Source organism: Caulobacter sp. GW821-FHT11A05, from assembly GCF_058809015.1.
In genome coordinates this window covers 1-54,927 of the sequence record NZ_JBXASF010000001.1, presented here as the reverse complement: position 1 = coordinate 54,927, position 54,927 = coordinate 1, and the positions used below count along the sequence as shown (strand labels likewise).

The following is a 54,927-nucleotide window of genomic DNA, read 5'->3' as shown; positions in this document are numbered from 1 at the left end:
CTGTCGGCCTTCGAAGGCCGCGACGACGTTCCGGCCGCCCCCCACACCACCCCCACCGACTGGGTCCGCGACCTGGTCAGCGCCCAGCGCAACCATTTCGCCGAACTGGAGACCCTGGCCGAGGCCCTGCTACGAGAGATCAAGGCCGACCAGCGCGACTTCGCCCCCTCGCTGCGCGAGGGCCTGCTGCACCATTGCGGGGTCAAGGTGCGGGTCATGCCGGTTGAGGTGATGAGCGGTACGCTGCGCCGCTACGACCAGCACCGCAAACAGCTCCTGATCGCCGAGACGCTCGCCCCGGCCAGCCGCACCTTCGCCATGGCCTATCAGCTCAGCCTGCTGGTCCATGGCGAGGCGATCAGCGCCATCGCCGACCGCTTCACCCCGCCCGACCGCGCCACCCGCCAGCAGCTCAAGGTCTTCCTCGGCAACTACGTGGCCGGGGCGATGATGATGCCCTACGACAAGTTCCTCGCCGCCCTGGAGGAGACCGGCTACGACATCGAGCGGGTGCGCTCGCGGTTCGGCGTCAGCTTCGAACAGGCGGCCCAGCGGATGACCACCCTGGCCCGCTCCGGGGCCCGGGGCATCCCCTTCTTCATGCTCAGGGTCGACGCGGCCGGCAACATCTCCAAACGCTACGCCAGCGGCCCCTTCCCCTTCTCCCGGTTCGGCGGCACCTGCCCGCGCTGGAACGTCCACGACAGCTTCAAGACCCCGGGCCGCATCGTCACCCAGGTGATCGAGACCCCGGACGGCGAACGCTACTTCACCCTCTCGCGCACCGTGCGCCGCGTGGCCGGCCTGCTCGGCGGCCTGGAGGACGAACTGGCCATCGGCCTGGGCTGCGAGCTCAAGCACGCCGCCAAGCTGGTCTACGCCAAGGGCCTCGACATGGCCGCCCCGGCGGTGGTGGAAGTCGGCCCCGCCTGCCGCATCTGCGAACGCCGCCAGTGCCCGCAACGGGCGGCGGCGCCGGTGAACCGGACGCCGCTGGTGGAGGAGACGGTGAAGAGCGTGTCGTCGTTTCCGTTTTTGGCGTAGACACTTCGAAAGCTCAATCATCGAAGCGTCAGCGGGTAGTTCCCATTCTGACTCAATTCCACTGCTCAAGCTGGCTGCAATGCCCTTGGGTTCGAAGCTGACGACGCCCATCTATCGACTTCGAAGCCAAGACTTCCAACGAGAGGGCGAGGAATGAGCGACGACGAACAGGCTCCGCGCAAAGTCTATTGGGCTGGCAGGCAGTGGTGCGTGACTGACTTCGGCATAGAGACCAATGATCCGTTTGATTATTCGGTCGAGGCTGACGAATTGGGGCGCCTTACGGAAGGTGCCGGCAGGCCGATGGCCGAGAGCTTCCGACACGTCGCCGAAAAGACTTGGGTAGACATCGAGGATTTCGCAGCGGCCTTCGCGCTTGGGACCCAGGTACACGCTGGCAAGTTCCCTGCTCTTCCGGAGACAGCCCTGATAAATGCCATCTCGGATGCGCGGCAGGGCAGATGGGAGGCCAAGGCGTTCGATCAGGCCCAACGAGATGCAGGCCAAGATCCAGACATGGGCCTAGAGATCGGCGACTATCCGCAGTTCGAGGCGGTGACTCAGGAAGCACTCGAACGGCATTTGGCAACCGGTGCCTCATTCACATTCGTGGATGACCCCGCTCCGACGGAAACGTGGGCGGAGGATGACGAGATCGAATACCAATGAGGTTCGTCGCGCCCAAAGCAACGGTCCCGACCGGGGCAGCGGACCGACCAAGCCGACCGAAAACCTGACGGTCGATCCCGTTCAGCCCTGAGGCGACCGGCAATGTCAGGAAGAAAATGGCGCGCCCGGAACGATTCGAACGTCCGACCCTCAGATTCGTAGTCTGATGCTCTATCCAGCTGAGCTACGGGCGCGCACTTCGCAGGGGTCCCGTAGGGGTCCGGCGAGGGCGCGGAACCTAGTCGCGGCGGATTAGAAAGGCAAGCGGGTCAGACCGCTTTTTTCACCGGCCGTTTTTCCAGCAGCGGATGTCGCTTCCCGGCCAGGACGTGGCCTCATAGACGCCCCGCGCGATGGCCCGGGCCAGGACGTCGGCGGCCAGGGCGCCGATGCGGGCGACGGCCATGGGGGCGGGCTCGTCCAGGGGGCGCTGGGCGGTCGAGAGGGCGAAGACGATGTCGCCGTCGAAGGGGGCGTGGGCCGGGCGGATGGCGCGGGCGAGGCCGTCCTGGGCCATGATGGCGACGCGTTTGGCGTCGCCGGGAGACAGGATGGCGTTGGTGGCGATGACGGCGATGGTGGTGTTCTGGCGCAGGCCCGGGTTGGCTTTCGACAGGTTCCAGTCGTCGGCGGCGCTGGTCAGGCCGGCGGGGCCGAGGCCCCCGAACTCGCCGTCCAGTTCGAAGGGGGCGGCCCAGAAGGTGCGGTCGTCGCCGGCCGTCACCGAGCCGTAGGAATTGACCCCGGCGATGGCCCCGACGATGAGGCCGTCGTCGGTGACGATGCTGGCGCTGCCCGTGCCGCCCTTCCAGCCGCCGGCCTTGGCGCCGTAGCCGCAGCCGGCGGTGCCCAGCGCGATGTCGAGGCCGGCGGCCTGCGCCGCCTCGATGCCGAGGCGGCGGTAGGGCGGCTCCAGGCCCCAGGCCTTGTCGCCGTCGTTGGCCATGTCGAACAGGATGGCGGCCGGCACGATGGGGGCGCGGGGCACGTCCGCGTTCTGGGAGACCAGATAGCCCCGGCCGTTGGCGCCCAGCCAGGCGGCGACGCCGTCGGCGGCGGCAAGGCCGTACATCGAGCCGCCGGACAGCACGACGGCGTCGATGCTGGCCCCGATCAGGTTCTCAGGGTTGAGGGCGTCGGTCTCCCGCGTGCCGGGTCCGCCGCCGCGCACATCGACGGCGCAGACGGCGCGCTCGTCCGGCAGGATGACGGTGACGCCGGTGCGGACCCGCGCGTCATGCGCCTGCCCGACCTTCAGGCCGGGCACGTCTGTTAGGCAGTTGCGCGGTCCGGGGCGAGCAGGCATCGGAACTCCGGGGGCTGGAGGGGTTTAATCGCCCGCCGGACCGTTGTTGTCCATCGCGTCGCCGTTATGGTGTCGAGCCTGCTGCTGGAGAGCCCATGCGTCCCCTGATCGCCGCCGTTACGGCCCTGTCCCTGCTGCTGTCGGGCTGTTCGACCTTCGCGGCGAAGCCGGAACCTGTCGCCGCCTCTCCCAATCCCGGGAGTGGTCCGGTGATGGTCGCCGCCGCCAACCCGCTGGCGGTCGAGGCGGGGCTGGCGGTGCTCAAGCGCGGCGGCAGCGCCGTCGACGCGGCGGTGGCGGTGCAGGCGGTGCTGGGCCTGGTCGAGCCGCAATCGAGCGGCCTGGGCGGCGGCGCCTTCCTGATCCACTACGACGCCGAAACCAAGGCGGTCACCGCCTACGACGGACGCGAGACGGCGCCGGCCGGGGCCGATGCGAAGATGTTCCTCGGCGAAGACGGCAAGCCGATGAACTTCATCCAGGCGGTGCTCAGCGGCCGCTCGACCGGCGCGCCGGGCGCCATCGCCATGCTTTACTACGCTCAGAAGGAACATGGCGTCCTGCCGTGGAACAGCCTGTTCGGCGACGCCGAGCGGCTGGCGACCGACGGCTTCACGGTCAGCCCGCGGCTGGCCGGCATGATCACCTCCGTCTTCCCGATGTCGAAGACGGCCGACGCCACCCGCTATTTCACCAAGCCCGACGGCAAACGCTACGTGGCCGGCGATGTGCTGAAGAACCCGGACTACGCGACAAGCCTGCGCCGCATCGCCGCCGAGGGGCCGGACGGCCTGCTCAAGGGGCCGCTGGCTGAGGCCATCGCCGCCAAGGTGGCCGAGGGCCCGGCCCCCGGCAGCCTGAGCACCGCTGATCTCGCCGCCTACAAGCCGCTGAAGAAGAAGGCCCTGTGCGCCCCCTACCGGGCCTATCTGGTCTGCACCGCCCAGCCGGTCTCCAGCGGCGTCAGCCTGCTGCAGGCGCTGAAGCTGCTGGAGCGCACCGACATCGCCGACCGGGGGCCGGCCGACCCGGTCGCCTGGCTGCAGATCGCCCAGGCCGAGCGGCTGATGTACGCGGACCGCGACCGCTATGTCGGCGACCCGGACTTCGTCTCGGTGCCGGTCAAGGGCCTGTTGAACGGCGGCTACCTGGACGAGCGGGCGGCGCTGATCGGCGACCGGCTTGGTCCGCCGCCGGAGGCCGGGGTCCCGCCGGGGGCCAAACCGCGCGGGCCCGACAAGACCATCGAGCCCGGCGGCACCTCTCATGTCGTCATCGTCGACGCCAAGGGTGACGTCGTCTCGATGACCACCACGGTCGAGAGCATCTTCGGCTCGGGCCGCATGGCCGGCGGCTTCTTCCTCAACAACCAGCTGACCGACTTCGACTTCAGCCCGACCCTGGCCGACGGCGTTCCGGCCGCCAACGCCGTGGCCCCGGGCAAGCGGCCGCGCTCGTCGATGTCGCCGGTCATCGTGCTGGACAAGGACGGCCGCTTCCTCGCCGCCGTCGGCAGTCCGGGCGGCTCGTCCATCCTGGCCTATAATCTCAAGGTCCTGGTCGGGGTGCTGGACTGGAAGCTGACCATGCAGCAGGCCATCGAGCTGCCCAACCTGATCGCCCGGGGCCCGGGCGTCAGCGGCGAGGCCGACCGCTTCGCTCCCGGGGTGGTCGCCGCCCTGGCCGAGCGGGGCCTGGTCCTGCGGTCCAACGGCAGCGAGAACAGCGGCCTGCACGGGGTGATCGTCCGCGAGGGCGGTCGCCTGGAAGGCGGGGCCGACCCCCGCCGCGAGGGGGTCGCCAAGGGGTTCTAGAAGGAAACGGGGACACATTGAATTGCCGCTGGCGCGGGCGCCAAGGCTGGCTCCGGCGGGTGCGTGGCAATTCAATGTGTCCCCTCTTCTAGTGAACGTGGCCGCCACCGGTCGGGCCGCCGGGGATCACCGTGCTCTTGACCGCGACAAGGGTGAGCGGCCGCCCGTCCTTCCAGGCGGCGGTGATGGCCTTGGTGGCGGCCAGGTCGCGGGTCGGGTCGGCGCCCAGGGCCAGGAAGTCGGCCTCGCAGCCGACGTCCAGGCAGGAGAGGCGGCGGCCCGGGAAGATGGAGACCTTGGGGGTCTCGATCCACAGGCGCAGCAGGGTCGGCGTATCGAACACCTTCATCGCCGCCAGGTTTTCGACCTCGACGCGCGAGGTCTGCATGTAGTTGTCCGAGCCGATGGCCAGCTTGACCCCTGCGGCGCGCAGCAGCCGAAGGTTGGCGGTCTGCACCACCTTGACCTCAGCCTTGCGGGCCCGGGGCATGTTGAGGTTGTCGGTGATCACCGTGGTGGTCACCACCACCACGCCGGAGCGGGCGGCGTCGCGGGCGTCCTTAAGCGTCAGGCGGTAGGCGTCTGGGCTCTCGCCGGCCTCCCACATGTAGCCGGGCAGGTGGTTGATCTCGTCGACGCCGCTGGCCACCGCCAGGCGAAAGTCGGCGGCGGTCTCGATATGGACGCTGACCTTGAGGCCACGGCGATGGGCGGCCTTGATGATGGCCGGATAGAGTTTGGGATCGAGGCCGCGCAGGCCGTACTGGCCCTTGTCGGCCTTGCGCTGTTCGTGGAGCTCCGAGTGCAGCAGGTAGGTCTTCACGAAGTCCGCGCCCTGGGCCTGCAGGCGGGCGAGCGCCGGCTCGATGTCGGCGGCGGTGCGGACGGTGTGGAAGGCGTCGCCCTCGAAGGACTCGCCGGGCTTTTCAGGGCCGGTGAAGCGCGACAGGAAGCCGTAGAGGCGGATGGGGTGGCCCCCCTCGCCGGTCAGGCCGCCCATCGAGAAGCGGGCGTCGACGGTGTCCTGGCGGTTCATCAGGGCGCGGGTCTCACCGGTATAGGCGGCCCGGCTGTTGGGGTTCTTCACATAGAAGACGCCATTGGCCAGGTACTGGTCGCTGACCACCTTGGCCTGCTGGGGCGTGTCGATGTTGTGGTTGTGGGCCTCGCCGAAGGGCGGGACGACGAAGGCGCCGGCGAGATCCACCGTGCGGGCCTTGGGCGTGGGGCGCACGAAGACGCCGCCCCGCACATAGTGGTCGCCGGGCTTGAAGCCGTCCGGCGTCCACCACATCGCGCCGGTGAAGCGCAGGGTTTCCTGCCCGCCCCCCATCGTCTGGGCCGTCGCCGGACCGACAAGCGCCAGTCCGGCCGCCACGGCCATCGCCGTCCACATCGCCCGCTTCATCGCCCCGCGCTCCTGAATGCTTACTGGGGATAGGCGAGGGCGACGGTGACCGCCGTGCCCGCTTCCGGCACGGTGATCTTCACGGCATCGAAGGTCTTGCCGTCGGCGGCGCCCGAATGGCCCCAGCCTTCGGCCGGCTTGCCGTCCTTCATGGTCATCGTCCAGTTCGAGTCGGCGTCGTGCATGACCATGACGGCGTAGTCGCCGGGGGGCACGTCCTCGACATTCAGCACCATGGTTCCGGCGGTGGCCGGGCCGATGGCGCCCTTGGCGCCGACCGGCTTCATGAACTGGTCCTTGCTCTGCAGGGAGACCAGCATGGTGCCGCCCTCGGCCTTGACGCCGGTCAGGGTGACGGCGACGTCGGCCGCGAAGGCGGAACCGGCGCAAAGGGAGGCGCTCAGCGCGCCGGCGAGGATCAGGGTCTTGAAGGTCATGGCTTGCTCCCGTGGCGGGACCAACCCGCCTTCTGCAATGTACTTTGCATTTTAGAGTACATTGTCGTCAAGCGGTGTTTTGTGAATCTCCTGTCATGTGGGGACGGGCAGTTCCTCCCCCATCGGGGGAGGTGGCAGCGGCGAAGCCGCTGACGGAGGGGGTCCGCTCCCCATGTCAGCGGCATCTTTGGTAGGTTCAGCCGCCACCGATGGTGGGGACCCCCTCCACCATTGCTTCGCAATGGTCCCCCTCCCCCGATGGGGGAGGAACTAGCCCAGCGCCGCCTTCAGTTTCGCCGCCGTCTCCTCGATGGCGGCGACCACCGGCGGGGCGACGCTGGCCATGATGTAGAAGTCGTGGACGAAGGCCGGGTACTCGATGTGCTCGGCCTTGACCCCGGCCTTGGCGAGGCGCCCGGCGTAGACGCGGCCTTCGTCCTTCAGCGGATCGAAGCCGGCCGTAACCACCAGGGCGGCGGGCAGGCCGGAGAGGTCTTCGACATGGGCCGGCTCGGCGCGGCGGGCGTCGGCGTGGCCCTCGGCGGCGAAATGCTTGCCGAACCAGGCCATGACCTCGGCGGTCAGGACGTAGCCGGTGGCCAGGTCGGCGCGGCTCTGGGTTTCCTGGGCCATGGCGGTGGCCGGGTAGAGCAGCAGCTGGAAGGCCAGCTTGCGGGGATCGCCTCGCAGGTCGATGGCCATGCAGGCGGCCAGGTTGCCGCCGGCGCTGTCGCCGCCGACGCCGATGCGGGCCGGGTCGAAACCGATCTCGGCGGCGTGGTCGAAGGCCCATCTGGTTGCCGCCAGGGCGTCGTCGTGGGCGGCGGGGAAGGGATGCTCCGGGGCCAGGCGGTAGTCGACGGCCAGCACCCGCACGCCGGACGCCGCGCACAGCCGGCGCAGGAAGTCGTCGTGGGTCTCCAGGTTGCCGATCACGAAGCCGCCGCCGTGGAAGTAGACGAGGCCGCCGGTGGTCGCCGGGGCGCCCTTGGGCTCGTACAGCCGGGCGGTCAGCTTGCCGGCCCCGCCGTCGACCTGCAGATCGCGGACGGCCAGGTCCTTGGGGGCGCCGGCGTCGAGGCCGGCCCGCTGGGCGACGTAGCCCATGCGGATCATCTCCGGCGGCAGCTGGTCCAGCGGCGGCATCTCGATGGCGGCGGCGGCGTCGAGCATGGCGCGGAAGTGGGGGTCGAGCATTGAAGTCTCCGTTCAGATCCTTCTCCCGCTTGTCGGGAGAAGGTGGCCCCAGAAGGGGGTCGGATGAGGGCAGCGCCACCGCCGGACGAGTTGCGCCAGAACGCGGCCAATCCGAATGGCCGGTGCTGCCCTCATCCGTCGGCTACGCCGACACCTTCTCCCGACGAGCGGGAGAAGGGAAAGCTAGAGCGACACGACGCCGGGCGTCGAACCATCTCCATAAAGCGCGGAGACAAGGGCGGCGCGACGGTCCAGCGTGGCGCGCTGGTTCACATAGCCCTTGTCGGTGATCTCGCCGGCGTCGATGGACGGTGGCTCGGTCATGATCGTGAAGCGGCCGACGCGGCGGGACAGACCGCCGGCGGCGGCGTTGAAGGCCTTGAGCTTCTCCGTGAGGATCACCGTCAGCTTCTCGATCGGCGTGCCCGGCCCCTCGTCGGCCATCAGCGCCTGCATGCCGGCCATCGAGGGCCAGACCAGCACGGCGATGAACGGCTTGTCCTGGCCGGCGACGACGGCGTCGAGGATCCAGGGGCTGCAGGCGCCGACGATCTCGGGCCGCAGGGTGCCGACCGACACCCAGGTGCCGCTGTCGAGCTTGAAGTCCTCGGTGACGCGACCGTCAAAGACCAGGCCCTGGGCCGGGTCGTTCTCGTCCAGGAATTTGGCGGCGTCGCCGAGCTTGTAGAAGCCCTCCTCGTCGAAGGCGGCGGCGGTCTTCTCGGGGTCGCCGAGGTAGCCCTTGGTGACGGTCGGGCCCTTGACCCGGACCTCCAGCTTGGAGCCGTTGGGCACCAGCTTGATGGTGATGCCCGGCAGCGGCAGGCCGACCAGCCCGACCTGTTCGGTGGCCCAGTGGGTGACGGTGATGCCCTGCGTCTCTGTGGCGCCGTACATGGTGGTCAGCGGCATGCGCTGGCCGGTCTCGGCGATGGCCAGGGCCTGCAGTCGCTCGTTGACGTCGTTGCTGAGCGTCGCGCCGCCGTAGCCCATGTAGCGCATGTTCTTGAAGAACGACTTGCGCAGCACCGGGTCCTTCTCCATGGCGTCGGCCAGCATGCCGAAGGCGATGGGGGCCGAGCCGAAGACGACCGGCGAGACCTCGTAGAGGTTCAGAATCGTCGTCTCGAACATGCCCGGCAGCGGCTTGCCCTCGTCGAGGTAGACGGTGCCGCCGGCCCAGAGGGCGCCGTTGAAGCTGATGTTACCGGCGCTGATGTGGCTCCAGGGCATCCATTCCAGGCTCTCGGGGACGATGTCCGGATCGGGGTCCTCGGTGCGCAGGCCGTCCTGGCCGGCGATGACCCCGGCCATCATGCCGAAGGTCTGCGGCGCCGCCTTGGGCATGCCGGTCGAGCCGGAGGTGAACAGGTATTTGGCGACGGTGTCGTGGCCCAGGCTCTCGCGCGCCGCCTCGACGGCGGGGCCGACCGTCGTGTCGGTCAGCACCGACAGCGGGATAGCCCCCTCCCCCGTTCCGTCGGTGGTGACGAAGGTGAGGTCCTGGCCGAGGCCTTTGAGGGTCTCCAGGGCGCGGCCGTACATCTCGCCGGACTGGGCGAAGACCACCTTGGGCTTCACCACCGCCACGCAATGTTTGAGCTTGGCGTGGTCGGTGGAGATCAGGCTGTAGGCAGGGCTGATCGGCGAGACCGGCACCCCGGCGGTGTAGCAGCCGACCTTGATCAGGGCGTGCTCCAGGCTGTTGGAGGACAGCACCATCACCGAGTCCTCGGCCGTCAGGCCGGCGTCCAGCAGCCACTGGGCGATGCCCTCGGCCTGTCGAAGGGCCTCGCCGTAGGTCAGGGTCCGCCAGGGGCCGTGGCCGGGCTCGCGCTGCTTCATCCACGGGCGGTCGGGGTGTTTCTGCGCCTTCTCCTTGAGGAGATGGGCGATGGAGCGCGGGCCCTCGCCCGGGGCATGGTTGGAGCGGATCAGGATCGAGCCGTCGGGGCGGCGCTCGACCGAGACGTCCGGCCCCTTCATCGGCAGATCCTTGAACGGAATGCTCGACAAGACGGCCGGAGCCGCCACGCCATCGGCGGGGGTCATGGGCGGTTTCCTCAAGGTGTTTGTTATCGTTGTTCCCTTGAAGACTATGCCTGCCGCTAGGGGAGTCAAACGACCGTTCAGCGCCTGGCGGGCGCCGGCGGCGGCGCAAAGCTGAGGCGGCCGATCTCGCGGATCGCCGGGCCCCGCACATCGCCCTCGACCAGCTCGTAGCCGAGCAGGGCGAACACCCGGCCGCGCAGGAAGATCGGCCGGGCGTTGCCGTACCAGTCGACGCAGGAGGCCAGGCAGCCGTCATCGGCGATGCCCTCGTCGCTGGCCGCCAGCTGGCCCAGCGGCTGGAACCGCTCGTCCGCCCGGCGCAGGAACAGCATGGCGGCCGAGGTCTCGAACAGCTGGTGGAAGGCCGGCCGGGCCGCCCGGGCGATGGGCAGGCCCAGCACCCCAGCCGTGCCATCGGCGTTGTCGGGTCGGTAGAAGAAGCCGTGGCTGCGGCTCTCGGCCTCGGCGGCGCCGCCGAGGCGATAGCGGTCGCCGGCTCCGACGCGGTCACGCAGGCGGATGGTCGAGAACCAGACGGCGTCGGCGCCGCTGCCGACGACGACGGCGTTGGGACCCATGATCTCGATGCGGTCGACGCTGTGCGGCAGGGTGACGGGGACCACCGGCCCGCCGTCGAGCGGCGCGGCCAGAAGCAAGCCCTTGTCGTCCTCGCGCGCCTCCCAGTCGGCGCCCATGCCGTAGAGCATGTGATCGCCGACGAAGCGACTGTGCAGGGCCCAGCCGGCCCCGGGACTCGGCAGGGTGCGGTAGAGCTGCGGTGCGGCGACGGCGTGGCCATCGTCGAGCCGGTCCAGCGGCAGACTCAGCAGGGCGACGGCGCGGGGCTTGCCGCCCTGCTCGACGTTCCACATGGCGTCGCCATCGCCGTCGCGGGCGACGAGGACATGCAGCAGCCGGCCGTCGGCCGCCTCGCGGAAGGAGAACTGGTCGATGGGGGCGCCGGAGACCTCGATCGCCGAGGGCGCGCCGCCGTCGAGCGGCATGCGGTAGAGCATGTCCGGTCCCGTCTTACGCCGGTTCCAGCCCTCGTCGTGGACCCAGAGATAGACCCCGCCCTTGGCGACATAGAAGGTCCGGGCCGGCGGGCCCAGCACGGCCGTCGCCTGGCAGTCGAACCGCTCGGCGGCGAGGTCGCAGGTGGTGATGCTATGGACCATGCTGGCGGCGGCCTTGGAGGCCCGCACCTGCGGCGGGGCGTAGACCCGACGGCCGGAGGCGATGCGGCGGAACTCGCCCTGTTTGGCGCCCGGCGTCCATTGGCGCAGGGCCGGCAGGGCGGCCAGCGGGTCGTTCCCGCCCCTGCCGGCCGACATGGCCGAATAGAAGATCAGCCTATTGCCGACCAGGCGCGAGGCGTAGTTGCGGCTCGAATAGTAGTCGGACGAATGCAGGGCGTGGGAAGCGATGAAGCTGAGCTGCCCGTCCGGCGACAGGCGGAAGCGGTTGATCTCGGTTCCGCCGCGCGCGTAGCTGTAGCCGACCACGGCGATGCGGTCGCCGGCCACCAGCATCTCGTCGTACCAGGCGTCGGGCTCGGCGCCGGGCGGGAAGGCGTCGATACGGCCGACCGGGCGCATGCCGCCGCCGGCCGTCGAGACGGTGAACAGCCGGCCCCGACGCAGGATGATCAGCAGGTCGCCCCTGGCCTTGACGATGCCGCCCTCGTCGATGTCGGCTTCCTGGGTGTTGGTGATCTTGTCCGCCGGCTGCTGCGGGGCGGCCAGGGCCTCGCCGTTGCCGGAGACTTTGGCCGGGCTGGCGGGGGCGTCGGCGGCGGGCGCCGCTGCGGCGTCGGCCGGACCGGCGTCTTCGGAGAAGGTCATCGCCGAGTCGAGCTTCTCGTCCTCGTAGAGGGCCTCCTCGGCCTTCTTCTGCTCGACCAGGAAGGCGGCCAGGTCCTTGTCCGACCGGAAGGCCGCCATGGTCGCGCCGGCCTGGGCCGGGCGCGGCGACAGGAAGGCCGGGGCGGCGATGACGCCGACCGTCGCCGTCAGGCTGAGCAGGACCGCCAGGGTCCGTTTCGACGCACCGTCCATTGCCGCGCTCCCGTTGCTGCGGCCCATAGTGATCGTACAATTGTAAAAATCAAGGGGGCGTCAGCGGCCCTTCAGCCAATCGACCAGCAGCCGGGTCACCGCCTCGGGCTGCTCCTGCTGGGTCCAGTGGCCGCAGCCTTCGAGCACGGTGGCGCCGCGCAGGCCGGGCAGGTGCGGCTTCATGAGGGCGATCGGATCGACGCCCGGCAGCATTTTCAGCACCAGGTCGCGGGAGCCACCGATGAACAGCGACGGCTGCTCGATCTTGCGGTCCTTGAAGCCCTGCAGCCAGTCGAAGTCACGGCCCCAGTTTCGGTAGCGGCAGAGGGGACCGAAGAAGCCGGAACGCTCGAACTCGGCGGTGAAATAGTCGATGTCGGCCTCGGTCAGCCAGGCCGGGAAGGGGTCCGGGTCGGGCAGGCGGTCGAGCAGGCTGGCGCCATGCGGCTTGTCGGCCGGCCAGGTTCCGTCGGGAGCGTCGCCGCTGATGGCGTAGTAGAATTTCCGCAGGCCAGCGCGGGGGTCGGCCTCCAGCTCGACCTCGGCGACGCCGACGTCCTGGAAGTAGACCTGGTAGAAGAAGCGGCCCTTGTCGGTGAAGGCGACCTTGATGGCGTCGAGGAAGTTGAAGGCCGGCACCCCGGTGTAGGGCACCGACAGGCCGGCGACGGCGGTGACGCGGTCAGGACGGGTGAGCGCCGTGTTCCAGACGATTGGCGCCCCCCAGTCGTGGCCGATGAGGACGCCCGTGCCGTCGTCCGACAGGGCCTCGATGACGCCGGCGACGTCGGCGGTGATGTTCTCCAGGCTATAGTCGGCGACCTCTTTCGGCTTGTCGGAACCGCCATAGCCGCGCACGTCGATGGCGCAGGCGGTGAAGCCGGCCTGCGCGATCGGGCCGATCTGGTGGCGCCAGCTGTACCAGCTCTCCGGAAAGCCATGGACCATGACCACCAGCGGGCCGGAGCCCTGCACGGCGGCGCGCAGCTTGATGCCGTTGGTGTCGATGATGCGGAAGTCAGGCATGGGCGTTTCCTCGTTTTCCGCACAGGACCACGGTTGTCGTGGCGTCAGCAAAACAGTTCCTCCCCCTCTCGGGGGAGGTGGCAGTCGCGCAGCGACTGACGGAGGGGGTCCCCACCGGCGGTCGAGAGGCCTGTGGGCAAAGCCACCGTTCGCGGTGACCCCCTCAGTCAGCGGCTTCGCCGCTGCCAGCTCCCCCGAGAGGGGGAGCAACCTGCATTATGCTCATCCCACCATCCGCTCCCGGCCCTCCCAGAACGGCGCGCGCAGTTCGCGGCGTAGGACCTTGCCGGAGGGGTTGCGGGGCAGGGTGTCGATGACGTCGATGGACTTGGGGCATTTGTAGCCGGCGATCAGGCCCCGGCAGTGGGCGATGAGGTCTTCGGCGGTGGCGGTCTGGCCGGCTTTGAGGACCACGATGCCCTTCACAGCCTCGCCCCAGCGGTCGTCGGGGACGCCGATGACGGCGGCGTCGGCGATGGCCGGGTGGCTGAACAGGGCGTTCTCGACCTCGGCCGGATAGACGTTCTCGCCGCCGGTGACGATCATGTCCTTCACCCGGTCGTGGATGTAGAGGTAGCCCTCGGCGTCGAAGTAGCCGGCGTCGCCGGACTTGAACCAGCCCTGCGGACAGATGGCGTCCCTGGTGGCGTCCGGGCGGTTCCAATAGCCCTTCATCACCCCCTTGGCGCGGATCTGCACCTCGCCCACTTCGCCGACGCCGCCGATGGAGCCGTCGGGCTTGATCACCTGCACCTCGAAACCCGGCCAGGGCTTGCCGCAACTGCGCAGCTTGTCGCGATCGGGGGCGTGGTCGGCGGCCGACAGATGGGTGGCGCCGCCGATGGTTTCGGTCAGGCCGTAGAGCTGGTGGAAGTCGCAGCCGAACATGGCCTGGGCCTTCCGCAGCACCGCCTCGGAGATCGGCGAGGCGCCGTAGAAGATGCGCTCCAGGTAGGAAAAGTCGGCCTCGTCGATACCGGGCGTCTGCAGCAGCATGTTGATGATGGTCGGGGCGAGGAAGGCGTAGGCCACCCGCTGCTCGGGGATCAGCTTGACGATTTCGGCCGGATTGACCTCGCGCAGGATGATCTCACGCACCCCCTGCAGCAGGCCGAGCAGGCCGCAGTTGACGCCGGCAACGTGGAACAGCGGCATGAGGACGAGATTGGTCTTGCCGGCGTCGTATTTCGCCCAGCCGGCGGTCAGGGCCGTGTCGAACAGGGCCAGATAGTTGGCCTGGGTCAGCTGCACGCCCTTGGGCAGGCCGGTGGTGCCGCTGGTGTAGAGCTGGATGACGTCATCGTCGTCGCGCGGGGTGAGCCTGGGGTCGTCCGGATAGTGGCCGCCGATCCAGTCGCGGAAGGCCGGCCAGCGCGGGTGGCCGGGCTCGAACTGCACCAGGCCGCGGACGCTGGGGATGTCGGAGGCGATCATGTCGACGACGCCGGCGAAGTCCTGGCCGACGATCAGCAGCTTGGCGTTGGCATCTTTCAGGATGAAGGCGATTTCCGGCGGGGCCAGGCGCCAGTTGACCGGGGCCAGGCAGACCCGCGCCTTGATGCAGCCCAGCCAGAGGGCGAAGAAGTCGTCGCTGTTCTTGGCCAGCACGCCGACCCGGTCGCCGGGCTTGAGGCCCTGGGCCAGCAGCGCCTGGGCGCAGCGGTTGGAGGCCTCGTTCCACTGGGCGAAGGTGGTCTCGCGGCCCTCGAACCACAGGGCGACGGCGTCGGGGCGCTCGGCCGCCTGGATGCGCGGGATGTCGGCGACGTTGGTCAGGGTCGTCATGGGTTTCCTCAGGTGTGCGCCTCTGGCGGGCGCGTTGGCGGCATCTTCGTCCGGGGTCGTGGTGGCTGTCGAGGGCCATAGTTCCTCCCCCTTTCGGGGGAGGGGGACCGCGCGCGCAGCGCGTGGTGGAGGGGGTCCCCACCGGCGGTTCGGCTTCAGCAGGTTTACCCGCCGACTTGGGCGGTGACCCCCTCCACCATTGCTGCGCAATGGTCCCCCTCCCCCGATGGGGGAGGAACAGAAAAAAGGCCGCCCGGATTGCTCCGGACGGCCCCAATCGCTTCAAAGGCGCGAGCCCTACTCGGCCGCCACCGGCGTCGAATAGCCCAGCACGGCCTTGGTCTCGAGGAACTCACCAAACGCGTGGTCGCCCCATTCGCGGCCGTTGCCGCTCATCTTGTAGCCGCCGAAGGGGGCCATCATGTCCGGCGCGGCGCCGTTGATGTTGACCTGGCCAGCGCGCAGCTTCGACGCCACGGCCTTGATCTTCGCCGGGTCGGTGCCGGAGATGTAGGCGGCCAGGCCGTATTCGGTGTCGTTGCCAACGCGAACCGCCTCATCGACGCTGTCGTAGCCGAGGATCGACACGACCGGGCCGAAGATCTCTTCCTTGGCGATCGACATCTCATTGGTGACGTTGGCGAAGACGGTGGGCTTTACGTAGTAGCCCTTGTCCAGGCCGTCCGGCAGGCCGACGCCGCCCGACACCAGGGTGGCGCCCTCGTCGATGCCCTTCTGGATCAGGGTCTGGATCTTCTTCCACTGCACCTCGGAGACGACCGGGCCCATCTTGGAGTTGCCGTTGGGGTCGCCGACGGTGTGGGCTTCGGCGGTCGCCTTGGCGATGGCGATGACCTCGTCCATCTTCGCGGCCGGCACCAGCATGCGGGTCGGCGCGTTGCAGCTCTGGCCCGAGTTCATCATCACCGAGCCGACGCCGCCGGCCACGGCTTTCGCGAAATCAGCGTCCTCCAGGATGATGTTGGGGCTCTTGCCGCCCAGTTCCTGGTGCACGCGCTTGACGGTCGGGGCGGCGTTCTTGGCCACCTCGATGCCGGCGCGGGTCGAGCCGGTGAACGACACCATGTCGACGCCCGGATGGCTGGAGATGGCGGCGCCGACGGTCGGGCCGTCGCCATTGACCATGTTGTAGACGCCGGCCGGAACGCCGGCGGCGTGCAGGATCTCGGTCCAGATGTAGCCGCTGAACGGGGCCACTTCCGAGGGCTTCAGCACCATGGTGCAGCCCGTCGCCAGGGCCGGGGCGACCTTGCAGGCGATCTGGTTGACCGGCCAGTTCCACGGGGTGATGAAGCCGCAGACGCCGATCGGCTCTTTCACCAGGCGGGTGGTGCCGCGGTCTTCCTCGAACTTGTAGTCCTTCAGCACGGCGACGGCGGTCTGCAGATGGCCGATGCCCATGGCCGCCTGGGCGCGTTGCGCCAGCCAGGACGGGGCGCCCATTTCCTCGGTGATGGCCTTGGCCATGTCCTCGTAGCGCTTCTGGTACTCGACGATGATCCGCTCGAGCAGCTCGATGCGCTCCTCGCGGGTCGTCTGGCTGTAGGTCTCGAAGGCCTTCTGGGCGGCCTTCACCGCCAGGTCGACGTCGGCTTCCGAGCCCATCGAGATCTTGCCGGCGACCTCTTCATTGGCCGGGTTGATGACGTCCAGCGACTTCGGCGTCACCGGATCCACCCATTTGCCGTCGATGTAGAATTTCGAGTAGTCGCGCATGGCTAGCTCCCTGAGGGTTCTGGCGGTCGGGGCCGCTTTGCGGGCCTCGTTCAAACGATAGTTTAGTTATCGCGGTTCACCCAGACAACCCGATCATTCCCGCGAAGGCGGGAATCCATGCGCGAGCTGTGGCCGGCGCGACTGCTGCCAGTCCTGGGACCGGACTGGCCTATGCATGGATTCCCGCCTACGCGGGAATGATCGGTGGAGAAGGGTGGCTAAACGCCACCGGCCACCCTACCTGCAAGCTTCAATCGCCCCGGGGGCCCCGTGCAGTCCGATTCCGCCCAGCCGATTATCCAGATCAGCAACCTCAACAAGCGTTACGCCACGGGCCACGCGGCCCTGAGCGAGGTCAACCTTGACATCAAGCCGGGCGAGATCTTCGCCCTGCTCGGCCCCAACGGGGCGGGCAAGACCACGCTGATCAGCATCATCTGCGGCATCGTCAATGCGACCGAAGGCGTGGTGATCGCCGACGGCCACGACATATCCAAGGACTACCGCGCCGCCCGCACCAAGATCGGGCTGGTGCCGCAGGAACTCTCGACCGACGCCTTCGAGGCGGTCATCGACACGGTGAAGTTCAGCCGCGGCCTGTTCGGCAAGGCGCCGAACAACGCCTACATCGAGAAGATCCTTCGCGACCTCAGCCTCTGGGACAAGCGCAACGACAAGATCATGACCCTCAGCGGCGGCATGAAGCGCCGGGTGATGATCGCCAAGGCCCTCAGCCACGAGCCGCGCATCCTGTTCCTCGACGAACCCACGGCCGGGGTCGATGTCGAGCTGCGCCGCGACATGTGGGAGATGGTCCGGGGCCTGCGGGAGACGGGCGTCACCATCATCCTGACCACCCACTACATCGAGGAGGCCGAGGAGATGGCCGACCGCATCGGGGTGATCAGCAAGGGCAGGATCATCCTGGTCGAGGAGAAGGCGCAGCTGATGCGCAAGCTGGGCAAGAAGCAGCTGACCCTGCATCTGCAGACGCCGCTGACCGCCCTGCCGACCGAGCTGGCCGGCGAGCCGCTGGAGCTCAGCGCCGACGGCCAGGACCTGGTCTACACCTTCGACGCCCAGGCCGATGAGACCGGCATCGCCGCCCTGATCCGGCGTCTCAGCAGCCTCGGCATCGACTTCAAGGACCTCAAGACCCACCAATCGAGCCTGGAGGAGATCTTCGTCTCCCTGGTCCACAGCGACGCGCGGAGCGGCCAATGAACATCCACGCCATCCGCGCCATCTACCTGTTCGAGATGCATCGGACCTTCCGGACCCTAATGCAGTCGATCGCCAGCCCGGTGCTGTCGACCAGCCTCTATTTCGTGGTTTTCGGCTCGGCGATCGGCGGACGCATGGGCCAGATCGACGGGGTGCCCTACGGGGCCTACATCATCCCCGGCCTGTTGATGCTCAGCCTGCTGACCGAGAGCATCTCCAACGCCAGCTTCGGCATCTACATGCCCAAATGGAGCGGCACCATCTATGAGGTGCTGTCGGCCCCGATCAGCTGGCTGGAGGTGGTCTGCGGCTATGTCGGGGCGGCGGCCAGCAAGTCGATCCTGCTCGGGCTGATCATCCTGATCACGGCGCGCTTCTTCGTGCCCTACGAGATCCAGCACCCGGTCCTGATGATCGGCTTCCTGGTGCTGACCGCCATTACCTTCAGCCTGTTCGGCTTTGTCATCGGCATCTGGGCCGACGGCTTCGAGAAGCTGCAGATCGTGCCCATGCTGGTGGTGACGCCGCTGACCTTCCTGGGCGGCAGCTTCTACTCGATCAGCATGCTGCCGGAGGTCTGGCAGAAGATCACCCTGTTCAACCCGGTGGTCTACCTGGTCAGCGGCTTCCGCTGGAGCTTCTACGGGGTGTCGGACGTCGGGGTCGGGGTGAGCATCGCCGCGACCCTGGGGTTCATGGCGCTGTGCCTGGTGGCGATCTGGTGGATCTTCAAGACGGGGTATCGGCTGCGCGCATGACCTGGCGGCAGCGGATCGCATTCTTGCAGGACTGGCTGCGCGAGAACGCGGCGTCGCTCGGCGTTCCCATCGCTCTCTCGGTCCTCGGCCTGCTGTTCCTTGGAATCGTCCTGCTGCGGCCGGCGGCGACCGGCCCCGACGAGCGCGTGACCGGTCGGGTGATCTTCCTGATCCCGCCGGCTGATCCGAGGGTCCACAACCAGGCCGACGTTGTCGTCGAGCTGGCCGACGGGCAGCGGCTGAACCTGTCCACGCCGCTCATGCAGACCTGCCCGATCGGTGCGAAAGCGGTTGTACGCCGCACCCCGATCAAAGGCAGCCAGCTGCATCGCCTGCTGTCCTGCACGACTGTCAAACAGAAGAGCGATGACGGGCCGCGACAAGCCGGATAGGTTGCAGTCTTCTCCCAACCCGCGAGCGTACCCCTGTCCACCCTCCCCCCAGACCTGCGTCTCGAGGCCGTTCTGGAGTCGATCTCCGACGCCTTCTACGCGGTCAGCCCGGAGTGGACCTACGTCATCTTCAACGGCGCCGCCGAGCAGTACTTCGGGGTCACCCGCGACCAGGTGCTGGGCAAGAACATGTGGGAGGTCTTCCCGCAGGGCATCGGCACGCCGTTCGAGACGGTCTGCAAACGGGCCATGGACGGCCGCAAGGGGGCGGCGTTCGAGAGCCCGTCCCGCTGGCGGCCGGACCGTTGGGTGGAGATCCGCATCACCCCGATGATCGACGGCGGCATCGGCGTGTCGCTGCACGATATCACCGAGCGGCGCCGGGCCGAACAGGCGCGGGAGCTGCTGGCCCGTGAGGTCGACCACCGCAGCCGCAACGCCCTGGCCGTGGTCCAGGCCATCGTGCGGCTGACCGAGGGGCCGGACCTGGAGAGCTACAAGGAGGCGGTGTTCGGGCGGGTCAATGCGCTGGCCCGGGCCCAGGGAGCGCTGGCCGACCGGCGCTGGGAGGGGGCGCCGCTGCAGGAGCTGGTCGACGAGGCGATGGCGGCGCTGAGCGGGCCCGACCGCTATAGCCTGCAGGGGCCGGCCGTGCGCCTGAGTCCCGAGCAGACCCAGCCGCTGAGCATGCTGATCCACGAACTGGCCACCAACGCCGCCAAGTACGGCGGCCTGTCGACGCCGGAGGGCCGGGTGGCCATTACCTGGACGCAGGGCGAGGACCGGGCCATCGACCTGAGCTGGCGGGAGACCGGCGGGCCGCCGGTGACCGCGCCCCAGAAGCCCGGCTTCGGCACCCGGCTGATGACCCAACTGTCGCGGCAGATGGCGGCTAGACTGTCTCCGGTGTGGGAGCCTTCGGGTCTGGCGGTGAGCCTGGCGATTCCGGCTCCTCAGGCGCCCCGGGAGGCGGCGGCGAAAGACTGACGGGCTCCATGCCTTCGTAGATCTGGGCCCGCTCGCGCGGCAGGCCCTGGCCGGTATCCGGCGGTTCGCCGCCGGCCGGGCGATCGTCGGCCAGCATATGGGCCTTCCTCCAGCGGCCGGTGCGGTAGTAGGCGATCGACAGGGCCAGGGCGACGGCGGCCCCGAACGGGAAACTCCACCACACCGCGTCCGGCCCCCAGACCCCGACCAGGCCATAGGCGAACGGCACCCGCACCCCGATAAGCGAGAGGCTGAAGATGACCAGCGGCGGCCAGACGTCGCCGTTGGCCCGCACGGTGGCGAACAGGATGATGGTCACGCCGAAGGGGATGAAGGTCCAGACCACCAGCTGGTTGATGTGGACGGCGATGGCCACCGCGGCGCTGTCGGTCGGCAGGAACAGGCTCATCACCGCCCCGCCGACGACGTAGAGCACCGCCACCATGACGCCGGTGAACAGGATGTTGAAGACGATGCCGGAGCGGGTGATGCGCGCCACCCGGTCCCAGCGGCCGGCCCCGATGTTCTGGGCCGCCATCGAGGACACCGCCGCCCCGACCGCCATCGAGGGCATCTGCACATAGGTCCACAGCTGGGCGGCGACGCCGTAGGCGGCGGCGGTGCGGGAACCGAAACTGTTGACCAGGCTCATGGTCACCAGGGCGGCGGCCGAGATGACGATCATCTGCAGCCCCATCGGCAGGCCCTTGGCCACCAGGGTGCGGATCAGCATCGGGTCGGGCTTGAGATAGGCCAAGTCGGGGCCGACGAGGCGCAGGGGATGTTTGCGGGCGTAGAGCAGGACGAGAAGGGCGACCAGGCTGACCGCCTGGCTGATCAGGGTGGCCATGGCGGCGCCGGCGATGCCCATCTCCGGGAAGGGGCCCAGGCCCAGGATCAGCACCGGGTTGAAGCCCAGGTCGAGCGCCACGGCGAGGATGCTGAACAGGAAGGGCGTGCGGCTGTCCCCCGCCCCGCGCAACAGGGTCATCAGCAGGGTCGCGAAGTTCATCAGCGGCAGGGCCAGGAAGATGACCCGCAGATAGGCGCCGGCCAGCGGCACGGCGTCGTCCGGCGTGCCCATGGCGGCCAGGATGGCGTCGGTCCCGAACCAGCCGCCGATGGCGAACAGCACCGAGATCAGGGTGAAGAAGGCGACGCTGGAGCCGACAGCCCGCTTGGCCAGGGTCAGGTCGCGGCGGCCCATGGCCTGGCCGACGACGATGGTCGCCGCCATGCCGACCCCGAACACCGTGCCGAGCAGCAGGAACAGCACCAGGTTGGCGTTGGAGGTCGCCGCCAGGGCCGCCTCGCCGAGGAAACGGCCGACCCAGACGGCATTGATCGAGGCGTTCAGCGACTGCAGCACGCTGGTGCCCAGCACCGGCAGGGCGAAGACCGCCAGGGTGCGGGCGATCGGCCCCTCGGTGAGGTCGCCGGTCCGGCCAGGGGGGCCTGCGGCGGGTGCGGGTGCGTCCATGGTCGCCCCCTAAAGCACAAACGCCGGGCCGGGTCAGCCCTGAGCGGAGCCGGCCCGGACCTTGATCGTGTGGGCGAGGATCAGGTCGGCGGCGTTGAGCCGGCCCAGGCCCGGCTTCATGATCTCCAGATGCACATGGTCGGTGATGCCGGGGTAGTGCGACTGCAGGCTGGCGACCGTGCCGATGGTTTCGCCCAACCGCAGGGCCTGGCCGACGGCGACGCTGGGATCGACATAGAAGGCGCGGGCGACGTAGCCGATGGCCGGGTTGGTGATCTCGACGAACTGCAGCGAGGTGTCGTTGCCGTAGGCGTAGCCGATCTTGGTCACGAAGCCGCTGATCGGGGCGGCGACGGCCTGGTCGGCCCGGGCCGTGTAGTCGACGCCCTCGTGGTGGCGCGAGCCGCCGTCACGCGAGGCGCCGAACTCGCCATTGCCGAAGGCGTCATGCTGGCGCGGCGCCTGGCCGGTCGGGTTGACGAAGTCGCCGGCCCCGTCGCCGTCGACGTCGAGGCCGTTCCAGACGGTTTTGCTGACCATCGGCGCCGGCAGGTCGGCTTTCGGGTTCACGGCCTTGATCAGCCGCGCCATCGGGCTCTGTCCAGCCGGACCTTGCGGGACCTTGCCGCCAGCCACGGCGAGGGCGGCGACCGGGGTGAACACGAGCACGAGCCCGACCGTCTGGGCCAGCGCCGAGCGCCAGCCCTGCCAAATTTTACGCTGCAATGGGTGACCAATTCTCTGGGGGAGGGAGGATGATGCAGGGCGGCTTATACACACAAAATGAGGCGCCCGCCGGGCCACAATGTTGCGGCGTATCGACGCTTTTTGAACGTTGTCAGATGGTTAGTTGAAGGTTGACCTTTCTGGACGGCGCGGGCGCCGGGCCGCGAAATCTCGGCTATGATCCCGGGACCCTCGCGCTTTGGAGTTCGCCATGGCCGCTCGCCGACCGATCGTCGCCCTCGTCCTTGGTCTGGCCGCGACCGGGGCGGCGCTGACCTTCTGGTCGCCGCCGGCCGCCGCGAGGATCAAGGTCATGCCGGTCCGCGACGTGGTCTTCGCGCCGCCCGCCAAGGCCTATGCCTGGCTTGGCGGCCCCGGCGGCTACTTCCCGGACCGCGCCGCGCGACAGGGTGTCGGCGGCCAGGTCCTGCTCAGCTGCATCGTCGAGGGAATCCGTCAGCTGACCGACTGCCAGGTCACCCATGAAGAGCCGGCCGGCTACGGATTTGGCGAGGCGGCGCTGCTCATGGCCCGGCGCGGCGCCATCACCGCCTCGCCGGTCAACCCCTACCCCTCGCCGAGAGGCGACCGGGAGCGGTTCCGCGTGGACTTCCCCAAGCCCGGCCCCAGGCCCTGCCCGCCAGGCTCACGCCAGCGTCACTGCTGATGCAGCATCGCCAGCCCCGGCACCGGTGAGCGGGCCTTCAGCACATAGTCGGCGCGGATCGAGCCGATGTAGAGGTCGCGCAGGTCGTCGCCGCCCCAGGTGACGTTGGTCGGGTGGTTGATCAGCACGCCCGAGGGATCGTGGCAGACGGTCTCGACCTGGCCTGACGGGCTGATGGCGACCACCTTGTTGGCGGCCGGCAGGCAGACCCAGAGGTTGCCCTCGGCGTCCAGGCCGACGCCGTCGGTGTAGCCGAGGTCGTCGTGGTGCTGGTGGGCGGCGGCCGCCTCGACCACGTCGCCCGCGGCGACCAGCCTGCCGAGCACCGGGCCATAGCGGCGGCCCGTTCCCAGTTTGCCGCCAGGCTGGATATCGAAGGCCAGGACGTCGGCGCCGCTGGTCTGGGCGCAGTAGAGGACCCCGTCGTCGGCGCTGAGGGCCATGCCGTTGGGAAACTTCAGACCGTCGGCGACGATGTCGGAACTGCCGTCCGGGCGCAGCACGAAGATGAAGCCGTCGGCGCGGCCGTCCAGGGCCTGGGGCCAGGTCTCGGCGTGGGTGGAGTTGGCGCACCAGATGTTGCCGGCCCGGTCGATGACCGGATAGTTGGCGCTGGTCAGCCGCTTGCCGCCGACCTCGGCCAGCAGGGTCTCATGCAGGCCGGTGGCCGGATCGAACCGCTGCAGCGGGCCTTCCTGGCGGTCGTAGATGCCGAAGTTGGCGATCAGGATGCGGCCCTGGCTGTCCATGTTGATGCCGTTGGGAGCCCCGCCGGCCGGGCCCAGGCGGGTGAAGGAGCCGTCGGGATGGATCTCCGCCACCGCGCACTGGTGGTCGGAGGCGAAGACGCGCCCGTCCTTGCCAACCACCACATCCTCCGGCCGGTCGATGCCGACCGCGATCTTCGAAAAGGCCGAGGTTGCGATCCAGGACATGGCGTCTCTCCCTTTGGCCCGCTTCTGTGAGCGGTCATCCCACTATTCTCCCAACTTCGGGAACCTACCAGTGGGGTGTGAGGTCGGCGCCGAGAAAGGCCTCCTCGATCCGCCGCCGGTGTCCCGGCCGCAGTCCCTCGGGCAGCGCATCGAGTGCGAACCAGCCGACCTGGGCGATCTCACCTTTCGAGGTCGCCGGGCAGGGCTCCCAGTCGGGGCAGAGGTAGGTCAGCACATGGTCGTTCGGGTGATGGGCATGGTTGGAGTGAATCGAGACCAGCCTCGGCGGGCCGGTCAGCCGCACGCCCGCCTCCTCGACCAGTTCGCGGGCCAGGGCGGTCTCGGCCGTCTCGGCCTTTTCAACGCCGCCTCCGGGCAGGTGCCAGCCGTCGACATAGGTGTGCTCGATCAGGAGGACGCGGCCCTCGGCGTCCTGGACAATGCCGCGCACCCCCAGGGTCAGGCCGCGCGCCAGCTTGAACCAGGCGAAGACAAAGGGGCGGGCGAAGGGTTCGACGGCGCGGCGCCAGAGCATGGCGGCGAGCTTGGGCCAGGCGGCGATCCGGCGCAATCGCTTGCCCTTCATCACGCCCGGCGCTAGGACCGCCGCAACGGATTTTCGGAGCCTAAAGCCATGGTCGCCATCGGCGTCATCGTCCTGTTCATTGCCGTGCTCGCGGGCCTCAACCTGTTCGAGTTCGGCCGTCTCGACTAAGCGCCCGCCTTTGCGCGGCGTCGCCCTGGTCACCGGCGCCGCCCGGCGCATCGGCCGCTCGCTCGCCCTGGCGGCGGCGGCGGCCGGCTACGACCTGGCCATCCATCACCGCAGCCATCCCGAGGACGCCGACAGCCTCGTCGAGGAAGCCGCCGCGCTGGGAGCCAACAGCCTGACCCTGACGGGCGATCTGGCCGATCCGGTGACTGCGTCGGCCCTGATCGACGCCGCCTCGCGGCTCGGCCCCGTCACCCTGCTGATCAACAACGCCTCGCTGTTCGAGGACGACAGCCTTCAAAGCCTGAACGCCAACGGGCTGAACGCCCACCTGGCGATCAACCTGACCGCGCCGGTGCTGCTGAGCCAGGCGTTCGCGGTGCGCCTGCCGGTCGACAGACAGGGGCTGATCGTCAACGTCCTCGACCAACGGGTGCTGCGGCCCAATCCCCAGTTCTTCAGCTATTCCCTGAGCAAGGCCGCCCTCTGGCAGGCGACGAAAACCATGGCCCAGGCGCTCAGCCCCCGCATCCGGGTCAACGGCATCGGGCCGGGGCCGACCCTGGCTTCCGTGCACCAGGTCCCCGGCGAGTTCGAGGCCGAGGCGGCCGGGACCCTGCTCGGCAAGCCCATCGATCCGGCCGAGATCGCCGCCGCCCTGCGCTATCTGATTGACGCCCCCTCGGTGACCGGCCAGATGATCGCCGTGGACGCCGGTCAGCACCTCGGCTGGCGCACCCCCGACATTATTTCCTGACAGGCTGTCGCCTGTCAGAGTCTTTTTTGGTCGCTCTTCCTGATCGACAAAGTGGTTCCCACTTTGTCGGGAAACGCTTCGCTAGAGGGGCCTTCATGGCCGTAACGCCCGCCACCCAGTCCGATCTCCAATCGACGCTCGTCCTGACCAGCAAGGTGGTGGTCAGCAAGATCTTCGTCCACGGCATCCGCATCGACGCCGAGGTCGGGGTCTATCCCTCCGAGCGGGGCCGCACCCAGCCCCTGATCGTCGATGTCGAGCTCGACGTCGCCTGGGCCGGGGCCGACCGCCTGGCCGACACGGTCAACTATGAGACCATCGTGACGGCCGCCAAGGCCGTGGCCGACGAAGGTCATATCGAGCTGGTCGAGATTTTCGCCGAGCACCTGGCCGGCCGCTGCCTCGCCGACCCGCGCGTCACCCGCGCCCGCATCCGCGTCGACAAGCCCGAGGCGCTCAGCCCTCAGGCGGCGGGGGCCGGCGTCGAAATCACCATGGTGCGGGCCTGATCGCCCATTCGGCCAGGCTTGGCCCCATGCAGCCGCTGACCAGCTGGCGGCTGGAAGACGGCGTCCTCATCGAACAGCGCGGCAAGCGCGAGCGCCGGGTGGCGCTGAACACCGTGCGACGGCTGCACCTGACCCCGGCCCGCGGGCGACTGGCGGCGGGGGCCATCCTCGGCCTGCCGCGAGGCCAGCTGGGCATCTATTCGGGCCAGGCCCTGTCGCTCCGCCCCACAGCCGCGCCGGAGACCTTCGCTCCCTTCGTGGCGGCGCTGGCCAGGGCCGTGGCCGAGGCCAGTCCGACGGCGCGGTTCACCGTGCCGGCTATGGCGACCCAGGGGACGGTGATCGGGGCGGCGGCCCTGCTCGGCGGCGGCGCGCTGGCCGTCGGCGGTTTCGCGGCCATGGCCGGACAGGTCGACATCGGCCTGGCCCTGGCCTCGCGGATGGCCTTCGTCGCCATCCTGGCCCTGGCGCTGATGCCCTGGCTCGACCGGCAGACCGGGCGGTTCGATCCGCTGGCCATCCCCAGGGGGCTCCTGGGCGGGTGACAGCGTATTAATTTGCGGAACGGGACCGGGGTCCCAACATTAGGTCCAGAGCGCCACTTCCGGCGCGAGGAGCGAAGAAACCCCACGATGACTGACACTGTCAGCGTTGCCCGACCGCACGAGGACCGCGTCATCCCCTCGGTGATCTATGGCCTCTACTTCATCGGCCCCTTCACCGGCTTTCTGACCACCTTCATCGGTCTGGTCATCGCCTACGCCCAGCGCGGCGGGGCCGGGCCTCGCATGGAAACCCACTACACCATGCTGATCCGCACCTTCTGGCTGACGCTGGGCTGGTTCCTGGTCGGTCTGGGCCTGGTGATCGTCGGCGGCATCCTGTCGCTGGTGGTGGTCGGCATCCCCGCCTTTATCCTCGGCCTGATCATCCTGGGCGTCTTCGGCCCCGTCATCCTGGTCTGGAAATACATCCGGCTGGTGCTTGGCGCGAGCTACCTGGTCCGGGACGAAGCCTATCCCCGGCCGATGAGCTGGCTGTTTTAGTGGCAGAATGGCCGCCCGGCGCCCGCCGGGCGGTCGCTGCCGTTAACGACTTTCCCCCGCCAGTTGTGGGGTTTTGACGCCGGCTTGATTGCACAGCCCTTTTCGGCCCCTACTAGGGGACGGGGAGTGTCGACCATGGCCGCAAGGCTCATCGGACTTGTGCTGGGGCTGCTGATCGCCGCCGCCGGCTGGATCGTGGTCCGGCCACTGGTCGGCAGCATCGGGCCGGCCGTGCCGGGCCTGGACCTGGGCGATTTCGAAAGCCTGAGGCCGTTGATCGGCTGGGGAGCGCTGGGTCTGGGCGGGCTGGCGGTGCTGGTCAACCTCTGGCCCAGCCGGCGCAAGAGCCGCCGGCCGCTGCCGTCCGGCATGGACCACCCGATCACCTTCTCGGATGATCCGCCCGTCGGCGTGCCGGTCTCCAATCCCAATCCGTCTCCGGACCTGAAGCTGAACCTCGCGCCGATGGCGGCGGGGCCGTCGCCCTTCCCGATCACCGCCGCCCCGCCGACGCCGATGGCCGAGCCGGTGCTGGCCAAGCCGGCCGATGTCACCCCCACCCCGGTCGCCGTGGCCCAGCCGGTGCGCCGCGACCTGCCGCCGGTGGCCCCCGGCCCCGACCCGCAAGGTCCGCCGCAGGAGACCTTCGGCCAGCTGCGCGCGGCGCTGAAGGGCAAGGTTCGCGACGAGAAGTGGGGCGAGGCGGCCGAGATGCTCAAGCGCCTGCCGAAGCTGGCTCTGACCCACAACGACCGCATGGTCGCCGCCCAGGACCTGGGTGACTTCGCCCGCGGCCAGGGGCGGATCGACGACGCCGCCGAGGCCTATGGCCACGCCCTGTCCTACGCCCGGCTGCTGCATGAGATTGAGCCGGCCGACCCGGTCGCCGCCGCCGACCTGGCCGGGGCGCTGATCAATGTTGGCGACATGGCCGCCGACGAGGGCCGACTCGACGCGGCGCTCGGGGCCTATGAGGACGCCGTCGCCCTGCGCCGCAAGCTGATCGCCAACCACGGCTCCCGCCGGCTGGACCGCCGGGCCCTGAGCATCGCCCTGGAACGGCTGGCCGACGCCCGCGAGGATCGCGGCCACCGGGTGCGGGCGCTGGACCTCTATCGCGAGAGCGTCGAACTTGCCGGCGCCCTGGCCGCCGAGGACCCGCAGCGCTACGGGGCCGAACTGCAGGGCACCCGCACGCGGCTGGCGGAGCTGGAAGCGCGGCTGAGCGTCTAAAGGCCAGTACGGGTCGGCCCGACGCCGCCTCACTCCCCGCTATCGTCATCCTGGGCCTTGTGCCCAGGATCCCGCGTTCCGCTCGTCCAAGCCCGTGCTTTGGGGGCGCGGCCGCGCCCCCACTCCACCGTGAGAGACGCCGCGGGCCGGGATCCTAGGGACAAGCCCTAGGATGACGATAGCGGGAGATGACAGTGCGGGATTTCTCCCTGCAACGAGAGACGTCGCTCTACGCCATCGCCGGGACCTGCCCGCGCACCAGCCGGGCGTAGTCGTCCATCAGGGTCAGCGAAATCGTCCCCGGGGTGAAGCGGAACTCGCCGACCTCGGCCACCGGCGTCACCTCGGCGGCGGTGCCGGTGATGAACAGCTCGCTGAACGTGCCCAGCTCCTCGAACGGGATGTGGCGCTCGATGATCTGGTAGCCGCGCTCGGCGGCCAGCTTCATCACCGTCTGGCGGGTGATGCCGTTCAGGAAGGCGTCGGGCGTCGGGGTGTGGATCACCCCGTCGCGGACCAGGAAGACATTGGCCCCGGTCGCCTCGGCGATATAGCCCCGGTAGTCCTGCATCAGGGCGTCGGCATAGCCGTCGCGCTCGGCGGCGTGCTTGGAGATGGTGCAGATCATGTAGAGGCCGGCGGCCTTGGCGTCGGTCGGGGCGGTCCTCGGGTCCGGTCGGCGGAAGAGGGCGTGGGCCAGGCGGATGCCCCGCTTCTTCTCTTCCGGGTCGAAGTAGCTGGGCCAGTCCCAGACGGCGATGGCCAGGTGGATCTTGGTCTGCTGGGCCGAGACGCCGATCATCTCGCTGCCGCGCCAGGCGATGGGCCGGATGTAACAGTCGGTCAGGCCGTTCCTGGCGCAGGTCTGCTTGCAGGCCTCGTCGATCTCCGCCACCGTGTAGGGGATCTTGAAGTCGAGGATTTCGGCCGACCGATGCAGGCGCTCGGTGTGGGCCGTCAGTTCGAAGATTTCGCCGTTGTACATCCGCTCACCCTCGAACACCGAGGAAGCGTAATGGAGCCCATGGGTCAGTACGTGCACCTTCGCCTCGCGCCAGGGCACGAATTGCCCGTCCAGCCAAATCCAGCCGTCACGATCATCGAAGGGAACCAGGGACATCGGGGTAATTTCTCCTCAGAAAAACCAGCTTATCCCAGACCCTGCCCAGGGGTCCAAGCCAAACCGCGCGGCTCCTTAGCATGAATGCGTCCGCTGATCCCCGTCTGATCCTCAGCGAATCGGAACTCGACCTCGGATTGGAGCTGGTCCTGCTCGCCGAGACGGCAATCTGGACCGCTGTCGATGCCGCCATGGACACCGAACCCAAGGGATTGGGCCGCTCGCACTGGCGCGCCGCCTTCCTCATTCGAAGGAGACCGGGTGTCGGGGTGAAGGAGATCGCCCGTCTCACCGCCCTGACCAAACAGGCCGCCAGCCGCACCCTGGCCGACCTGGAAGCCCACGGCCTGGCCGAAAAAGTCCCCGGCGAGCTGGACGCCCGCCGCCGCCCGGCGCGGCTGACGGCGGCCGGCCTGGCCTTCGAAGCCCGGGTCGCCGAGCAGCTTCGCGGCCTCATCGCCATGGCCTATCGCGATGGGGGCCTTGACGGGGTGGGCGCGGGGCGGCGCATTCTCGCCTCCCTGGCGGGTCCCCGTCTCACGGCCCGTCGTGAAGAAACTTGAGGGGGGAGGAGACATGAGCGACAGACACCTGCTGGTCGTCGACGATGACGACCGCATCCGCGATCTGCTCCGCCAGTTCCTGACCCGGGCCGGGTTCCGCGTCACCGTCGCCGCCGAAGCGGGGGCCGCCGGGCGGCTGCTCGACACCCTCGACTTCGACCTGGTCATCCTCGACGTGATGATGCCGGGCGAGGACGGCATGAGCTTCGCCCGCCGCCTGCGCGGCACGCCGGGGCCGGCCTCCAAGGCGCCGATCCTGATGCTGACCGCCCGCGGCGAGACCGCCGACCGCATCGAGGGCCTGACCGCCGGGGTCGACGACTACCTGGCCAAGCCGTTCGAGCCGCAGGAACTGCTGCTGCGCATCGAGGCCATCCTGCGCCGGGCCGGCCCCCGGCCGAGCGACGATCAGCCGGTGTCGCTGGGCCGCTGCCAGTTCGATCCGGTGCGCGGCGAGCTGACCCGCGACGGGACCCTGGTGCGGCTGACCGAGGCCGAGATCGACCTCCTGCGCACGCTGGCCAAGGCGCCCCACGCCCCGATCGACCGCTACACCCTGGCCCGCGACGACGCCGACGCCGCCGGCCGGGCGGTGGACGTGCAGGTCACCCGCCTGCGCCGCAAGATCGAGGACGACCCCAAGACCCCGCGCTACCTGCAGACGGTGCGCGGCGTCGGCTATCTACTGGCCCCCGATTGACATGAAGGTCCGCGCCCTTCGCATCTTCATTCCGCGCGCCATCAAGCGGTGGCTGCCGCAGAGCCTGTTCGCCCGCACCCTGCTGATCATCGTCCTGCCGGTGGCGATCATGCAGGGGCTGATCACCTGGATCTTCTTCGACCTGCACTGGCAGGCGGTGTCGTCGGGCCTGACCGACAGCCTGGCCGGCGACGTGGTGTGGATCGTCGAGACCTATGAGCAGAACCCGGCCGGCCTGCCCCAGCTGGCCGAGCGGGCCGAGCGGACCCTGTCGCTGTCGGTGGCCTTCAAGGCCGGCGACAAGCTGCCGGTCGGCCGCAAGCCGGCCTATTTCGCGCCCGAGGACCGGGCCCTGGAGGCGACGCTGGAGCGCAAGCTCGACCGGCCCTTCTGGTTCAACAACCGCAGCTACAACAGCTGGGTCGGCATCGAGGCGCCGGTCGAGGGCGGGGTGCTGCGCATCTATGCGCCGCGTGAGCGGGCCTTCGCGCCGTCCGGCTGGATCTTCATCCTGTGGATGGGCGGCGCCACCCTGCTGCTGACCGCCATCGCCATCCTGTTCATCCGCAACCAGGTGCGCGCCATCGAGCGTCTGGCCGAGGCCGCCGAGGCCTTCGGCAAGGGGGTCGAGGGGCCGGAACCCTTCAAGCCCTACGGCGCCCGCGAGGTGCGGCAGGCGGCCCAGGCCTTCCTGTCGATGAAGGCCCGCATCCAGCGGCATCTGGAGCAGCGGACCGTGCTGCTGGCCAGCGTCAGCCACGACCTGCGCACGCCGCTGACTCGGCTGAAACTGGAACTGGCCCTGGCCGAGCCGTCGACGGCCGGCGAGGCGATGAAGCGCGACCTCTCCGAGATGGAGCATATGATCGACGAATACCTCGACTTCGCCCGCGGCGAGGGGGCCGAGGCGGTCGAGAGCACCGACCTGGCGGTGCTGCTGCAGCAGTATTGCGAGGATGCGCGGCGAACGGGGGCGGCGGTGGCGCTGGACGTCGAGCCGGGGCTGTCGGCGCTGGTGCGGCCCAACGCGCTGAAGCGGGCGCTGGATAATCTGGTGTCCAACGCCGTGACCCACGGCAAGACCGTGCAGGTCACGGCCGGGCCGACGGCGACCGGCGGCGTCGAGATCGTCGTCGAGGACGACGGGCCGGGGATTCCGGAAGACCGCTACGAGGAAGCCTTCAAACCGTTCAGCCGGCTGGACGAGAGCCGCAACCAGAACCGCAAGGGCGTGGGGCTGGGGCTGGCCATCGCGCGAGACGTGGCGCGGAGCCACGGCGGGGATGTGACCTTGGGCAAATCGGCGCTGGGCGGCCTGAAGGCGACGATCCGGCTGCCGGGGTAGTGGTTCCTCCCCCTCTCGGGGGAGGGGGACCGCGCGCGCAGCGCGTGGTGGAGGGGGTCCCCACCGGCGGTTCAGCTTCGAACAGGTCACCGCCAACGTGAGCTGTGACCCCCTCCGTCAGCGGCTTCGCCGCTGCCACCTCCCCCGAGAGGGGGAGGAACCTGTTACTCCGGCCACAGCTCCGTCACGCCGCCCTTGCGGTTGAGCATGTGCGTCGCCCGTTTGATCACCGTCAGCAGGCGCTCGACCCGGGCGTCCTCATCGTACGACAGGTCGGCCCGCGCCAGGCCCTCCAGCATGAACCGCGCCAGGTCGCGGCTGGCCTGGAACCTGGGCCCCGCGCCGGCGTGCAGCATCTTCAGGAAATGATCGCCGATCTGGGCGCGATCGAACTCGGCCCTCGCCGGGGCGATCAGGTTGGCCACCACCGGGTCGGTCCTCGCCGCCATCTCCAGTTCCATGAAGGCGGTGAAGGCCGGGTGGCGCAGCAGGTCCCAGTAGCTGTCGATGGCGTGTTCGGTGACGTCGGCGCCGGGCGGCAGGTCCTCGGCGGCGCGGCGGAACAGCTCGGCGCGTTCGGCCTGCAGGAAGCCGATGACCCCTTCCAGCAGGTCCTCGCGGGTCGGGAAATGGTAGAGCATGGCCCCGCGGGTGATGCCCGCCGCCTCGGCCACGGCGGCGTTGGTCGCCGCGGCATAGCCGCTCGACGCGATCACCCTCACCGCCTCGTCGAGGATCCGGGCGCGCGTCCGCCGCGACTTGGGCGTATCCCGATCCTTACGCTGTATATCCATGCCTTCGATCTAGGTAACCACCGATCATCTCGCAATGCACAAAGTTCCGTCTGCAACCGGTTTCATTGCAGTGACATGAAATCAGCCTAGCCCCCGCGCGTTTCAGGGGCATTGCGGTGGGTCAAAAATGAGCAGCCAGGAAGCGGTCCAGCGCTACCGCAGCATCTTCATCAGCGACATCCACCTGGGCACCGCCGGCTGCCAGGCCGAGCTGCTGCTCGACTTCATCCGCCATGTGGAATGCGACCACCTCTACCTGGTCGGCGACATCGTCGACGGCTGGAAGCTGAAGGGCGGCTGGTTCTGGCCCCAGGCCCACAACGATGTCGTCCAGAAGATCCTGCGCATGGCCCGCAAGGGCACGGTGGTGACCTATGTGCCCGGCAATCACGACGAGTTCGCCCGCGACTTCTGCGGCGTCCACTTCGGCGGCGTGGTCGTCGCCCGCGACTGCCTGCATGAGACCGCCGACGGCCGCCGCTTCCTGGTCACCCACGGCGACGAGTTCGACGGGGTGGTGCAGCACGCCCGCTGGCTCGCCTTCCTCGGCGATTGGTCCTATAGGACGCTCCTGATGCTGAACACCCTGCTCAACCGCGCCCGGCGCCGGATGGGTCTGGGCTACTGGAGCCTGTCGGCTTTTCTGAAGGTCAAGGTGAAGAACGCCCTGCAGTTCATCGAGAAGTTCGAGGACGCCCTCGCCGAGGAAGCCCGCAGGCGCGGCGCCGACGGGGTGATCTGCGGCCATATCCACAAGGCGGAAATGCGCGATATCCAGGGGATTCTCTACGTCAACGACGGCGACTGGGTGGAAAGCTGCACCGCCGTCGTCGAGGATTTTGACGGGTCCTTGAAAATCATCGATTGGGCCAAGGCGCGTTCCTGGTCCATGATCGGCCGCTCGATGCCCGATTCAGCAGAGCCCGCCGTCGCCTGATGCGTATTCTTTTGGCCACCGACGCCTGGGAGCCCCAGGTCAACGGCGTTGTCCGCACCCTGACCCGGGTGATCGCCGAGCTTCGCGCCATGGGCCACGAGGTCGAGGTCATCAGCCCCGACCAGTTCAAGACCATCCCGCTGCCGACCTATTCGGAAATCCGCCTGGCCATCGGGGCCGACGAGGCGGTGCGCGAGCGGTTCAAGGCCTTCGAGCCGGAAGCCATCCACATCGCCACCGAGGGCACCCTGGGCCTGGCCGCCCGCCGCGTCTGCCTGGAGTGGAAGCTGCCGTTCACGACCAGCTACCACACCCGTTTCCCGGAATACGTCAGCGCCCGCCTGCCGCTGCCCCTGGCCGCCGGCTACGCCTACATGAAGTGGTTCCACAAGCCGTCGGGCCGGCTGATGGTCGCCACCCCGACCATGCGCGACGAGCTGGAGGCCCACGGCTTCCGCAACATCTCGCCCTGGTCGCGCGGCGTCGACACCGACACCTTCAACCCCTCGCGACGCGAGCCGGACATCTTCAAGGACCTCAAGCGGCCGATCTTCCTCAACGTCGGCCGGGTGGCCGTCGAGAAGAACATCGAGGCCTTCGCCTGCCTCGACCTGCCGGGGACCAAGGTGGTGGTCGGGGCCGGGCCGCAGAAGGACGAGCTGGCCGCCCGCTATCCGGAGGTGGTGTTCGCCGGGGCCAAGTTCGGCGACGAGCTGGCCGCCTATTTCGCCTGCGCCGACGTCTTCGTCTTCCCCTCCCTGACCGACACCTTCGGCCTGGTGATCCTGGAAGCCATGGCCGCCGGCACCCCGGTGGCGGCGTTCAGCGCCCCCGGGCCGATCGACATCATCCCGAACAGCAACGCCGGCGCCCTGGCCCCCGGCAAGGTCGAGGGCCTCCGGGAGGCCTGCCTCGCCTGCCTGGACCTGGACCGCAAGGTGGTGCGCGCCTTCGCCGAGAAGTTCAGCTGGCGGTCCTGCGCCGAGGAGTTCCTCAAGAACCTGCAGCCCTATCCGGAACCGGAAAAGACCCGCTTCTGGCGGCGGCTGCGGCGGCTGGCCCGGCTGCGCCGCAAGGAAAAGCCGGCGGCCTGACTTCGCGCGTGAGCTGCGCAACACCCTGAAGTTGACAGTTCCCGCATGTGAGCGAACAGTGTTCGCCTCACAAAGAGGGGCGGATTCATGTTCGGCTCGGACGTGTTGGAGGTCGGTCTTGGGCTGACCTTGTTCTTCCTGCTGGCCAGCCTGATGGCCACCGCAATCCGCGAACTGATCGAGGCGGTGCTCAAGACGCGGGCGATGGATCTCGAGCGGGGCGTGCGCGAACTGCTCGACGATCCGCGGGGCGTGGCCATGGCCAAGTCCTTCTTCGACCACGCCCATATCTTCTCGCTGTTCCGCGGCGTCTATGACCCGGCCAAGCTGAAGAGCGCCGGCCTGCTCCGCCGGTTCCTGCCCACGCATCATGCCCTGGTGAAGGATCAGGTCGGTTTCGAGATGCCGCTGGGGGCCCGGCGAGCGCTGCCGACCTATATCCCGGCGGGACAGTTCGCCACCGCCGTCATCGATCTGGTCGGACGCGGCAGCGGCTCCTGGCCCTACCCGGTGAGTTCCGAGACCCTGACCCTCGACCTTCTGCGCCAGCGCGCCGCCGGCCTCTCCAGTCCCCGGCTGCAACGGGCCGTGCTGTCGGCCATCGATCATGCCGATGGCGAGATGGCCAAGGTGAAGGCCAACCTGGAGGCCTGGTTCAACGGCAGCATGGACCGGGTCTCCGGGGCCTACAAACGGCGCACCCAGGCCTGGCTGCTGGCCATCGGCCTGATCATCGCCGTCGCCTTCAACCTCGACGCCATCACCGTCGCCGGACGGCTGGTCAATGATCCGGTCCTGCGCAAGGCCGCGGCGGCCCAGGCCCAGAAGCTGAACGACGAACACAAGGCCGACGCGGCCGCCGCCGCCCCCGCCGAAGGCGCGACGCCGGAAGCCCAGACTCCGCCCGCCCCGTCGATCGTCAAGCAGGTGGAGGCGACCGGCAAGACGCTCGACGGCCTGAGGACCGACCTGACCGCCATCGGCTACCCCATCGGCTGGCGGTTCACGGGCGACCCGACCGACAAATGGTACAGCCGCAAGCCCATCCCCGGCCCGCAGGGCTGCGCGGTCATCGGCGAGGGCGATCGCTGCCTCAAGGCGCTGCCCGGCTCCGGGATCAGCTTCGGCCTGCTGCTCGGCTGGCTGATCTCCGCGATCGCCATCTCGTTCGGAGCGCCTTTCTGGTTCGATGTGCTCAACAAGATCATGGTCATCCGCTCGACCGTGAAGCCGCGCGAGAAGAGCAAGGACGAAGGCTCCGAGGATCGCCAGCCGCCCGGACCGCCCGGTGGCGGAGGGGTGGTGCTGGAAACCTTCGGAGCCGCCGCGCCGCCCCCGCCGCCGCCCGCCGCCGACCCCGTCAAACCCCTGCCCGTCGCCGGCTTCGAGCCGGAGGAATGGAAGCCTGGCCATACCAACCCGGGAGAAGTGCTGTGACCGACGTCTCCGTCGCCAACCGCGACCTCTCGCTACTCGCCCCAAAGTTCCGCGAGGCGGTGGCCGCCGCCCTGGCCGACTGCGCCGCCAAGGGCTTGACCGCCAAGGTCAACGAAGGCTTCCGCAGCAACGCCCGCCAGGCCTGGCTCTACGCCCAGGGCCGCACGCGGGACCTGGACCAGCCAACGGTCACCAATGCGCCGACCTCGCTGACCAGCTGGCATGGCTACGGCCTGGCGGTCGATGTCATCCACCAGACCAAGGCCTACAAGCCCTTCGGCGCTGACCGCGCGGCCAATGACAAATGGTTCGCCGACGTGGCGGCGGTGTTCAAGCAGCACGGCTGCGCCTGGGGCGGCGACTGGAGCAAGCCGGACACGCCGCACATGCAGTGGGGCAAGTGCCGGCCCAGCCCCTCGGACCGGGCCCGCGAGCTGATCGCCAGCGGCGGGGTCGAGGCGGTGTGGCAAGCGGTGAGCGCGGTCTAGCCCCGCTCGTCCAGCTCGCCGAGGATCATGATCTTCTGCCAGACCTTGCGGCCAAGGTCGGTGCAGAGGTTCTCCACGTCGCTGGCCCCGGCGATGATCACATGGTCGCTGCTCTCGCCGGCCATCACCGCCGCCAGCTTGCCGGTCAAGGCCAGCATCTCGGCGCAATACTCCAGATAACGGGCCAGTTCGAAGCGGGTCATGGTCCGGTCCGGCGACGACGGCGTCCGCGGTCCGGGACTGAGGATCACCGTCGGGTCCTTGGTCAGCTGGTGCATGTCGACGACATGGGCGAAGGCCCGCAGCCGGTGCAGCCAGGCCTGCACCCGCGACCGGCGCAGCCGCTCCTCGAGGGTCAGCAGGAACCAGCAGCCGGCGGCCATCAGCAGCAGCAGGTTGACCGCCGACTCGATGACCGGGGTCAGGGCCACCGGATCGTTGGACCCCAGCACCCTGCTCCAGTCGACCATCCGCGCCGCCCAGACCTGCGCCCCGATGCCGCCGGCCACGACCAGGAACACCAGGGTGCGCAGGCCGTAGTAGGGACGGGTCAGGGCGTGCGCCTGCTTGCCGGCCAGGCGGGCGCTGCGGGCCAGTTCGTCGGCGACGCCGGCCAGGCCGGAGGCCGGGAAGCGCTCGGCCACCCGGTCGGCCAGCTTGACCGCCGTGCCAGCGACCATCTCGGCATCAAGCCGACGGTAGCTCTGGGCCGGTCCCTTGGTCATCGATCTCCCCCTCGACACCTGTGAAGGGTGATCCCGCCATCGCCGACCTGACAAGCGAATTCGCGCGTCGGAGGGGGACTCAGCTCTCTTCCTCGTCCTCGTAGCCGACCAGGGCCAGGGCCCTGGCCGGCTGGCCGTTCAGCTCGCACCAGCGCAGCAGGCCCTCCTCGCGCCCGTGGGTGATCCAGACCTCGCCGGGCGACAGTTCGGCGATGGTGCCGGTCAGTTCGTCCCAGTCGGCGTGGTCGCTGATGACCAGCGGAAGCTCGACGGCCCGCTGGCGGGCCCGGGCGCGGACGCTCATCCAGCCCGAGCAGAAGGCGCTGACCGGGTCGGCGAACCGGCGGCTCCAGCGGTCGGCCAGGGCCGAGGGCGGGCAGACGACGATCTCACCGGCCAGGTCGCCGCCCTTCTCCTCGGTGGCGGGCGCCAGGGGACCCAGGTCGACGCCGTGGCTTTCGTAGAGGCGGTTGAGCTGTTCGAGGGCGCCGTGGACGTAGAGGGTCCGATCCCAGCCGGCCTCGCGCAGCAGGCGGATGACCCGCTGCGCCTTGCCCAGCGCATAGGCCCCCAGCATGTGGGTGCGTTCTGGGAACTGGCCCAGGCTGGCGATGACCTTGCCGATCTCGCCGGCGTCCTCGGGGTGGCGGAAGACCGGCAGGCCGAAGGTGGCCTCGCTGATGAAGACGTCGCAGGGCACCGGCTCGAAGGCCTGGCAGGTCGGATCGCGGCGGCGCTTGTAGTCGCCGCTGACCACCATGGTCAGGCCCTTCCACCGCACCACCGCCTGGGCCGAGCCGAGCACATGGCCGGCCGGGGCGAGGCTGATCTCGACGCCGTTGTGCTCCGTCGTCCGACCATAGGGCGAGGGGTGGCGCGCAGCCGCGAAGTCCTCGCCGTAGCGGGCGGCCATGATGTCGAGGGTGGCGGGGGTGGCCAGCACGCTGTCATGGCCCGAGCGGGCGTGGTCGGCATGGCCATGGGTGATCACCGCCCGCGCCACCGGGACGACCGGATCGACATAGAAGTCGCCGGGCGGACAATAGAGGCCCTTGGGCGTCGGGCAGAGCAGCTGTTCGGGTTTCAGCATGGCGACTCTTACGTCTCACCTCACGGAAGGCTCCGCCGAGACCCTTTTCAAGGGTCTCTGTTCTAACATTAAGAGCGTGTCCGGGCGGCCGAACCGCGCACACTTCGGCCTGACACGCTCTGAGACTGGATATAGGGGCCCGCCCGCCGTAAGACCGAGGCATGAGCGATCAGGACGCCATCCGGCACAACATGGCCCAGGGCATGACCCAGGGCAGCCCCTACGCCCGCGAGATGGGCTTCACGCTGGTCAGCATGGAAGACCGCATCGCGGTGATGAAGGCCGACTACAAGGACATCATGGTCGGCGACCCCGACACCGGCGTCATCGCCGGCGGGGTGGTCACCGGATTGCTGGACCACTGCTGCGGCTCGGCGGTGCATCTGGCGATGAAGGAATTCAAGATCATCGCCACCCTCGACCTGCGCATCGACTACATGCGGGCCGCCAAGCCCAACATGCCGATCTTCGCCAGGGCCGAATGCTACAAGGTGACCCGCTCGGTCGCCTTCGTCCGGGCCCTGGCCTACGACGAGACGCCGGACGACCCGGTCGCCGCGGCCAGCGCCGCCTTCATGCTCGACAGCAGCAGCGGCCGGCCGCGCACGCCCAAGCCGGAGGCAAAAGGATGAGCGACGCCTCCGATCGCCTGAGCGCCATGCTCGAACGCATCCCCTACGCCCGATTCCTGGGGGTGCGGGCCGAGCTGGCCGGGGACGAGATGACGATGATCCTGCCGTTCGGCCAGCACATCGTCGGCAACCCGGTGCTGCCGGCCATCCATGGCGGGGTGCTGGGCAGCTTCATGGAAATGACCGCGCTGGCCCAGCTGCAGGTCAAGGAGGGCCAGGCCAAGCAGCCGCGGGTCATCGATGTGTCGATCGAATACCTGCGCTCGGGGAGGCCGCTGACCACCTTCGCCCGGGCCGAAATCAAGAAGGTCGGGCGAAGGATCGCCAACGTCCACGTCGAAGCCTGGCAGGAACAACGGGCCCAGCCGATCGCGGCGTTGAGGGCGCACTTCCTGCTGGAACAGGGGGAGACGTAGCCCCCCACCCCCCCGTCATCCTAGGCCTTGTGCCTAGGACCCACGTGTCCGCCGCACTCACGGTTGGGTGGAGGCGCGGCCGCGCCTCCAGGGCAAAGGCTCGCGGCGGCTGAACCGTGGGTCCTAGGCACAAGGCCTAGGATGACGATGGTGGTGGAAGCCGGAAACTCAAACACTCACTCCGATGATTACATCCGCGTAACTTACTTAAACTGACGTCATTCTCTTACATCGACGTCATGACGCAAGCTTAACAAGCCTTTTCAGACCTCATTCAGTATACCTCAAATCACAGCAGCGCAGGGACGCGCCGCCACACACAAACAGAGGGACTACTGAAATGACCGTTCGTATCGCCAACCTGGCCAGCCTGCTTCTCGCCGCGCTGCCCGTCGTCGCCATCCTGGGCATCGCCCAACTCGAAGCCACCGCGCGGGCCTTCGGCGCTTGAGCCGCCGCGCCCACCTCCACCGGGTCTGACATCCTCCCCCCTGCTCAGATCCGGTGGAGCACCGCGCTCCAGAACCCGACAAAGGCGCCCTTCACGGGCGCTTTTTTCGTTGTAGACAGGGGCCATGATCGCACCCGGCCCGACCCTGACCACCGCCCGCCTGATCCTGCGCCCGACGGCGCGCGAGGACTTCGACGGCTGGGCCGAGCTGATGGCCGACGAGGAGAACTCCGGCTTCATCGGCGGGCCGCAGGAACGGCCGACCGCCTGGCGCGGGATGATGTCGATGGGCGGGGCCTGGGCGCTGGAGGGCTTCGCCATGTTCAGCGTGCTCGATCGTGAGACCGGCGAATGGCTGGGCCGGGTCGGGCCCTGGGTCCCGGAAGGCTGGCCGGGCACCGAGGTCGGCTGGGCCCTGCTGAAGAAGGCCTGGGGCAAGGGCTATGCGGTCGAGGCGGCCGAGGCCAGCATCGACTGGGCCTTCGACACCCTGGGCTGGACCGAGGTCATCCACACCATCGACCCGGCCAACACCGCCAGCCAGGTGGTCGCCCAGCGGCTGGGCTCGACCAACTGGGGGCCGAGCCGGCTGCCGCCGCCCTATGAGGACAAGCCGGTCGACGCCTGGGGCCAGACCCGCGAGCAGTGGAAGGCGCGGACCCGGTGAAGGCCGGGCTGGCCCTCGTCCTGGCGGCCTTGCTGGCGGCGCCGGCGTTCGCCCAACCGCCCCAGGAGCCTGGCGAGACCGGCACGCTGGCCATCGAGTTCACCGGCGTGAAGGGCCGCAAGGGGACGGTCATCGCCGCCCTGTTCGACAGCCGCGCCGGCTACGACGCCGACAGGCAGCCGGTGCGGCTGTTCCGCCTGCCGGCCTCGGAGGGCAATTTCACGGTGACGGTGGGCGGCCTGCCGCCCGGCCGCTACGGCATCAAGGCCTTCCACGATCGCGACGACAGCGGCACCATCACCATCGGCCCGGTCGGCCTGCCGACCGAGCCCTACGCCTTTTCCAACAACATCCGCGGCTTCGGCCCGGCCCCGTGGAAGAAGGCCAACTTCGCCGTCGCCCCGGGACCGAACCTGCAACGTCTCAAGCTGATGTAATCAGGCCCAGGCGCCGTACGGATCGACGAACGGCTTGCCGAGCGCCTCGGCCACGGCCGGGTGGGTCAGCTGGCCGCCCAGGACGTTGAGGCCCTTGGCCAGGTGCTTGTCCCGCTTCAGCGCGTCCAGGCCATGATCGGCCAGGGCCAGGCCGAAGGGCAGGGTCGCGTGGACCAGGGCTTCGGAGCTGGTGCGCGGCGCGGCGCCCGGCATGTTGGCGACGCAGTAGTGGACGACGCCATCGACGGTGTAGGTCGGCTCGGCGTGGGTGGTCGGGTGGCTGGTCTCGAAACAGCCGCCCTGGTCGATGGAGACGTCGACCAGCACGCTGCCGGGCTTCATGCGGACGAGGTCGGCGCGCTTGATCAGCTTGGGCGCGGCGGCCCCGGCGGTCAGCACGGCGCCGATGACGACGTCGGCTTTGAGGATCTCTTCCTCGATGGCGTCGAGGGTCGAGTAGCGGGTCAGCACCCGGCCCATGAAGATGTCGTCCAGCTCGCGCATCCGGGGGATGGAGCGTTCCAGCACCACCACCTCGGCGTTGAGGCCCATGGCCATGCGGGCGGCGTTCATGCCGACCACGCCGCCGCCGAGCACGGCCACGCGGGCCGGGGGCACGCCGGGGACGCCGCAGAGCAGCAGGCCCATGCCGCCGTTGTGCTTGAGCAGGGTCTCGGCGGCCGAGAAGACGGCGATGCGGCCGGCCACTTCGCTCATCGGAGCCAGCAGCGGCAGGCCGCCCTTGGCGTCGGTGACGGTCTCGTAGGCGATGGCGGCGCAGCCCGAGGCGATCAGGCCTTCGGTCTGGGCCGGGTCGGGGGCCAGGTGCAGGTAGGTGAAGAGGATGTGGCGCGCTTCGAGGCGCTCCCACTCGACCTTCTGCGGCTCCTTGACCTTGACGATCATGTCGCTGCCGGCGAACACGGCGGCGGCGTCCGGAGCGATGGTCGCCCCGGCCTTGACGTAGGCCTCGTCGGCATAGCCGGCGCCCGTACCCGCGGTGGTCTCGACCAGGACCTGGTGACCCCGCGCGACATACTCGCGGACCGCCGTGGGCGGCAGGCCCACGCGATGTTCGCCAGGTTTGATCTCCTTGGGCACGCCAACGCGCATGGGCTTTCCTCCTTGGGGCCGCTTTCGGGGGCCGTTTGGCCCCTTCATACCGCTAGGTCAAGGACAGTCTTTCGCCGGCAAGCCCGCACGGGCTCGAAACGGAAAGGGTCTACCCCGGGTTGGCCGCCGCGCAGACCGTCGCCCGCGACTCGGCGATGGCCTCGCGGTCGTATTTCAGCTCGCTGAGCAGGCCGAGCACGGTGGCTTCGTCCTGCCCCTCCAGCGGAATGCCTTCGCAGACCGAGAGGTTGCGCCTGTCGTCCTGGAGGATGGCGTCATGCTTGGTCATCGCCGCGCAGAAGGCCCTGTAGTCGGCGCCGGGCAGATCCATGCCGACGCCGTCAGCCAGCGCCGCCTCGGCATGGTCGGTGGCCGGCTCGAGCACGGTCATGCACTGTTTGAGACGCTTGGCCGTCAGCTTGTCGGCCTTGTTGGCCGCCTGGACGGGGACCGGGTTGATCACCGATCCGCCCAGCCCCGCCAGCGCGATCCCCAGAACGGCCAGCGCCGTCAGTTTCGCCTTGATCATCAGCTTCCCAACCTAAAGGGCCCAATCCGATGATCTGGCCGAACTAAACGTCAATTTGGCGCCCCGCCGCGCCCCACGAAAGGGGGGCGTCCAAAGCCCGCCGTCCCGCCCCGCGCCGGCCGCCTTATCGAAGCGCCGGGCAGTATAGCAGGTTTTCGCCGGGGTCCAGAATGTAAGCGATTGAAAACCCTGCGATTTGCATCGCGAAAAGGTGGTGGTCGAGGCGGGATTCCGTGGGGTTATGCTTGGGATTCCGTTCGGGCGCCATGCGGATTGTATGGGGTGGGTTGCGCGAGGTTATGGCGTTGCCCCTCCCCGCGAACAACGGCAGGGCGTTCCCCGAATTGGGGGATCAACCCGACGAGGACGCCGCCCAGCTGTACGCTCGGCGACCTGGTCGACTACATCGCCGGCTCCTGAGGCGGCGGCGGCGCGGCACCGGTGACGGCGTCGCGCGGTGCAGGTGGGCGCTCTCCCGGCTCATTGACCGTATCGGGCCGGCCATCGTTCGAGATCAGGATCGCCAGCCAGCGCAGGTTGCTGTGCTGCGACAGGTGGACCATCAGCGCCAGGGTCAGCGGAACCGCCAGGAAGGCGCCCGGGACGCCCCAGAGGACTGTCCAGACGCCGACGGCGACGATGCTGACGGCCGGATCGATGTTCTGGCTGTCGGCCTGCATCTTGGGCAGGACGAGGTTGCCGACCACGGCCCCGACGATCTGGATGCCGCAGAAGATGGCGACGGCCGGCCAGGCGCTTTGAAACTGAAGCAGCGCGAACAGCGCCGGTCCCACGGCGCCGAGCGCGACGCCGACCACCGGCAGATAGGCGAACAGGAAGATCACCACGGCCCAGAACAGCGGGTCGTGAAGGCCGGTCGCCAGCATGACCGCGCCGGACCCGATCGCGATGACCAGCCCTGTCACGGTCTGGATCCAGGCGTAGGTCTCCACCCCCCGGACGGAGCGCTCCAGCAGCGCCAGGCCGCGTCCGGCCCCGTCCGAACTGGCCACTTCCAGCAGCTTGGCTTCGATCAACGGCCGGCAGGCCAGCAGGAAGATGAGGAACAGGGCCGTCAGCGCGGTCGCCGAGAGGGCGTCCTGGGCGGCGGCGACCGCCTTGGCCGTAAGGGCCGGCGCATCAAGGCGAGCCGCCAGGGCCTCCAGGCCCAGCGGCGTGCGCAGGCCCGCCGCGCCCGTGGCGTCACGGACCAGCTGGTCGAGGACCGGGACCAGCCGTGGAACCGACGCCGCCGTCCGCGCAACTCCGTCGGCCAGCACCGCCGCCCCGGCCAGCAGGACGCCGACGACGATGGCGCCGGCGAGCAGCCGCGCCGACCGACCACCGCCGCCGGGCAGCCGCCGGCCCAGCGCCCGGACCAGGGCCTCGATCAGGATGGCGATGACCAGCGCCAGGGCGAACGGGGCCAGGACCGACCGGAAGGCCCAGAGCAGCGCGCAGGCGGCCGCGACCGTGACGAGGTTCAGGCGGCGCGAGGTGTCGGTCTGGGTCATTGCCGGCCTCCGGCCCTCGGGGGTGGTCGGGGCGCCTAGTGCGCCCCGCTGGTGTCGATCGGGCCCTCGGGTTTCGGCGCCAGCCAGATGATGGCGGCGGCGATGCCGAAGCAGACGGCGATGACGGCGAACATGTTGAGCGTCGCCAGCATCACGCTCTGGCCCTCGACGACGCCGCTCAGCATGGCGGTGGCGACATCCCGGGGCGCGCCCTGGGCGGTCATGGCGTCGACCACCCTGTCGCCGTTGTGCATGGCGCCGGCCAGCTCGGTCTGGTTCTCCCGCGCCGCGTTCGACCATCCGGTCTGGATGAGCGAGGTGGCGAAGGCGCCGGCCAGAGTCCGCATGAAGTTGGAGATGCCGGCGGCGTTGGCCTGTTCGTGCGGCTCGACGCTGGCCATCGCCAGCCCGGTGACCGGCACGAAAAACATGACCATGAAGACGCCCGTCAGCAGCGTCGGCCAAGCCATCTGCAGGAAGGTGACATCCGGGTTGAACCCCATCCGCCAGACCATGATCAGGCCAAGGCCGACGATGCCCAGCGAGACGACCAGACGGGCGTCGAACTTCTCCACCGCCTTGCCGACCATCGGCGCGCAGACCACCGCGAAGATGCCCATGATGCCGGTGGCGTAGCCCGCCCAGGTGGCCGTGTAGCCCATGTTGGACTGCAGCCAGAGGGGGAGCAGCACGATGCTGGCGAAGAAGGCCCCGAAGCCGACGGAGTAGGTCGTGGCCGCGGCCGTGAAGCCCCGGTGCCGGAAGATGCGCAGGTCGACGATCGGGTGCCTGGCGGTCAGTTCCCAGATCACGAAGGCGACGAAGCCCACCGCCGCGATCACCGCCAGGGCGACGATCTCATGCGATGCGAACCAGTCGTGGTTGCGCCCCTCGTCGAGCATGATCTGCAGGGCGGCCACCCAGACGACGAGCAGCGCCAGGCCGACGGTGTCGATGAAGGCCTTGATCCTTGGATCGGCCTGGCCCCGCAGCAGCCACATGAGCGCCAGCCCGCCGGCGGCGGCGATCGGCACCTTGATGTAGAAGATCCACTGCCAGCCGACGCTGTCGCAGATGATGCCGCCCAGGATCGGTCCGGCGACCGGTCCGACCAGGGTGGTCATCGCCCAGATCACCGTGGCGAAGGTCGCCTTCTCCTTGGGGAATATCCGCAGCAGCAGCATCTGCGAGAGCGGCATGATCGGTCCGCCGATCAGGCCGAGCAGGACGCGGGCCCCGATCAGCATGCCCATCGAATTGGCCAGGCCGCAGAGCAGCGAGATCGCCGCGAAGGCCAGGAAGCAGGTGAGGAAGACCCGCTGGGCGCCGAACCGGGCGGCCAGCCAGCCGGTCAGCGGCACGGTGATGGCTTCGGCCACGGCATAGGAGGTGATCACCCAGGTGCCCTGGCTGGCCGAGACTCCGAGGTCGCCGGCGATGGTCGGCACCGAGACGTTGGCGATGGTGGTGTCGAGCACCACCAGGAAGTTGCCGAGGCCAATGAGGACAGCGGCCAGGATCAGCCGGCCGCCCGTGAGGGGACCGGCCGGCGCCCGCTCGGCGGGCGCGGCGATTGCAAGGGTCATGGCGGCGTTCCGTCAGTGCGAGACGTCGATGGTGGCCTTCATGGACAGGCCGACCTTGAGCGGATGGGCCTTCAGCTCCGCCGGATCGAGGGCGACCCGCACCGGCAGGCGCTGCACGACCTTGATCCAGTTGCCGGTGGCGTTCTGGGCCGGAACGACCGAGAAGGCCGCGCCGGTGCCGCCCGAGAAGCCGGCCACCCGGCCGTGGTAGACCACCTTGCTTCCGTACAGGTCGCTCTCCAGCTCGACCGGCTGGCCGACACGGACCTTCTGCAGCTGGCCTTCCTTGAAGTTGGCGCTGACATAGGCCTGCTGGACCGGCACCACGGCCATCAGCGGCGAGCCCGGCTGGACCATCTGGCCGACCTGGACGGTGCGCTTGGCGACGATGCCGTCGACCGGGGCGCGGACGACGGTCCGCGACAGGGCGACCCTGGCCTGTTCGACGCGGGACCGGGCGGCCGCCACCTCGGGGTTCTGGTTCAAGGGCAGCCCGGCGATCAGCATCCGGTTGGCTTCCCGCGCGCCATCGGCGGCGCGCAGATTGGCCTCGGCCTGGGCGACGGCGGCCTGGGCCGTGTCGACCGAGGTCCTGGCGGTGCCGAGTTCCTCGGCGGAGATGGCGCCGCTGCCCGCCAGGGGACGGCGGCGTTCATACTCGCTGGCGGCCCGGGCGTAGTCGGCGCGGGCGCGGGCCAGGTCGGCGCGGCGGGCCCCGAGCTGGCCGCCCAGGGCGTCGTCGGTGGCGGCGATGCCGCGCACCCGGCGCTCGATCTGGGCCAGGGCGGCCTCGGCCTGGGCCAGTTCGAGCCGGCGGTCGGTGGCGTCGAGCACGACCAGAATATCGCCCCTCTTCACCGCCTGGGTGTCGACCACCTGGACCTGCGCCACCGGGCCGGAGGTCAGGGCCGTGACCTGGGCGGCCTCGGCCTCGACATAGGCGTTGTCGGTCTCGACGAAGCCCGAGGCGATGAGCGCCTCATAGGCGGCGAACCCGCCGCCGGCCGCCACGAGGATGGCGGCGAAGCCGGCGAACAGCTTCTTGCGCAGGCCGTTCGGCGGCGTCGTGGGCGGCAGTTCGTGGTCGATGACCAGGTCTTTGGGAGAGACGTGCTTGTTCATGATGAGGGTCCTGGATGGGATCTGGACTGGGTCAGGCGCCGTAGCCGCCGCCGAGCGCCCGGACGAGGGCGACATCGAGGGTGAAGGCGCGGGCTTCGAGCGCGGCGAGGGCGCGGCGGTTCTGGATCAGGGCGTCTTCGGCGGTGAGGACGTCGAGATAGGTCCCGAGCCCGCGGGCGTAGCGCATCCGCACGAGCTGATAGGCCGCCTCGGAGGCGTCGTAGGCTTCGCGGGTGCTGGCCAGCCGGCCGCCCAGGGCCCGGGTGCTGACCGCCGCATCGGCGACGTCCTTCAGCGCCTGGGTCAGGGTCTGGTTGTAGGCGGCGACGGCGATCTCATAGTCGGCGCGGGCGCCCTTGTAGGCGCCCTCCAACCGGCCGCCGCTGAAGATCGGCAGGCTGACGGCCGGCCCGATCGAGCCGGCGACGGAGTCCGACTTGGCCAGCAGGTCCAGGCCGAACGCCTCCAGGCCGATGAAGCCGGTCAGGTTGACGTTCGGATAGAAGTCCGCGCGGGCCACCTTGATCCGCTGGCCGGCGGCCTCGGCCGTCAGCCGGGCGGCGACGATGTCGGGGCGACGGCCGACCAGATCGGCCGGCAGGGTCCCGGGCAGGCCGAAGGCGCGGATGGCGCCGGGCGTCGGGCGGCCGATGGACAGCCCCCGGTCCGGGCCCTGGCCCAGCAGGGCGGCGATGGCGTTGCGGGTCAGGCCGATGGCCTCGTTGACGGTTTCGAGCTGAGCCTGGGCGGCGGCGCGGCCGGCGTGGGCGCGCTCGACGGCGGCGCGGGTCTCCAGGCCCCGGACCTGGCGCTGGGCCAGCAGGTCCTCGGTCGCCGACCGGACCCGCAGCGCCTCCCGCGCCGCATCCTGTTCGGCATACAGCTGGGCGAGCCCGGCGTAGGCCTCGGCGACGGAGGTCGACAGCATCAGCCGGGCCGTGGCGGCGTCGGCGCGGGCGGCCTCGGCCTGGGTGGTCGCGGCGGCCAGCAGGGCGCGATTGCGGCCGTACAGGTCCAGCTGCCAGTCGAGGCTGAGGCCGAGCTGGCCGGCATCGTTCCAGCCGTCGGGCACGGCCGCCTTGGGCGCGCCGTTGTTGGCGCTCTGCCTGACCGCGCTGGCCGAGCCCTGGGCCGCGACCTGCGGGGCCAGCGCAGCGCCGGCCTGGCGGGCCAGGGCTTCGGCCCGCATCACGCGGGCCTGGGCCGCCGCCAGGTCGGGGGATCCGGCCAGGGCCTCGTCGATCAGGGTGTCGAGCTGGCTGTCGCCATAGGCCCGCCACCAGCGATCCGCCGGCCATTCGGCGGTGGGCGACGCGAAGGACTGGCTGGCCGCATAGGCCTCGGCGGGTTTCGGCCCGGGCGCGGCGCCGAGGTCGGGAACCGAGGCGCAGGCCGACAGGGCCATGGCGGCCGCGCCCAGGAGCAGCGCTGTCCGGCCGGCCTGAGCAGATCGTGTTTTTAAAGCCAGCATGAGCGGCCCCTTCTTGAAAACCGTACGTTATGGTTTAGATATGGGGACGCCCTTGCACCGTCAAGCGAAAAATGTACGGTCGGGTTCAGATAAGGAGCTGTGTTGTAGATGCGTGTGAGAACCGATGCCCGCCGACGGGCCATCGTCGAGGCGGCCTGGAGCGTGTTCCGGGAGAATGGCTACGAGCGGACGACGATGTCCGAGATTTCCGAGAAGGTCGGCGGCTCGAAGGCCACCCTCTATGGCTACTTCCAGTCCAAGGAGCAGCTGTTCGCCGCGGTCCTGGAGGACATCATCGAGGACCAGGCCGACCTGGCCTTCACCCAGCTCGAGGGCGATGGGGATCTCGAAGCCCGGTTGCTGGCCTTCGCCCGCCGCTACCTGGAAATCCGCATGTCGCCGGACAACATGGATATCGAGCGTTCGCTGGTCGCCGAGGGCAAGCGGTCGGACCTGGGCGAGCGCCTGCGGACCCGTTTCGTCCGGCCGCACTGGCGCAGGTTCGCGGCCATGCTGGACCAGGAGATGCAGGCGGGGCGCCTGCGCAATGCCGATCCCAATGTGGCGACCCTGCATTTCCGCGGCCTGATCGAGGCGGATCTGGTGGAGCGGCGGCTGCACGGCGACCCGGCGATCACCGCCCATGAGATGGAGGCCGCGGTCACCGCCGGCCTGGACGTCTTCTTTCGCGCCTACGGGGTCTGAAAGCCCGGCCCGCGGCCAGTGGCCTTGCCGGCCGGCCGCGGGCGCTAGACGCCGCGCTTCACCCGGCTCCATTCATCCCGGATGATTGCGCGGCCAAGGTCTATGACCTGCTCCCGGCAGGCCGCCAGTTCCGCCTCGTGCAGGGCCTCTTCCTGCAGATAGCCGACCGCCTTGGCGATCATGTCGTTCAGGGCCAGATGCCGGGGATCGGCGGGGTTGGTGAGGAGCTGAATCTGGGCGATGGCGAGGAAGGTCTTTTCCAGCTTTTCAGCCAGGACGTGACCGCCCTTCACCGGGCCGGCGCCGCCCCGCCAGCGGCCGGCGGAGGCCCGCTTGACCACCTGGGCGGCGTTCATCACGGCCAGCAGTTCGGCCAGCCGGTCGCGGATGGTCTCGCTCCACCGCTGGCGGTTGGCCGACAGGACGTCGGCGCTGAACCGCCGCCGCGAACCGGTCAGCGAGGCATAGGCCCCGATCATCGAAACCGTCAGCGCCGTGAAGACGGTGATCAGGCCCAGCGACTGGGGCAGCAGCGGAAGCATGGCTCACTCCTGGCGCGGGGAACGCCTGTCCCTGAAATGAGGCCGGCGCCCCCGTCGAGGACGGAGGCGCCGGGTCAGATCCCGAGGCTTGGGGAGGGGGGGAGGGCCGCCTCAGGAACCGAGCTTGTAGCGAAGGCCGACGGTGATGGCCTGGCTGTTCAGGTCGCCCTCGAACGTGGCGCCGACGTTGCCCTGGACAGGCCAGTCGGGCTCCGCGGCATGGGTGCTGGCGGCCGCGAGAACGACGACGCCAAGCGTGGCGACCGGCCAGATCAACTTGAACATTATTCGAAAATCTCCTGTCGAACCGGTATCGTAAAAACCGTACCGTACGGTTTGATATTCCGGAGTGCGGAGGAGAGTCAAGCCAAAAGTGTACAGTCGGGTACTTTTATAAGAGCCGTCTGGAAGGGGCGCGAGGTTGCATCCCGCTGGCCGGCGTATGGGTCCGCTGGGGCGACTGTTCGCAATCGCGATGCCTGGCCGCGCGGCCCTTGTCGCCAGCGGCGCCGGCGGCCCTAATCGCCCGATGAGCGCCATCGAATTCACCGGCCAGGCCGCCATCGTCACCGGCGCGGGCGACGGCATCGGAAGGGCGACGGCGCTGGCGCTCGGCGCGCGCGGCGCCGCCGTGCTGGTCAATGACGCCGACCCAGAGCTGGCCGGCGCCGTCGCCGCCGAGATCAGGGCCGCGGGCGGCGTGGCGCAGGCCGAGGCGACCCCGGTCGGCGGGCACGACGCGGCCCGCGCCATCGCCGGCGCGGCGACCCAGGCCTTCGGGCGCATCGACATCCTGGTCAACAACGCCGGCATCGCCAGCCCCGGCGCCTTCGGCGTGGTCGCCGATGAGGCCATCGACCGGGTGCTGGAGGTGAACCTGTTGGGTTCCTTCGCCCTGATGCGCGCCGTCTGGCCCGCGATGATCGCCCAGGGCTACGGGCGGATCGTCAACACCAGCTCCAACGCGGCGCTGGGCACCGGCATCAGCGGCCCCTATGCGGCCTCCAAGGCGGGGATCATCGGCCTGACCAAGGACGCGGCGCTGTCCGGCGAAGCCCTCGGCGTCAAGGTCAACGCCATCATGCCGTCAGCCTCCACCCGCCTTCTGGACAAGCATCCGGACCCGGCGTTCCGCGACTGGATGGCCCGCCACATGCCGGCCGATCTGGTCGCCGTGGTGACCGCCTACCTGGCCAGCCGCGCCTGCGCCGCCACCGGCGAGATCTTCACGGCCGGCGGCGGCCGGGTCTGCCGCATGGCCTTCCTCGAAAGCCCGGGGATCCTCGACCCGGCCCTGACCCCCGAAGCGGTCGCCGCCGCCATGCCTCGCATCTGTGACCTCGCGGGCGGGTCGCCGGTGACGTTCCTGAGAGACCACTGGGCGGGGATCGAAGCGGCCTTTCCGGAGTGAGGACGCCCGGGACCAACCATCCTCGCCTCTCGGCCGCCTTATCGAAGCGTCAGCCATTATAGCAGATTTTCGTCGGGGCCTAGAAGGTAAGTGGTTGAAAAAATATGGTATTTGCGTTGTGAAAGGATGGTGGCGGAGGCTGGATTCAGTAGGGTTGGCGTTGGGGTTTCGTAGGGGTGGCGTATGGGTTTTGTTGTGCTGGGTTCAGGGCTCTTGGCGCTGTCCGCCGCGACGGCGGGATGCTGAGCCGGGAAGCCCGGTGAATATGTCCAGACATATTCATAAGGGGCCTGGCGTTGGAGGACAGGTGCGGCCGTCCCCTGAGCTCGGCGTTATTCCGCGACTTGCCAGGCCAGTCGCGGGCATACATTGAGCGTCCTGACGCGGGCCCCTGCCAGGAGGACGGCGATGACGCTGGAACTGCACGGCTATCACTACAGCGTCTATACCCGCATCGCGCGGGTGGCCCTCGCCGAAAAAGGCCTGTCCCATCGCCACGTCGAGGTCGATCCCTTCGCGGACGCCGTTCCCGAGCGATATCTGGCCATGAACCCGTTCCAGCGTGTGCCGACGCTGGTCGACGGCGATTTCGTTCTCTACGAGACCGGGGCCATCACCCGCTACATCGACGAGGCGTTCGATGGGCCCGCCCTGCAGCCGACGACGGCGGCCATGCGGGCGAGGATGCAGCAGATCGTCTCCATCATCGACAGCTATGGCTATCGGCCCATGGTGCGTCAGGTCTTCTCACACCGGGTTTTCAGGCCGCATCTCGGCCACGACGTCGATGAAGACGAGGTGCGCCGGGGATTGCAGACGTCGGCCACCGTCCTGCAGGCGCTCGAAGGACTTTCAGGCGACGGGCCCTGGCTGCTGGGCGAGCAACTGACGCTGGCCGATATCCACCTGGCCCCGATGATGGCCTATTTCGCCCCGGCCCCGGAGGGCGGCGTCCTGCTGGCGCGGTTCCCGCGTCTGTCAGGGTGGTGGAGCCGGGTCGCGGCGCGGCCGTCCATGGTGCAAAGCGCGCCGGGACTGCCGGAGCCGGGAGGCTGAGGGGCGAACGCTGGCCTCGATTTCGCTGACCGTGCGCTTATTCCGACGACCCTTGCCGCGGCGGCTATTGCCGAGATCGAGCGTCCAGAATTGAGGGCGCCGTCACCATAATTGGGGTTTACGCGCAGGGGGGCGGGCGGGCCTGTCCCCCCGAACTGGCCCGGCCCTGAGGCTCGGCCCCGCTCACTGGACTCTCACCTAGGTTGAAGGATAGGTTTCTTCGACATTGGGGGGAATTCAATGGACCTGCAAACCAAGCTCGCCGAGCTTCACAAGCGCACCGTCGACCATCGGGAAGTCCTGCTGACGGAGGAGGCCGCCAAGAACGCCCTGGTCATGCCTTTCATCCAGATGCTGGGCTACGACGTCTTCAACCCGAAGGAGGTCATCCCGGAGTACACGGCCGACGTCGGCACCAAGAAGGGCGAGAAGGTCGACTACGCGATCTGCGACGAAGGCAAGATCCGCATCCTCGTCGAGTGCAAGCCGGCCAGCGCGCCGCTGAACATTAATCACGCCAGCCAGCTGTTCCGCTATTTCAGCGTCACCGACGCCCGCCTCGCCATCCTGACCAATGGCGTGGTCTATCAGTTCTACTCGGACGTCGAGACGCCCAACCGGATGGACCAGAAGCCGTTCTTCACCTGCAGCGTCGACAGCCTCAAACCCGGCGACATCCGGACCATCGAGAAGTTCACCAAGCAGTCGTTCGACATCGACAAGATCGTGCAGGAGGCCGGGCTGCTGAAGCTGCAGTCCCTGCTGCGGATCGAGTTGGAGCGCGAGATCGCCGAGCCGTCCGAGGAGTTCGTGCGGCTGATGGCGGCGCGGGTGCAGGACGGCCGGGTCACCGCCCAGGTGCGCGACACCTTCGGCAAGCTGATCGTCGCGACCTTCAGCGCCATCATCCGGGACTCGGTGAACAACCGGCTGTCCACCGCGCTGAACGCGGCGGCCCCGGCGGACGAGACGGGCGCCGATGTCGCCATCGGCTCGGAGGAGGAGGTCGTCACCACCCCGGAGGAGATTTCAGGCTTCCACATCGTCCAGGCCATCGCCGCTCGCCTGGTGAAGCCGGGCCGGGTGGTGATGCGGGACGCGAAGTCCTACTGCGCCATCCTGCTGGACGACAACAACCGCAAGACCATCGCGCGGCTGCACTTCAATGGGGTGACGACGAAGTATGTCGGCACCTTCGTGGACAAGGCGGAGGAGCGGCACCGGATCGGGGATTTGACCGAGATTTACCAGCTGACCAAGCAGATCGAGGGACGGATTCAGGAGCTTGAGGCGAAGGGCGAGGCGTAGCGTTCCGGTTGCCTGGACTGAGGGCCCGACAACGCGCGTGCGTCCGACTGAAACCTATATAGTGTCCCCGGATTTCCGTGTGCATCCAGCTGACTACACTGTCACGGCAATCCTCGTCGTCGAGGAGCTTTCGCTCGAGGTTTTTTCGTAGGGCTGAAAGGACGCTACCCGGTCCACGCCGCGATCCGTTCCACGATCGCCTCGGGGGCTTCGATGTGCAGAAAGTGACCGACGTCGGGGACGACTTCCATCGCGTGCCGGGCGGCGAACCGATGTCGGTCGTCGACCTGCGCGGGGAGGATGCAGCCGTCGTTGGCGCCGTGAAGCTGCAACAGGGGCACCTCGATCGGCTTAGACATGCGGCGCGTCGCCGCAAGCATGCCGGGTCGCAGCATCGCCCGGTAGTACTCTAGAGGCGCGGGCATGCTCGCCCGCAGGTGCTCGTGCAGCTCCGCCTGGAGAGCAGGATCAAGCGAGAAGCCGGGCGACCACTGACGCCAGAGGTAGTCGATGAGGGCGAGATCGCGGGCGGTGGCCACCCAGCCGCTTCCAGGCAGTTGAAAGAGCCCCATGTACCAGCTCCGGCCTAGCTGAGCGGGGTGCGTCAGCCGGCTCATGAACGTGAGTGGGTGAGGGATTGCGAGCGTGACCGCGCGTTTGATCCGCTCCGGCGCCGTGACGCAGGTATCGTAGGTGATCAGGGCGCCCCAGTCGTGGCCAATCAACTCCACGGGTCGCCCCGGAGACCAGCGGTCGATCAGCGCGAGCACGTCGCCGGTGAGGGCCGCGAAGTCAAACGGCCCCGCGGTCGGGGACGGAGCGTAACCCCGAAGCCAGGGCGCCAAGACGTGACGTCCACGGCGGCCGAGCTCGGCAAGGAAGGGCTTCGCGGTCGGCGGATGGTCCGGGAAGCCGTGCAAGACGATCGTCGGTTGACCATCGGGATCACCACCCTGCAGCGCGTGAAAGGCGCCGTGTGGCAGATCGAAGGTGACGTGTTCGAACTCCATGTCTGTCTTCTCAAACCAGCATCGACTGCTGGGCGAAGATACCCGCCATCGCGCCTTGCCATGACGCCGTGGTGACCGAGGGCAAGGTGGGGTTGGTGAGGTCGCCGGCGGCGTAGACGCCGGCCGTGCTGGTTTCGCGGCGCTCGTCGACCTTGAGGACGATGCCGAGGGGCGTATCGACCGTGGCGAGGCCCAGGGATTCATGCAGGCTTGCCGACGGCCTGTTGCGCGGATGCGCGAACAGGATGTCGACCGCGACATCGGGGCCGGTATCAAGCTTGACGGTGGCGTTGTGGTCGCCGTGACGGGCGATCCCGGTGATCCGGCCATCGACGACCGGGACGTTGCGGCGCGCCAGATCGGCCCGGATATCGGGCGAGAGGTCGTGACCATCGGCGAAGACCGTCAACCTGTCGGTCCAATCGTGGAACAGCCTGACCTGATTGTGCGACTGCGGGCCGGACCAGACGAGGCCCCAATGCTGGCCGGCGACTTCAAAGCCGTCGCAATAGGGGCAGGGCACGATGGATGCGCCCCAGCTTTCGGCGAAGCCCGGAACATTAGGCATCTGGTCGACGATGCCATAGCTCAGGATCAGGCGGCGCGCCGCAAGGCTTTGGCCATCGCCGGTGAGGACGGAGAAGTCGTCGATGGCGCCGGAGACGCTGTCGGCCCGGGCATTGACCAGCCTGATCGTCGGATAGCG

Annotated in this window: 55 protein-coding genes and 1 tRNA gene (1 of these 56 only partly in view); 28 read left to right on the top strand and 28 right to left on the bottom strand. The window is 69.0% G+C overall.

Going from position 1 to position 54,927, the window contains the following annotated elements:
- Together AC1RSK_RS00280 and AC1RSK_RS00275 are read left to right on the top strand one after the other, a co-directional pair.
- A protein-coding gene (locus AC1RSK_RS00280) for a helix-turn-helix domain-containing protein (protein ID WP_492904448.1) crosses the window boundary here: on the top strand, positions 1-1,044 show its 3' portion. It extends 381 nt beyond the left edge of the window; 1,044 of the gene's 1,425 nt are visible here — the last part of the coding sequence; its start codon lies beyond the left edge, outside the window; its stop codon occupies positions 1,042-1,044.
- Positions 1,045-1,197: 153 nt separating this feature from the next.
- Positions 1,198-1,713: a hypothetical protein gene (locus tag AC1RSK_RS00275; protein WP_492904446.1), complete on the top strand. Its 516-nt coding sequence runs from the start codon at positions 1,198-1,200 to the stop codon at positions 1,711-1,713.
- A gap of 117 nt (positions 1,714-1,830) precedes the next feature.
- Here AC1RSK_RS00275 and AC1RSK_RS00270 read toward each other — a convergent pair.
- Positions 1,831-1,907 (bottom strand) — tRNA-Arg (locus tag AC1RSK_RS00270).
- Between the two features lie 89 nt (positions 1,908-1,996).
- The gene (locus AC1RSK_RS00265; RefSeq protein ID WP_492904444.1) at positions 1,997-3,019 is read right to left on the bottom strand and encodes a P1 family peptidase; all 1,023 of its coding nucleotides are present in this window, start codon (positions 3,017-3,019) and stop codon (positions 1,997-1,999) included.
- Positions 3,020-3,114: 95 nt separating this feature from the next.
- Here AC1RSK_RS00265 and ggt point away from each other — a divergent pair, with 95 nt between their 5' ends.
- Positions 3,115-4,833 carry a gamma-glutamyltransferase gene (gene ggt, locus AC1RSK_RS00260; RefSeq protein WP_492904443.1) on the top strand — a complete coding sequence of 573 codons (1,719 nt, stop codon included), beginning with the start codon at positions 3,115-3,117 and terminating at the stop codon, positions 4,831-4,833.
- Positions 4,834-4,921: 88 nt separating this feature from the next.
- Here the strand turns inward: ggt and AC1RSK_RS00255 are convergent, their stop codons facing one another.
- From AC1RSK_RS00255 to AC1RSK_RS00220, 8 genes are all read right to left on the bottom strand, one after another.
- Positions 4,922-6,241 (bottom strand): amidohydrolase family protein, encoded by a 1,320-nt coding sequence (locus AC1RSK_RS00255; RefSeq protein ID WP_492904441.1) that lies wholly within the window; start codon positions 6,239-6,241, stop codon positions 4,922-4,924.
- A 20-nt stretch (positions 6,242-6,261) separates the two neighbouring features.
- A complete protein-coding gene (locus tag AC1RSK_RS00250) occupies positions 6,262-6,678 on the bottom strand; it encodes a DUF2141 domain-containing protein (RefSeq protein WP_492904439.1) in 417 nt (138 codons plus the stop codon).
- Positions 6,679-6,948: 270 nt separating this feature from the next.
- Positions 6,949-7,875, bottom strand: a complete 927-nt coding sequence (locus AC1RSK_RS00245; protein ID WP_492904437.1) for an alpha/beta hydrolase — start codon at positions 7,873-7,875, stop codon at positions 6,949-6,951.
- Between the two features lie 183 nt (positions 7,876-8,058).
- Positions 8,059-9,927, bottom strand: a complete 1,869-nt coding sequence (locus tag AC1RSK_RS00240; RefSeq protein WP_492904435.1) for an AMP-binding protein — start codon at positions 9,925-9,927, stop codon at positions 8,059-8,061.
- 77 nt (positions 9,928-10,004) lie between these two features.
- Positions 10,005-11,984, bottom strand: a complete 1,980-nt coding sequence (locus AC1RSK_RS00235) for a beta-propeller domain-containing protein (RefSeq protein WP_492904433.1) — start codon at positions 11,982-11,984, stop codon at positions 10,005-10,007.
- Between the two features lie 60 nt (positions 11,985-12,044).
- Positions 12,045-13,010 carry an alpha/beta fold hydrolase gene (locus tag AC1RSK_RS00230; protein ID WP_492904431.1) on the bottom strand — a complete coding sequence of 322 codons (966 nt, stop codon included), beginning with the start codon at positions 13,008-13,010 and terminating at the stop codon, positions 12,045-12,047.
- 222 nt (positions 13,011-13,232) lie between these two features.
- Positions 13,233-14,795: a long-chain-fatty-acid--CoA ligase gene (locus AC1RSK_RS00225; RefSeq protein WP_492904429.1), complete on the bottom strand. Its 1,563-nt coding sequence runs from the start codon at positions 14,793-14,795 to the stop codon at positions 13,233-13,235.
- 297 nt (positions 14,796-15,092) lie between these two features.
- Complete coding sequence (locus AC1RSK_RS00220) at positions 15,093-16,532, bottom strand: aldehyde dehydrogenase family protein (RefSeq protein ID WP_492904427.1); 1,440 nt, start codon at positions 16,530-16,532, stop codon at positions 15,093-15,095.
- A 270-nt stretch (positions 16,533-16,802) separates the two neighbouring features.
- On the opposite strand from AC1RSK_RS00220, the gene AC1RSK_RS00215 reads away from it, so the two are divergent.
- The 4 genes from AC1RSK_RS00215 to AC1RSK_RS00200 are packed head-to-tail and all read left to right on the top strand — an operon-like array spanning position 16,803 to position 19,893.
- Entirely contained in the window at positions 16,803-17,756 is a 954-nt protein-coding gene (locus tag AC1RSK_RS00215) for an ABC transporter ATP-binding protein (protein ID WP_492904425.1), read from the top strand.
- Positions 17,753-18,514: an ABC transporter permease gene (locus AC1RSK_RS00210; protein WP_492904423.1), complete on the top strand. Its 762-nt coding sequence runs from the start codon at positions 17,753-17,755 to the stop codon at positions 18,512-18,514. The genes AC1RSK_RS00215 and AC1RSK_RS00210 overlap by 4 nt, the downstream gene beginning before the upstream one ends.
- A 23-nt stretch (positions 18,515-18,537) precedes the next feature.
- Complete coding sequence (locus tag AC1RSK_RS00205) at positions 18,538-18,906, top strand: hypothetical protein (protein WP_492904421.1); 369 nt, start codon at positions 18,538-18,540, stop codon at positions 18,904-18,906.
- Positions 18,907-18,939: 33 nt separating this feature from the next.
- On the top strand, positions 18,940-19,893 hold the full coding sequence (locus AC1RSK_RS00200) for a sensor histidine kinase (RefSeq protein WP_492905379.1): 954 nt from the start codon (positions 18,940-18,942) through the stop codon (positions 19,891-19,893).
- Here AC1RSK_RS00200 and AC1RSK_RS00195 read toward each other — a convergent pair.
- Positions 19,799-21,373: an MATE family efflux transporter gene (locus tag AC1RSK_RS00195; RefSeq protein WP_492904419.1), complete on the bottom strand. Its 1,575-nt coding sequence runs from the start codon at positions 21,371-21,373 to the stop codon at positions 19,799-19,801. The genes AC1RSK_RS00200 and AC1RSK_RS00195 overlap by 95 nt on opposite strands.
- A 33-nt stretch (positions 21,374-21,406) precedes the next feature.
- Positions 21,407-22,099 carry a M23 family metallopeptidase gene (locus AC1RSK_RS00190; protein ID WP_492904417.1) on the bottom strand — a complete coding sequence of 231 codons (693 nt, stop codon included), beginning with the start codon at positions 22,097-22,099 and terminating at the stop codon, positions 21,407-21,409.
- A gap of 211 nt (positions 22,100-22,310) precedes the next feature.
- Here AC1RSK_RS00190 and AC1RSK_RS00185 point away from each other — a divergent pair, with 211 nt between their 5' ends.
- Positions 22,311-22,766, top strand: a complete 456-nt coding sequence (locus AC1RSK_RS00185) for an energy transducer TonB (RefSeq protein ID WP_492904415.1) — start codon at positions 22,311-22,313, stop codon at positions 22,764-22,766.
- On the opposite strand, the gene AC1RSK_RS00180 is transcribed toward AC1RSK_RS00185, so the two are convergent.
- Complete coding sequence (locus AC1RSK_RS00180) at positions 22,757-23,701, bottom strand: SMP-30/gluconolactonase/LRE family protein (RefSeq protein WP_492904413.1); 945 nt, start codon at positions 23,699-23,701, stop codon at positions 22,757-22,759. The two genes, AC1RSK_RS00185 and AC1RSK_RS00180, sit on opposite strands and share 10 nt — an antisense overlap.
- A gap of 64 nt (positions 23,702-23,765) precedes the next feature.
- Complete coding sequence (locus AC1RSK_RS00175) at positions 23,766-24,236, bottom strand: NUDIX domain-containing protein (RefSeq protein ID WP_492905378.1); 471 nt, start codon at positions 24,234-24,236, stop codon at positions 23,766-23,768.
- Positions 24,237-24,426: 190 nt separating this feature from the next.
- Here AC1RSK_RS00175 and AC1RSK_RS00170 point away from each other — a divergent pair, with 190 nt between their 5' ends.
- The 5 genes from AC1RSK_RS00170 (at position 24,427) to AC1RSK_RS00150 (ending at position 27,958) form a co-directional block, all read left to right on the top strand.
- Positions 24,427-25,170, top strand: a complete 744-nt coding sequence (locus AC1RSK_RS00170; RefSeq protein WP_492904411.1) for an SDR family oxidoreductase — start codon at positions 24,427-24,429, stop codon at positions 25,168-25,170.
- Positions 25,171-25,265: 95 nt separating this feature from the next.
- The gene (gene folB, locus AC1RSK_RS00165; RefSeq protein ID WP_492904409.1) at positions 25,266-25,679 is read left to right on the top strand and encodes a dihydroneopterin aldolase; all 414 of its coding nucleotides are present in this window, start codon (positions 25,266-25,268) and stop codon (positions 25,677-25,679) included.
- Between the two features lie 26 nt (positions 25,680-25,705).
- Positions 25,706-26,224, top strand: coding sequence for a hypothetical protein (locus AC1RSK_RS00160; RefSeq protein WP_492904407.1), 519 nt, complete (start codon positions 25,706-25,708; stop codon positions 26,222-26,224).
- Between the two features lie 87 nt (positions 26,225-26,311).
- Entirely contained in the window at positions 26,312-26,725 is a 414-nt protein-coding gene (locus tag AC1RSK_RS00155; RefSeq protein WP_492904405.1) for a DUF4870 family protein, read from the top strand.
- A 135-nt stretch (positions 26,726-26,860) separates the two neighbouring features.
- The gene (locus AC1RSK_RS00150) at positions 26,861-27,958 is read left to right on the top strand and encodes a tetratricopeptide repeat protein (RefSeq protein ID WP_492904403.1); all 1,098 of its coding nucleotides are present in this window, start codon (positions 26,861-26,863) and stop codon (positions 27,956-27,958) included.
- 229 nt (positions 27,959-28,187) lie between these two features.
- Here AC1RSK_RS00150 and AC1RSK_RS00145 read toward each other — a convergent pair whose 3' ends face one another.
- Entirely contained in the window at positions 28,188-29,078 is an 891-nt protein-coding gene (locus tag AC1RSK_RS00145; protein WP_492904401.1) for a branched-chain amino acid aminotransferase, read from the bottom strand.
- 80 nt (positions 29,079-29,158) lie between these two features.
- On the opposite strand from AC1RSK_RS00145, the gene AC1RSK_RS00140 reads away from it, so the two are divergent.
- Genes AC1RSK_RS00140 through AC1RSK_RS00130 form a run of 3 tightly spaced genes read left to right on the top strand, consistent with a single transcriptional unit; the run spans position 29,159 to position 31,686 of the window.
- Positions 29,159-29,641, top strand: a complete 483-nt coding sequence (locus AC1RSK_RS00140) for a MarR family winged helix-turn-helix transcriptional regulator (protein ID WP_492904399.1) — start codon at positions 29,159-29,161, stop codon at positions 29,639-29,641.
- Between the two features lie 13 nt (positions 29,642-29,654).
- The gene (locus AC1RSK_RS00135; protein WP_492904397.1) at positions 29,655-30,341 is read left to right on the top strand and encodes a response regulator; all 687 of its coding nucleotides are present in this window, start codon (positions 29,655-29,657) and stop codon (positions 30,339-30,341) included.
- A gap of 1 nt (position 30,342) precedes the next feature.
- Complete coding sequence (locus tag AC1RSK_RS00130) at positions 30,343-31,686, top strand: ATP-binding protein (protein ID WP_492904395.1); 1,344 nt, start codon at positions 30,343-30,345, stop codon at positions 31,684-31,686.
- Positions 31,687-31,850: 164 nt separating this feature from the next.
- Here the strand turns inward: AC1RSK_RS00130 and AC1RSK_RS00125 are convergent, their stop codons facing one another.
- The gene (locus AC1RSK_RS00125) at positions 31,851-32,480 is read right to left on the bottom strand and encodes a TetR/AcrR family transcriptional regulator (protein ID WP_492904393.1); all 630 of its coding nucleotides are present in this window, start codon (positions 32,478-32,480) and stop codon (positions 31,851-31,853) included.
- Positions 32,481-32,607: 127 nt separating this feature from the next.
- Here AC1RSK_RS00125 and AC1RSK_RS00120 point away from each other — a divergent pair, with 127 nt between their 5' ends.
- The 4 genes from AC1RSK_RS00120 to AC1RSK_RS00105 all read left to right on the top strand — a co-directional run bounded on the left by AC1RSK_RS00120 (position 32,608) and on the right by AC1RSK_RS00105 (position 36,436).
- Positions 32,608-33,417, top strand: coding sequence for a UDP-2,3-diacylglucosamine diphosphatase (locus AC1RSK_RS00120; RefSeq protein ID WP_492904391.1), 810 nt, complete (start codon positions 32,608-32,610; stop codon positions 33,415-33,417).
- Positions 33,417-34,511, top strand: a complete 1,095-nt coding sequence (locus AC1RSK_RS00115; protein WP_492904389.1) for a glycosyltransferase family 4 protein — start codon at positions 33,417-33,419, stop codon at positions 34,509-34,511. Before AC1RSK_RS00120 ends, AC1RSK_RS00115 begins: the two co-directional genes overlap by 1 nt.
- Positions 34,512-34,598: 87 nt before the next feature.
- Positions 34,599-35,948 carry a hypothetical protein gene (locus AC1RSK_RS00110; RefSeq protein WP_492904387.1) on the top strand — a complete coding sequence of 450 codons (1,350 nt, stop codon included), beginning with the start codon at positions 34,599-34,601 and terminating at the stop codon, positions 35,946-35,948.
- Entirely contained in the window at positions 35,945-36,436 is a 492-nt protein-coding gene (locus AC1RSK_RS00105; RefSeq protein ID WP_492904385.1) for a M15 family metallopeptidase, read from the top strand. Before AC1RSK_RS00110 ends, AC1RSK_RS00105 begins: the two co-directional genes overlap by 4 nt.
- On the opposite strand, the gene AC1RSK_RS00100 is transcribed toward AC1RSK_RS00105, so the two are convergent.
- Both AC1RSK_RS00100 and AC1RSK_RS00095 read right to left on the bottom strand, forming a co-directional pair.
- Positions 36,433-37,161 carry a hypothetical protein gene (locus tag AC1RSK_RS00100; protein WP_492904383.1) on the bottom strand — a complete coding sequence of 243 codons (729 nt, stop codon included), beginning with the start codon at positions 37,159-37,161 and terminating at the stop codon, positions 36,433-36,435. The two genes, AC1RSK_RS00105 and AC1RSK_RS00100, sit on opposite strands and share 4 nt — an antisense overlap.
- A 79-nt stretch (positions 37,162-37,240) precedes the next feature.
- Positions 37,241-38,251, bottom strand: coding sequence for a ligase-associated DNA damage response exonuclease (locus AC1RSK_RS00095; protein ID WP_492904381.1), 1,011 nt, complete (start codon positions 38,249-38,251; stop codon positions 37,241-37,243).
- 161 nt (positions 38,252-38,412) lie between these two features.
- Between AC1RSK_RS00095 and AC1RSK_RS00090 the strand changes: the two genes are divergently transcribed.
- The 4 genes from AC1RSK_RS00090 (at position 38,413) to AC1RSK_RS00075 (ending at position 40,854) form a co-directional block, all read left to right on the top strand.
- Positions 38,413-38,883: a PaaI family thioesterase gene (locus AC1RSK_RS00090; RefSeq protein ID WP_492904379.1), complete on the top strand. Its 471-nt coding sequence runs from the start codon at positions 38,413-38,415 to the stop codon at positions 38,881-38,883.
- Entirely contained in the window at positions 38,880-39,299 is a 420-nt protein-coding gene (locus tag AC1RSK_RS00085; RefSeq protein WP_492904377.1) for a PaaI family thioesterase, read from the top strand. Before AC1RSK_RS00090 ends, AC1RSK_RS00085 begins: the two co-directional genes overlap by 4 nt.
- 575 nt (positions 39,300-39,874) lie before the next feature.
- Positions 39,875-40,417, top strand: coding sequence for a GNAT family N-acetyltransferase (locus AC1RSK_RS00080; RefSeq protein WP_492904375.1), 543 nt, complete (start codon positions 39,875-39,877; stop codon positions 40,415-40,417).
- A complete protein-coding gene (locus AC1RSK_RS00075; RefSeq protein WP_492904374.1) occupies positions 40,396-40,854 on the top strand; it encodes a DUF2141 domain-containing protein in 459 nt (152 codons plus the stop codon). The genes AC1RSK_RS00080 and AC1RSK_RS00075 overlap by 22 nt, the downstream gene beginning before the upstream one ends.
- On the opposite strand, the gene ald is transcribed toward AC1RSK_RS00075, so the two are convergent.
- From ald to AC1RSK_RS00045, 6 genes are all read right to left on the bottom strand, one after another.
- Entirely contained in the window at positions 40,855-41,967 is a 1,113-nt protein-coding gene (ald, locus tag AC1RSK_RS00070) for an alanine dehydrogenase (RefSeq protein WP_492904372.1), read from the bottom strand. It lies immediately after the preceding gene.
- Between the two features lie 109 nt (positions 41,968-42,076).
- On the bottom strand, positions 42,077-42,496 hold the full coding sequence (locus tag AC1RSK_RS00065) for a hypothetical protein (RefSeq protein ID WP_492904370.1): 420 nt from the start codon (positions 42,494-42,496) through the stop codon (positions 42,077-42,079).
- Positions 42,497-42,897: 401 nt separating this feature from the next.
- Complete coding sequence (locus AC1RSK_RS00060) at positions 42,898-44,010, bottom strand: AI-2E family transporter (RefSeq protein ID WP_492904368.1); 1,113 nt, start codon at positions 44,008-44,010, stop codon at positions 42,898-42,900.
- Between the two features lie 35 nt (positions 44,011-44,045).
- On the bottom strand, positions 44,046-45,596 hold the full coding sequence (locus AC1RSK_RS00055; protein WP_492904366.1) for a DHA2 family efflux MFS transporter permease subunit: 1,551 nt from the start codon (positions 45,594-45,596) through the stop codon (positions 44,046-44,048).
- 12 nt (positions 45,597-45,608) lie between these two features.
- Positions 45,609-46,718 carry an HlyD family secretion protein gene (locus AC1RSK_RS00050; RefSeq protein WP_492904364.1) on the bottom strand — a complete coding sequence of 370 codons (1,110 nt, stop codon included), beginning with the start codon at positions 46,716-46,718 and terminating at the stop codon, positions 45,609-45,611.
- Positions 46,719-46,749: 31 nt separating this feature from the next.
- The gene (locus tag AC1RSK_RS00045) at positions 46,750-48,189 is read right to left on the bottom strand and encodes an efflux transporter outer membrane subunit (RefSeq protein ID WP_492904363.1); all 1,440 of its coding nucleotides are present in this window, start codon (positions 48,187-48,189) and stop codon (positions 46,750-46,752) included.
- A 108-nt stretch (positions 48,190-48,297) separates the two neighbouring features.
- Between AC1RSK_RS00045 and AC1RSK_RS00040 the strand changes: the two genes are divergently transcribed.
- Positions 48,298-48,894: a TetR/AcrR family transcriptional regulator gene (locus tag AC1RSK_RS00040; protein WP_492904361.1), complete on the top strand. Its 597-nt coding sequence runs from the start codon at positions 48,298-48,300 to the stop codon at positions 48,892-48,894.
- Between the two features lie 44 nt (positions 48,895-48,938).
- Here the strand turns inward: AC1RSK_RS00040 and AC1RSK_RS00035 are convergent, their stop codons facing one another.
- The gene (locus tag AC1RSK_RS00035; RefSeq protein ID WP_492904360.1) at positions 48,939-49,436 is read right to left on the bottom strand and encodes a Get4 family protein; all 498 of its coding nucleotides are present in this window, start codon (positions 49,434-49,436) and stop codon (positions 48,939-48,941) included.
- A gap of 111 nt (positions 49,437-49,547) precedes the next feature.
- The gene (locus AC1RSK_RS00030) at positions 49,548-49,721 is read right to left on the bottom strand and encodes a hypothetical protein (RefSeq protein ID WP_492904358.1); all 174 of its coding nucleotides are present in this window, start codon (positions 49,719-49,721) and stop codon (positions 49,548-49,550) included.
- A gap of 244 nt (positions 49,722-49,965) precedes the next feature.
- On the opposite strand from AC1RSK_RS00030, the gene AC1RSK_RS00025 reads away from it, so the two are divergent.
- From AC1RSK_RS00025 to AC1RSK_RS00015, 3 genes are all read left to right on the top strand, one after another.
- Complete coding sequence (locus AC1RSK_RS00025) at positions 49,966-50,847, top strand: SDR family NAD(P)-dependent oxidoreductase (RefSeq protein ID WP_492904356.1); 882 nt, start codon at positions 49,966-49,968, stop codon at positions 50,845-50,847.
- A gap of 408 nt (positions 50,848-51,255) precedes the next feature.
- Complete coding sequence (locus AC1RSK_RS00020; RefSeq protein WP_492904354.1) at positions 51,256-51,903, top strand: glutathione S-transferase family protein; 648 nt, start codon at positions 51,256-51,258, stop codon at positions 51,901-51,903.
- A 240-nt stretch (positions 51,904-52,143) separates the two neighbouring features.
- The gene (locus AC1RSK_RS00015; RefSeq protein ID WP_492904352.1) at positions 52,144-53,211 is read left to right on the top strand and encodes a type I restriction endonuclease; all 1,068 of its coding nucleotides are present in this window, start codon (positions 52,144-52,146) and stop codon (positions 53,209-53,211) included.
- A 164-nt stretch (positions 53,212-53,375) separates the two neighbouring features.
- Here AC1RSK_RS00015 and AC1RSK_RS00010 read toward each other — a convergent pair whose 3' ends face one another.
- Together AC1RSK_RS00010 and AC1RSK_RS00005 are read right to left on the bottom strand one after the other, a co-directional pair.
- The gene (locus tag AC1RSK_RS00010) at positions 53,376-54,221 is read right to left on the bottom strand and encodes an alpha/beta fold hydrolase (protein ID WP_492904350.1); all 846 of its coding nucleotides are present in this window, start codon (positions 54,219-54,221) and stop codon (positions 53,376-53,378) included.
- Positions 54,222-54,231: 10 nt separating this feature from the next.
- Positions 54,232-54,927 (bottom strand): FAD-dependent oxidoreductase (locus AC1RSK_RS00005; protein WP_492904348.1); only part of this gene is annotated, 696 nt, incomplete at its 5' end.

Bases quoted from the DNA above. Each gene is read 5' to 3' on its own strand.
- folB (WP_492904409.1), top strand. From the start codon at position 25,266: ATGGCCGTAACGCCCGCCACCCAGTCCGATCTCCAATCGACGCTCGTC.
- AC1RSK_RS00100 (WP_492904383.1), bottom strand. From the start codon at position 37,161: ATGACCAAGGGACCGGCCCAGAGCTACCGTCGGCTTGATGCCGAGATG.
- AC1RSK_RS00155 (WP_492904405.1), top strand. From the start codon at position 26,312: ATGACTGACACTGTCAGCGTTGCCCGACCGCACGAGGACCGCGTCATC.
- AC1RSK_RS00160 (WP_492904407.1), top strand. From the start codon at position 25,706: ATGCAGCCGCTGACCAGCTGGCGGCTGGAAGACGGCGTCCTCATCGAA.
- AC1RSK_RS00240 (WP_492904435.1), bottom strand. From the start codon at position 9,927: ATGACCCCCGCCGATGGCGTGGCGGCTCCGGCCGTCTTGTCGAGCATT.
- AC1RSK_RS00120 (WP_492904391.1), top strand. From the start codon at position 32,608: ATGAGCAGCCAGGAAGCGGTCCAGCGCTACCGCAGCATCTTCATCAGC.
- AC1RSK_RS00145 (WP_492904401.1), bottom strand. From the start codon at position 29,078: ATGTCCCTGGTTCCCTTCGATGATCGTGACGGCTGGATTTGGCTGGAC.
- AC1RSK_RS00015 (WP_492904352.1), top strand. From the start codon at position 52,144: ATGGACCTGCAAACCAAGCTCGCCGAGCTTCACAAGCGCACCGTCGAC.
- AC1RSK_RS00175 (WP_492905378.1), bottom strand. From the start codon at position 24,236: ATGCTCTGGCGCCGCGCCGTCGAACCCTTCGCCCGCCCCTTTGTCTTC.
- AC1RSK_RS00055 (WP_492904366.1), bottom strand. From the start codon at position 45,596: ATGACCCTTGCAATCGCCGCGCCCGCCGAGCGGGCGCCGGCCGGTCCC.
- AC1RSK_RS00210 (WP_492904423.1), top strand. From the start codon at position 17,753: ATGAACATCCACGCCATCCGCGCCATCTACCTGTTCGAGATGCATCGG.
- AC1RSK_RS00150 (WP_492904403.1), top strand. From the start codon at position 26,861: ATGGCCGCAAGGCTCATCGGACTTGTGCTGGGGCTGCTGATCGCCGCC.
- AC1RSK_RS00090 (WP_492904379.1), top strand. From the start codon at position 38,413: ATGAGCGATCAGGACGCCATCCGGCACAACATGGCCCAGGGCATGACC.
- AC1RSK_RS00050 (WP_492904364.1), bottom strand. From the start codon at position 46,718: ATGAACAAGCACGTCTCTCCCAAAGACCTGGTCATCGACCACGAACTG.
- AC1RSK_RS00125 (WP_492904393.1), bottom strand. From the start codon at position 32,480: ATGGATATACAGCGTAAGGATCGGGATACGCCCAAGTCGCGGCGGACG.
- AC1RSK_RS00065 (WP_492904370.1), bottom strand. From the start codon at position 42,496: ATGATCAAGGCGAAACTGACGGCGCTGGCCGTTCTGGGGATCGCGCTG.
- AC1RSK_RS00035 (WP_492904360.1), bottom strand. From the start codon at position 49,436: ATGCTTCCGCTGCTGCCCCAGTCGCTGGGCCTGATCACCGTCTTCACG.
- AC1RSK_RS00230 (WP_492904431.1), bottom strand. From the start codon at position 13,010: ATGCCTGACTTCCGCATCATCGACACCAACGGCATCAAGCTGCGCGCC.
- AC1RSK_RS00045 (WP_492904363.1), bottom strand. From the start codon at position 48,189: ATGCTGGCTTTAAAAACACGATCTGCTCAGGCCGGCCGGACAGCGCTG.
- AC1RSK_RS00115 (WP_492904389.1), top strand. From the start codon at position 33,417: ATGCGTATTCTTTTGGCCACCGACGCCTGGGAGCCCCAGGTCAACGGC.
- AC1RSK_RS00080 (WP_492904375.1), top strand. From the start codon at position 39,875: ATGATCGCACCCGGCCCGACCCTGACCACCGCCCGCCTGATCCTGCGC.
- AC1RSK_RS00085 (WP_492904377.1), top strand. From the start codon at position 38,880: ATGAGCGACGCCTCCGATCGCCTGAGCGCCATGCTCGAACGCATCCCC.
- AC1RSK_RS00040 (WP_492904361.1), top strand. From the start codon at position 48,298: ATGCGTGTGAGAACCGATGCCCGCCGACGGGCCATCGTCGAGGCGGCC.
- AC1RSK_RS00140 (WP_492904399.1), top strand. From the start codon at position 29,159: ATGAATGCGTCCGCTGATCCCCGTCTGATCCTCAGCGAATCGGAACTC.
- AC1RSK_RS00130 (WP_492904395.1), top strand. From the start codon at position 30,343: ATGAAGGTCCGCGCCCTTCGCATCTTCATTCCGCGCGCCATCAAGCGG.
- AC1RSK_RS00245 (WP_492904437.1), bottom strand. From the start codon at position 7,875: ATGCTCGACCCCCACTTCCGCGCCATGCTCGACGCCGCCGCCGCCATC.
- AC1RSK_RS00185 (WP_492904415.1), top strand. From the start codon at position 22,311: ATGGCCGCTCGCCGACCGATCGTCGCCCTCGTCCTTGGTCTGGCCGCG.
- AC1RSK_RS00220 (WP_492904427.1), bottom strand. From the start codon at position 16,532: ATGCGCGACTACTCGAAATTCTACATCGACGGCAAATGGGTGGATCCG.
- AC1RSK_RS00020 (WP_492904354.1), top strand. From the start codon at position 51,256: ATGACGCTGGAACTGCACGGCTATCACTACAGCGTCTATACCCGCATC.
- AC1RSK_RS00275 (WP_492904446.1), top strand. From the start codon at position 1,198: ATGAGCGACGACGAACAGGCTCCGCGCAAAGTCTATTGGGCTGGCAGG.
- ald (WP_492904372.1), bottom strand. From the start codon at position 41,967: ATGCGCGTTGGCGTGCCCAAGGAGATCAAACCTGGCGAACATCGCGTG.
- AC1RSK_RS00135 (WP_492904397.1), top strand. From the start codon at position 29,655: ATGAGCGACAGACACCTGCTGGTCGTCGACGATGACGACCGCATCCGC.
- AC1RSK_RS00250 (WP_492904439.1), bottom strand. From the start codon at position 6,678: ATGACCTTCAAGACCCTGATCCTCGCCGGCGCGCTGAGCGCCTCCCTT.
- AC1RSK_RS00110 (WP_492904387.1), top strand. From the start codon at position 34,599: ATGTTCGGCTCGGACGTGTTGGAGGTCGGTCTTGGGCTGACCTTGTTC.
- AC1RSK_RS00255 (WP_492904441.1), bottom strand. From the start codon at position 6,241: ATGAAGCGGGCGATGTGGACGGCGATGGCCGTGGCGGCCGGACTGGCG.
- AC1RSK_RS00235 (WP_492904433.1), bottom strand. From the start codon at position 11,984: ATGGACGGTGCGTCGAAACGGACCCTGGCGGTCCTGCTCAGCCTGACG.
- AC1RSK_RS00010 (WP_492904350.1), bottom strand. From the start codon at position 54,221: ATGGAGTTCGAACACGTCACCTTCGATCTGCCACACGGCGCCTTTCAC.
- ggt (WP_492904443.1), top strand. From the start codon at position 3,115: ATGCGTCCCCTGATCGCCGCCGTTACGGCCCTGTCCCTGCTGCTGTCG.
- AC1RSK_RS00095 (WP_492904381.1), bottom strand. From the start codon at position 38,251: ATGCTGAAACCCGAACAGCTGCTCTGCCCGACGCCCAAGGGCCTCTAT.
- AC1RSK_RS00195 (WP_492904419.1), bottom strand. From the start codon at position 21,373: ATGGACGCACCCGCACCCGCCGCAGGCCCCCCTGGCCGGACCGGCGAC.
- AC1RSK_RS00060 (WP_492904368.1), bottom strand. From the start codon at position 44,010: ATGACCCAGACCGACACCTCGCGCCGCCTGAACCTCGTCACGGTCGCG.
- AC1RSK_RS00265 (WP_492904444.1), bottom strand. From the start codon at position 3,019: ATGCCTGCTCGCCCCGGACCGCGCAACTGCCTAACAGACGTGCCCGGC.
- AC1RSK_RS00025 (WP_492904356.1), top strand. From the start codon at position 49,966: ATGAGCGCCATCGAATTCACCGGCCAGGCCGCCATCGTCACCGGCGCG.
- AC1RSK_RS00030 (WP_492904358.1), bottom strand. From the start codon at position 49,721: ATGTTCAAGTTGATCTGGCCGGTCGCCACGCTTGGCGTCGTCGTTCTC.
- AC1RSK_RS00225 (WP_492904429.1), bottom strand. From the start codon at position 14,795: ATGACGACCCTGACCAACGTCGCCGACATCCCGCGCATCCAGGCGGCC.
- AC1RSK_RS00180 (WP_492904413.1), bottom strand. From the start codon at position 23,701: ATGTCCTGGATCGCAACCTCGGCCTTTTCGAAGATCGCGGTCGGCATC.